The sequence below is a fragment of the Microtetraspora niveoalba genome (assembly GCF_001570405.1).
GTDB lineage: Bacteria > Actinomycetota > Actinomycetes > Streptosporangiales > Streptosporangiaceae > Microtetraspora > Microtetraspora niveoalba.
In genome coordinates this window covers 188,445-246,115 of record NZ_BBYM01000006.1, presented here as the reverse complement: position 1 = coordinate 246,115, position 57,671 = coordinate 188,445, and the positions used below count along the sequence as shown (strand labels likewise).

The following is a 57,671-nucleotide window of genomic DNA, read 5'->3' as shown; positions in this document are numbered from 1 at the left end:
CGCACCAGATCACGATGCCGTGGAGCGATCCACGCGCGTACGCCGTGTCGCAGCACACCGGGTCGCAGATCATCGTCGGCATCCGCCCGGACGCCCTGACCCCGGTCCCGGAGCAGACCGAGGGGCCCAGCTTCTTCGGGCGGGTCCGGACGCTGGAGTACCACGGCCACGAGTGGCTCGCGTACCTGGAGGCCGGGATCCCCGCCGTGACCGTCCCCGAGCCGCCCGACCCCCGGCACAACGCGTACGCGGGCGGCGCGGGCGGGAGCCGGGCCCGGTCCATGATGCGCCGCCTGTGGGGCGCGGGGGACGGCGCGGCCGACCGCGCGCCCGCGCCGCCGATCGGCGGCACCCACCGCAGGGCGGACCTGGTGGTACGGCTCGGCGGGCGGCCCGTCTGGCGGGCGGGCGAGCACGGCCGGGTGGCGGTGGACGTGTCCCGGCTCATGTTGTTCACCCAGACGGGCAACCGGATCGACCCGCCCCGGCGCTGAGGGCTCCCGGCGGCCGGGTGCGGCTAGGCCCTGACCCCGGGCCGGACCAGGACCTCGACGAGGTTCATCAGGCGGGTCATCCGGTCCAGCTCGACCCGGTGGAAGGCGGGGCCCTGGCTCCTGGCCACCACGAGGTGCAGGCCGTCCTCGCCCATCAGGGACGGCAGCGGCACGCTGATCAGGTGCAGCGGGCCGTCCAGGGTGAGCGACGACGGGCGGATCGGGGTCAGCTCCGCGCGCCGGCCCGCCCAGGTCTCCGGCCATGTCACCGTCCCCGGCGCCTGCCAGCTCCCGTGGACGAGGCCTCCGTCGACGGCGTTCACCGCCACCGCCCAGTCGGCGCTCACCAGGTCGGGCACGGCGTCCACGAGCGTCGGCAGCGCCCGGCCCGGGTCGGCGGCGACATGGCCGAGGAGGTCGTAGTCCGGGGTGGCCCCGGGCGCCTCCCGGGTGCGCCAGGCGGCCTCGACCCGGGTGCCGGGCACGACGCTCACCCGCTCGCGCAACTCCTCCGCGCTGAGCACCCCGCTCCAGGACACGGTGAAGTCGTCGATCGCCCGTCCCGCGTCCCGTTCGAGCACCGTGACCTGCAGAATGTCCGCTCCCATGACCCCGAAGGCCCGGGCCACCTGGCCGAGCACCCCGGGCCGGTCCGGCAGCGAAACGCGCAGCCGCAGCAGCATCGGCGTCCCCCTCTCTTCCGGCCCACACGTTTCCCGAACTGTCCCCGAACTGCCCGGAACCGCTCCCAACTGTGCCGGAAAGAGGTTTCGGGCATGTTCCCGGCAGATGTCGGGCGTGCTGCCGGCACCGGCGCGCGAGGCGGCACGGTGCGGCACGGTCCGGCGCGCGGACCGCGTCCCGGTCCGCCTCCGAGGCCGGCTCCTCGTTCAGGCTCCCGTTCGGGATCTCCTTCGGGATCTCGTGTCAGGGTCTCGGCCAGGGGCGTCGGTCAGGTCGGCCGGGCGCCCGCCGGGTCGCGGGGCGGGGTCAGGGGTTCTCCTTCAGCCACTCCGCGAGGACGGCCGCCTGGCTGTGCCCGAGGTCGCGCGTCGCGGTGAGCAGGGTCAGCTCTCCGTGGCCGGCGAGATCCCGCAGATGCTCCGCCGCCCGCCTGCGGTCGGGCTCGCCCAGCTCGGCCAGGTAGCGCCGGCGGAACTCCGGGAAGCGGCTCGGCTCGTGGCCGTACCACCGGCGCAGTTCGGTGGACGGCGCGACGTCCTTCAACCACTCGTCGACGTGCGCCTCCTCCTTGCGCATGCCGCGTGGCCACACCCGGTCGACCAGGACACGTACGCCGTCCGAGGGCGAGGCGTCCTCGTAGATCCTCCGGCAGGCGACGGCCGGTCGTGCGCTCCTCCGCGCGGCGTGCGGTGCGTGGTGCCCGGTTCGGTGGTTCGTCATGGTGGCGTCCCCCTGGCAAGCCGAGTTCGCGCGCTCAGGTGCGTCCATTTTATCCGCCTAAAGTCGTTTTTTCGTGAAATGACGGCACGGGTACGGCGATGCGGAAGGCGAGACTGTTCATCGCGCCGCGTCTCATCGCGCCGCGTCCGGGCACGATCGTCGGCGCGCGTTCATCGGCACTCGTTCGTCGGCACTCGTTCATGCGGGAGGCAGCAGCAGGGGCAGCGCGCGTTCGAGGGCGCGGGTCCAGTACGGCCAGCGGTGGGTGCCGGGCCCGTAGAAGTCGGTGCGGACGTCGACGCCCGCCCGGGCCGCCGCGGCCGCGAAGCGGCGGTTCTGCCGCAGGATCGCGGCCTCGCCCGCGTCGGTCGTCGCGCCGGGCGCGTCAAGGGGGCCCGCCCCGCCGTCCCCGCAGGACACGTACAGCCGCGTCCCCTTGAGCGCCGCGACCAGGTCGGCGGGGTTGTGCGCGCGCCAGCCCGCGCCGTCCGGCCCCGGCTCGCCCCAGATGTCGCGGGGGTCGGCCCCCCTCTCCCGCAGGTACGTCCCGAACCCGGCCGGATCGGCCCGGATGTCCAGCACGCCGGAGAACGACGCGGCGGCCTCGAAGACCCCGGGATGCCGCGCGGCGTAGCCCATCGCGCCGTGGCCTCCCATGGACAGGCCCGCGATCGCCCGCCGGCCGCCGACGCCGTACATCGGCTCGACCAGGCGGCGGACCTCCTCCATGTGGAACGTCTCCCAGGCGGGGCCGCTGCGCCAGTCGGCGTACCAGCCCATCGGGCCGCCTTCGGGGATGACGACGACGGCGGGGAGGCCGGCGGTCACCCGGTCGGCGTCGCCGCGGGAGAGCCATTCGTCCCTTCCGGAGCCGCAGCAGCCGTGCAGCAGATAGAGCGCAGGCCAGCCGGTGGAGCCCTCCGTCCAACCCTTCGGCTTCAGCACCCAGACGTTCGCGGGACGTCCCAGCGCGGCCGACCGGATGGTCAGCCGTTCCGCCCGGCCGCCCTCCCGCTCGCGCGCGGTCACGGCGGCCCCGCCGCCGTCCGCCGCCGCGTGTGACGGTGCGGCGGGCGGGGTCGTGCCGGCGCCCGCGGGGACGGCGGGCGTGGCCCCGCAACCGGACAGGGCGGCGGTGAGAACCAGCGCCGCCGCCATGCGCGGGAGCCTCGTGAGTGTCCGCTTCACGAAGCACTCCTGTCACATCACGCCCGTCCGGTCAACCCCCGGCATCCGCGCGGAAGGCGGGACGGGCGCGGAGACGGGCGCGGAGACGGGCTCAGTGAAGCCGCCAGACGTGGAAGGCCGGGCCGTCCGAGGGCAGGACGTGCGCGCCGTCCTCGCCGGCGACGAGTTCCGCCGAGCCGTACACCGGCACGCCCCCGGAGCCGAGCGGCAGCCGTACGGGGTCGTGCGGGGCGCGCGCGGCGAGCACGAGCAGCCGCTCCCCCGCGCGTTCCCTGAGGAAGACCAGCGCGTCCTCCGAGGCGTGCAGCCAGCGCAGGCCGCCGTGCCGCAGGGCGTCCTCCCGGCGGCGCAGCGCCGCCAGGTCGCGGTACGCGGCGAGCGTGCGGGTGTCCCAGGTGTCCTGCCGGTCCCAGGGCATCGTGCGGCGGCCGTCCTCGCCCCAGGCGCCCTCGAGGCCGATCTCGTCGCCGGCGAAGACCATCGGGGTGCCCGGGAGGGTGAACATCAGGCCCGCCGCGACCTCCACGAGAGCGCGGTCGCCGCCGCAGACCGTACGGATCCTGGCCGTGTCGTGGGAGCCGAGGAGCGACCACGAGTGCGTGAGGGACCGCCAGGACGACTGCGCGGCGAAGGAGCGCATCGTGGCGACGAGCCGGTCGCCGCCGAGGCGCGGGACGGGCGCGGGCACGCCGAGGAAGGGCAGCCGGACGCCGGGCCCGCGCAGCCAGCTCCACACGGGACGGGTGAACCCCGCGTAGTTCATCGTCCCGTGCCAGCCGTCGGCGTCGAGGTCGCCGGAGGCGTCGTGGGCGTGCTCGGCGACCACCAGCGCCTCGGGGTTCTCCTCCGCCACCGCCCGCCGGAAACGCGCGGCCACCTCGCGGGTGAGGTCGGTCTCGCGCAGCCGGGCGGTCATGTTGGCGACGTCGACGCGCCAGCCGTCCAGGCCGAAGCGGAGCCAGCGGCGGACGACCGAGTCGTCCGCCTCGACCATGGCCCGGGCGACCATGGCGCTCGTCCAGTCGAGCTTCGGCAGCGACGCGACGCCCATCCACGCCTCGTAGCCGAGTCCCTCGTCGCCGAAGACGAACATCTCCCGCTCCGGCGCCTCCTTGTCCGCCAGCGCGGCCCGGAACCAGGGGTGCGTGTGGCCGCAGTGGTTCGTGGTGACGTCGCCGATGATCCGCATGCCGTACGCGTGCGCCTCGTCCACGAGCCTGCGGTACGCGGCGTCGCCGCCGAGCAGGGGGTCGACCTCGGCGAACGACGAGGCGTTGTACCGGTGGTTGGACGGGGCGGGGAAGACCGGGGTCAGGTAGAGCGTGTTCGCGCCGAGCGCGGCGACGTGCCCGAGCCGCTCCCGCACGCCGTCCAGGTCGCCGCCGAAGATCTGGACGGACGTGGAGGGGCCGCTCCCCGCGACCGGGTCGTCCCAGCCGCGCTCCTCCGCCCAGGCGGGGAGCGCGCGCGGCGCGGAGGAGGAGCGGGCGAACCGGTCGGGGAAGATCTCGTAGACCACGGCGTCGCGGGCCCACTCCGGCGGCGCGGCGTGGGTGAGCAGCCGGAAGTCGCCCGCGTCCGGCACGTCGTTGCCGTGCAGCCCGGCGCCGTTCAGCCAGCGGTAGCCCGGCGAGCCGGGCGATCCGGCGAGCAGGAAGCGGTAGCGCGTGACCGGGTTGCGCGCGACCACGTCGGCCCGCCACCAGATCTCGTGCTCGGTCTCCCTGTCGATGACCGCTTCGGCGAAGTGCGGCTCGCCGTCGGGCGTCGAGCGGACGTACACGCCGCTCCTGTGCTCCCTCGGCGTACGGACGAACACGGCGACCGTCTCACCCGGCTCAGGCGCGAGCGTGCTGACGTGGTCGGCCGAGCCGTCGTGGTGGAATCCCCGATCGAGCATCTTCATCCCTTCACTGCGCCCGCGGTGAGCCCGTGGACGATGTATCTCTGCAGGAACTGGAACACGAGGACCGTCGGTATCGCGGTGAGCAGCGTGCCGACGGCGAACATGCCGAAGTTGGCGTTGCGCTGGTCGGCGAGGAGGCCGAACAGCCCGACCGCGAGCGTGCGGGCGTCGTCGCCGGTGAGGAAGACGCTCGCGATGAGGAACTCGTTGATCGTGGCGATGAACACGAGCAGGCCGCTGATCGCCAGCACCGGCGCGGCGAGCGGCAGGACGACCCGGAGGAACGCCTGCGTGTGGGTGCAGCCGTCGATCATCATCGCGTCGTCGAGCTCCTTCGGGATCGAGTCGAAGAAGCCCTTGATCAGCCAGGTGTTCACCCCGACCTGGCCGCCGATGTAGAGCAGGACGACGCCCCAGACGCTGTTCAGCCCGAAGACGGGCCAGTTGTCGCTGATCGCGCTGAAGATCACGTACAGCGGGACGATCGCGAGGAACTGCGGGAACGCCTGGATGACGAGCAGGCTCACCAGGCCGACGCGCCGCCCGGCGAAGCGGAACCTGCTGAACGCGTACGCGGCGAGGGCCGCGACGGCGACGGCCAGCGCGGCGGTCAGCCCGGCGACGACGACGGAGTTGCGGTACCACGTCCAGAAGCGGGTCTCCTCGAACAACCGGAGGAGGTTCCCGAGGCCGGCGCCGCGCGGGACGAGGGCGGTCGAGCTGAGCGTCCCGATCGGGTTGAGCGCGGCCGACACCACGAACACGATGGGCAGCACCGCGAACGCCGTGACGAGGACGGCGGCGGCGTGCCGCCACACGATCGCCCGCATCAGCTCACCTCCTTGAACGCCCGGGTACGCCGGAAGCCGATGATCGAGATCACCGCGACGATCAGGTAGACGTAGATCGACATCGCCGCGGCCAGGCCGTACTGCGCGCCCTGCTGGCCGAAGGCGAGCCGGAACGTGTAGGTGATCAGCAGGTCGGTGGCGCCGACCGTGGGGTTGTCCGACGGGAACGGCCCGCCCGAGGTCACCAGGAAGATCCCGTTGAAGTTGTTGAAGTTGAACGCGAACGACGACACGAGCAGCGGCGCGAGCGCGAGGAGCAGCAGCGGCAGGGTGACCTTCCTGAACCGCTGCCAGGGGGAGGCGCCGTCGACTTCGGCCGCCTCCATGTACTCCCGGGGGATCGTCTGCAGCGCGCCCGTCGCGACCAGGAACATGTACGGGAACCCCAGCCAGAGCTGGACGAGCAGCACCGACAACCGCGCGGTGAACGGCGTGCCGAGCCAGTCGGTGTGCAGGCCGAGCATCCGGTTGATCAGGCCGAAGTCCGTGTTGAACATGTCACGCCACACGAGCAGCATCGCGAACGCGGGCATCGCGTACGGCAGCACGATCAGGGTCCGGTACGCGCGGACGCCGCGCATCCGCGGATGGTGCAGCACCAGGGCGGCGGCCAGGCCCAGCGCGGCGGTGAGCGCGACGACCGCGATGGCGTAGAACAGGTTCCACGCGAAGACGCCGGCGAAGTGCGCGTTGATCTTCGGGTTGGTCAGGGCCGCGCCGAGGTTGGACAGGCCGACGCCGACCTTCCATCCCTGCGGGAGCGCCCTGCCGTCCTCGGCGACGAACCTGCCCTGCTCCTCGTCGGACCTCCAGATCCCGCCGTCGCCCTTCACGCAGTCGCAGCCGGCGTCGTAGGCGAGCGCGGCCGTGCCCCGGTAGGCGCGGCTCAGCCCCTGGCTCCGGATCGCCCCGCCCTCGACGGGCACCGCCAGCGCGGTGATCTCCGCGCTCCGCGCGGACGCCTGGGCCGCCGTCAGGACCGTGTACCCCTCGGCGGCGGTGATCCGCCCGCCGGGGCCGAGGGACGCGCCGCCGATCTCGCGCAGCCCGTCCTCGGTCCCGGCGTACGCGGCGCGCGTGGCCGGGTCGGCCAGCAGGAAGACGAGCGCTCCGTCCTTCTCCGCCACGGTGAGGCGGAACTCGGCCGAGTCCGCCGCACGCCGTACGGACGACGTCTCGATCGCGGTGATCGCCTCGCTCTTGGTGCCGAGGTGCCCGTCGCCGGTGTTGGTGAGGGCGAGCGACATCGTGTAGAGGACGGGGAACACCTGGAAGGCCACCAGGAGGAACGTGGTGGGCAGCAGGTACTTGGCGGGCAGCCGGCGCGGGATCAGGTAGGCCCAGAGGGCGACGCCGGTCGCCACCGCGGTGATCGCCATGCCGGTCCAGTCCCCGGAGGAGACCAGCGGGGCGGCGGCCCACAGGGCGACGCCGAGGATCAGGCCCAGGGCGAGGACGCGGACGGCGACGCCCGAGGCCGAGCCGGGCCAGCTCCGCGCGCGCGGGTGCGCCGCGCCGGTCCCCGCCCGGTCGTGCCGGGCGGGGTTCCGTGTGATCGTCATCCGGTTCGCCCGAGCTGCTCGGCGATGGCCCTGCCCGCGGCCTTCACGGCGGGGGCGACCTTCTCGCCCTTGACCACGGCGTGGATCAGCGTGTTGAACGGCCCCCAGACGGCGACCATCTGCGGGATCGCGGGCAGTGGCACGCCGTTCTCCGCGGCGGCCTCGAACTTGGCGACGTCGGGGTCCTTGGCCGACGCGTACGCCAGGGCGCTCTTGAGCGCGGGCATGCGCGGCTCGGCGTCGAACAGCGCCTGGGACACCTCGGGCGAGGCCAGGGTGTTGGTGACGAACTCCTGCGCGAGGGCCTTGTTCCTGCCCTTGCTCGCCACGAAGAACGCCTGGACGCCGACGAAGCTGCGGGCGGGGCCGCCGCCCTTGAACCCGGGCACGGGGGTGACGTCGTACTTCACGCCCGCGGTGCGCACGTCGGCCAGCCGCCAGGGCCCGGAGACCATGAACGCGGTCTTGCCCTCGGCGAAGAGCGCGGCGGAGTTGTCGGAGGTGAGGGAGCGCTTGAGCGCGCCCGCGCCCTTCTCCCCGAACTCGGCCACCCTCTCGAAGGCGGCGATCGACTCGGGCGTGCCGACGCCGAGGTCGGCCGGGTCCGGGTCGCCGTTCGGCGTGGTCCCGAACAGGTGGCCGCCGCCGGAGGTGTAGAGGGGGTACATGTGGTAGGTGTCGCCGGACTGGCCGTCCTGCTGGCTGATCGGGTAGCCCACGATCTCCTTGACCTCGCCGGCCGCCTTGAGCTTCGCGCCGGTGGCGACCAGCTCGTCGAAGGTCTTCGGCGCCTCGGGCGCCAGGTCGGTGTTGCGGTACAGCGCCAGGTTCTCCACCGCGTACGGCACGCCGTAGACCTGCCCGTCGTAGGTGACGGCCGAGCGGGCGACGTCCACGTACCCGTCGAGCTGGTCCCGGGGCATCTGGATGGGGTCGATCAACCCGTTCTGGACCAGGTTGCCGATCCAGTCGTGGGCGCCGACGAGGACGTCGGGGCCCTTGCCCGCCTGGGAGGCGGTGACGAAGGTCTGCTGCTGGTTCTGGGCGACCACGACGATGTCGGCCTTGACGCCGTTCTCCTTCGCGAAGGCGTCGGCGAACGGCTTGAGGGTCTCGGACCGCTTCTGGTCGGCCCAGATGGTCAGCGTGGCGTTCTCGGCGGCCTCGGCGTTCTCGGCGTTCTCGGCGGGCGCCGCCGAGGAGGCCTCGCCGGTCGCGGTGCCGCCGCCGGCGCCGCCGCCGCAGGCGGTCAGCGCCAGGCAGGCGGCCAGGCCGAGGGCCAGACCGGAGACCAGGCGCGGGGCCGGACGGGGAGCGAGCGCCTCGAAGATTCTGCGCACAGCATTGCTCCAGGGAAGGAGGGAGGGCCGGAGCCCTGGATGGGGGGAACCGCGCGGTGTGCGGAGAAGTTAACAAGACCTTTCAGTTCCTGAAAGACGTTGCACAAAATTGCTGCAATGTTTCAGGATTCCTTGCGACGTTCCAGCGAGCGGATCGGATCCCCATGGCAGTACGACTCGACGACATCGCCCGGCAGGCGGGCGTCAGCAAGGCGACCGTCTCCCGCGTGCTGAACGAGCGCCCGGGAGTGAGCGCGAGCGCGCGAAGGGCGGTGATCACCGCGCTGGACGTGCTGGGCTACGAGCGCCCGAGCGCGTTGCGGCCGCGCAGCTCGGGGCTCGTCGGGCTGATCGTCGCCGAGCTGCAGAATCCCGTCTTCCCGCTGTTCGCGCAGGTCATCGAGAGCAATCTGGCGCGGCACGGCTACACCGCCGTGCTCGGCACCATGACGCCCGAGGGCGCCGGCGAGGACGAGTACGTCGGCATGCTGCTGGACCGGGGCGTCTCCGGCATCGTCTTCGTCTCCGGGCTGCACGCCGACACCACGATCGACCGCTCCCGCTACGAGGACCTCAGGCGGCAGCGCATGCCGATCGTGTTCGTCAACGGCGAGCTGCCCGGCCTCGCCGTACCGACCCTGTCGTGCGACGACGGCGTCGCGGGGCGGATCGCGGCCCGGCACCTGATCGACCTCGGCCACCGCAGGATCGGCTTCCTGAGCGGGCCCGCCCGCTACTCCCCCGTCCGGCGGCGGCTCGCCGGGTTCCGCCAGGCCATGCGGGAGCTGCTCGGTCCCGGCGCGGACGACCTCGTCGAGCTCACCACGTTCGACGTCACCGGCGGCCAGGCGGCCGCGAACTGGCTGCTCGAACAGGGCGCGACCGCGCTCGTCTGCGGCAGCGACCTGATGGCGCTCGGCGCGATCCGGGCGGCGCGGCGGCGCGGGCTGCGCGTGCCCGAGGACGTCTCCGTGGTCGGGGCGGACGACTCGTTGCTGATGTCGTTCACCGATCCGCCGCTCACGACGGTCCGCCAGCCCGTCCTGGCGATCGGCGTGGCCACCGTGCGCACCCTCATCGACGAGATCAGGGGCCGGGGCGGCAAGGCGGCGGAGCACCTGTTCGAGCCGGAGCTCGTCGTACGGGCCTCCACGGCGCATGCTCCCCCGATGCGGCACTTTGACCAGGTTTAGTCAGATCTTTCCTGTGTCACTAATCCGCCTGGGATCACGGTCAGTACCCTCAAGAAATGTCCCTCCCCTGGTTGCGGGGGCTGTCGATACACGCCCGCCTGACACTGATCACGACCGTCGTCGCCCTGCTCGTACTCATCCCGCTCGGGATCGGCGCGGACGTCGCGATCCGGCGTGCCATCAGCGGGCAGCGGTGGGAGGAGGCGCGGCTGACCGCCTCCAGGGTCGCGGCCGACGTACGCCAGGGCACGCTGCACAACCCCATCCGCACGAACAAGAAGTCGACCCTGGTCCAGGTCGTCACCCCGGACCGGCGGGTCGTCGCCTCCAGCGAGGCCGCGCGCGGCCTGGCGCCGCTGACTCGGAGCTGGCCGAATCCGGACAACAGGTTCGTCGAGTCCTTCGTCTGCACCCTGCCGCACGGGGCCTGCGCCTACGTGGCCGCGCTGCGCACCGGCAAGGACCCGGGCTCGCCCGTCGCCCTCGTGGCCCGCCCTGAACCCCTGATCACGTCCACCCACCTGCTGGAACTGATCGTCGCCGGCGTGGTGGCGCTGCTGACGGCCGTCATCGCCTGGGTGGCATGGAAGATCGCCGGGCGCGCGCTGCGTCCGGTGGAGGAGATCCGGACGCAGCTCGCGGCGATCAGCGGCAGCGATCTGAGCGCCCGGGTGCTCGAACCGCCCGGCAAGGACGAGATCGCCCGGCTGGCCCGCACCGTCAACGACGCGCTGGCGCGGCTGGAGCGGTCGGTCACCCAGCAGCGGCAGTTCGCCGCCGACGCCTCGCACGAGCTGCGCACCCCGATCACCGGGATCTGCGCCCAGCTCGAGAGCGCGATGCCGCATCCCGAGGACCATCCCGAGGCGATGAAGGCGGCGCTGCGCGACACCAAGCGCCTTGAGGCGATCATGAGCGATCTGCTGTTCCTCGCCCGCGTGGGCACGACTGACCGCTCCATGCGGGAGAAGGTCGACCTCGGCGCGCTGGTCACCCACGAGGTCGGGCGCCGCCGGTCGGGACCGGTCGAGATCGACCTGCGGGCCGCGCCCGAGGTGACGGTCAGCGGCGTGAGCACCCACCTGTCCCGGGTGCTGGTCAACCTGCTGAACAACGCGGAACGGCACGCCAAGAGCCTCATCGTGGTCGAGGTCCGCCGCGAGGGCGACGAGGCCGTGCTCGCCGTGGGCAACGACGGGGACCCGATCCCGGCCGCGGACCGCGAGCGCATCTTCGAGCGGTTCACCCGGCTCGACGCGGCGCGCGGCAGGGACCAGGGCGGCACCGGTCTCGGCCTGGCCATCGCCCGCGAGGTCATCCAGGCCCACCACGGGAGCATCCGGGTGGAGGACACCGACAACGGCGCGCTGTTCGTCACCAGGCTGCCGATCACGTCCTGCACGGAACACGGCCCGGAGCACGGTCCGGAGCACGGCGCCGGACAGGACACCGGCCCGCACTCCTGACCGCCGGCCCCGGTCAGGCGGCGTACGGCGGGCCCGCGTACGGAAAGTTAAGGCGGGCGCCCCTGCGCGTTCAGCTCCGGCTCCCCCTGCGTGACATCCCCCTGGCTAGGTTCTGGGGCACCCCCGGACACCGGGGCGTCGTCGCAGGTAGGTCGTCGAAGGAGTGCCCGTGCGAGTCCTGGCCGTTGTCCCCGCCCGTGGCGGTTCGGTGGGCGTGCCGCTGAAGAACCTGGAGAAGGTCGGCGGGGTGCCGCTGGTGGCCCGGGCCGTCCACGCGTGCCTGCGGGCCGGGCGTGTCGACGAGGTCGTGGTCAGCACCGACCACGAGGGCATCGCCGCGGTCGCGCGCGAGGCGGGCGCCCGGGTCGTCGAACGGCCCGCGGAGCTGAGCGGGGCCGCCGCGTCCAGCGAGTCGGCCGTGCTGCACGCGCTCGACACGCTCCCCGAGGACCCCGAGGTGGTTCTCCTCGTGCAGTGCACCAGCGCGTTCATCGACGCGGACGACCTGGACGCCGCGGTCGGCCGCGTCCTCGACGGCCACGCCGACGTCGTCTTCTCCGGGATGGAGACCTACGAGTTCGTGTGGACGGGCGCGGGGGCGGGCGTCAACCACGACCCCGCCGCCCGGCCGCGGCGGCAGGACCGCGAGCCGCACTTCCGCGAGACCGGCGCCTTCTACGTCATGCGGGCGGCGGGCCTGCGCGAGCACGGCCACCGCTTCTTCGGCCGGGTCGTCGTCCAGCCCGTCCCGGCCCGGCACGCCGTGGAGGTCGACACCCCGGAGGACCTGGAGATCGTCCGGGCGCTCGCGCCGTTCGTGGACGAGCCGCTGCCGATCGACGTGGACGCCGTGGTCACCGACTTCGACGGGGTGCACACCGACGACCGGGCGTACGTCGACTCCGACGGGCGCGAGATGGTCGCGGTCAGCAGGTCCGACGGGATGGGGGTGGCACTGCTCAAGCGCTCCGGCGTCCGGCTGCTCGTGCTCTCGACGGAGCGCAACCCCGTGGTGACGGCCCGCGCCCGCAAGCTCGGCGTCCCCGTGCTGCAGGGGCTGAACGCCAAGGAGACCGCGCTGCGGGACTGGCTGGCGATCGAGGCGCTGGACCCGGCCCGCGTCGCGTACGTCGGCAACGACGTCAACGACCTCGGCTGCATGGCGCTGGTCGGCTGGCCGGTCGCGGTCCCCGACGCCCATCCGCGGGTCCGGGCGGCCGCCCGGGTCGTGCTCGGCCACGCCGGCGGGGCGGGAGCCGTACGGGAGTTGTGCGACCGGGTGCTCGCGGCGCGGCCCGCGGGCTCGGACGCCGCCGAGCGGACGCCGCGCCGGGTGGCCCGGCCGGAGCTGCGGGTCAAGGGCGAGCCGGTGCGGATCGGCGGGGAGCTGGTCGGCCCCGGCCTGCCGGTGTACGTGATCGGCGAGATCGGCATCAACCACAACGGCGACCTCGACATCGCGCGCCGGCTGATCGACGTCGCGGCGGACGCGGGCTGCCAGGCGGTCAAGTTCCAGAAGCGGACTCCCGAGATCTGCGTGCCGCCCGAGCAGCGCGGCCAGATGCGCAGCACGCCGTGGGGGGAGATGACCTACCTCGACTACAAGATCCGGACCGAGTTCGGCCGGGACGAGTACGCGGCGATCGCCCGGCACTGCGCGGCGCGCGGCGTCGACTGGTTCGCCTCGCCCTGGGACGTCCCCTCCGTGGAGTTCCTGGAGGGGATGGACGTCGTCGCGCACAAGGTGGCCTCCGCCAGCGTGACCGACCACGAGCTGCTGCGCGCCCTCGCGGCCACCGGCAAGCCGATCATCCTCTCGACCGGCATGTCCACGATCGAGGAAATCGACCGGGCGGTGGAGATCCTCGGGACCTCGGGTCTGGTGCTGATGCACGCGACCTCCACGTACCCGCTGCCTCCGGAGGAGGCCAACCTGCGCACGATCGTCACGCTCCGCGAGCGGTACGGCGTGCCGGTCGGCTACTCGGGCCACGAGCGCGGCCTGCAGATCTCCCTGGCGGCGGTCACCCTCGGCGCGGTGGCCGTCGAGCGGCACATCACCCTCGACAGGACGATGTGGGGCTCCGACCACGCCGCCTCGCTGGAGCCGAGCGGGCTGGAGCACCTGGTCCGGGACATCCGCATCATCGAGTCCGCGCTGGGAGACGGCGTCAAGCGCGTCTTCCCGGGCGAGGAGGCGCCCCGCGCCCGCCTGCGCCGCGTCGCCGCACAGTGACGGAACCGACGGCCGGCGGGCCGGCGAGGGAGGCGGTCCCGTGCCCGAGCTCTCGGTGATCGTCGCGGTCCGCGACGGCGAGCCGTACCTGGCGGACGCGCTGACGTCGCTGACCCGCGGCCCGGTCCCGGACATGGAGGTGATCGTGGTCGACGACGGCTCGGCGGACGCGACGGCGGCGGTGGCCGAGGACTTCCGCGCCGACCTGCCGGGGTTGCGGCTGCTGCGCCACGCCGCGCCGGCCGGGGCGGGCGCGGCCAGGAACGCCGGGCTGGCCGTCGCCACCGGCCGCTACGTGACGTTCCTGGACGGGGACGACTGGGTGGCGCCCGGCTACCTGTCCGAGCTGACCGCCGCGATCGAGGCGCTCGGCTGCGACTTCGTGCGGGTGGACCACGTCCAGGTCGAGGGCCGCAGGCGGGAGCCGCACCGCGCCCCGGAGGGAAGGCGGGGCGTCGTGCTCGATCCGCGCGACGCCGTGCTCCCCTTCGACGCCCGGACGATGGTCGACTACGCGTACGCGTGGGCCGGGATCTACCGGCGCGATCTCGGATCGCTGCTCGCCTTCCCGGAGGGCCTGCGGACGGCGGAGGACCGGCCGTGGATCTGGCGGCTGCACCGGAGGGCCCGCTCGTTCGCCGTGGTGTCCCTGGCGGGCGTCTTCTACCGGCGCGGGGTGCCCGGGTCGCTGACCGCGATCGGGGACGAGCGGCAGCTCGACTTCTTCACCGCGTACGAGACGATCCTGGACGAGGTCGAGCCCGAGTTCCTGCTCAAGGCGGCGCGCAACCTCACCGGGCTGCTCGCGCACCACGTGGAGCTGCTCGACCGGTTCCCGCCCGAGCTGCGGGCGCGGTTCGAGGAACGGGCGGCCGAGATCCTGCGGCGCGTCCCGGACGGGGCCCTCGCCGGCCTGGACCCCGACCGGCGCGCCCTCGTCGCGTCCCTCGCCGGGCCGCCGGCGGACTGATCGCGGGAGGGGCCCGGACGGAGAGGGAGCGGACGGAGAGGGACCGGAAGAAGGGGCCAGTAGGAGGGACATGGCACGGACCACGCTGCTCTGCGCCTCGACGCCGTTCGGGGTGATGACCCTGGCGGCCGCCTGCGACGAGGGCCGCTTCGGCCCCGGCGGGGGCCGAAGGATCCTGCTGGTGTCGAACAACGCGGCGATCCCGGAGATCACCCCGGCCCTGGACGAGTCGCCCGCGTTCGCCGGGATCCGGGACCGGTTCGACGAGGTCGTGTCCTGGAACGCGGTCATCGCGCCGCTGCACCCCTCCGAGTGGAGGGCGCGCTCCGTGGAGGCGCCGATGCTGGGCCGCCTCCTGTCGGCCCGCCTCGGAGATCCGGACGAGCTGGTCGTCGAGTCGATCGCGGTCCCGCCCTCCCGCACGCTGGCCGGGCTGCTGCGGGACGTGCCGATCACCGTCTATTCGGACGGCCTGATGGGGTACGGGCCCACCCGCCTCCCGCTGCCCCGGGAGATAGCCGGCCGCGTCACCCGCCTGCTCCACCTCGACCTCGTCCCCGGCCTCGCTCCCCTGCTCCTGTCCGAGCACGGCGTCCCGTCCGAGATCGTCTCCGGCGCCGCGTTCCGCGCCGTGGCCGAGCGGGCCGGCGCCGGGGCGCGGGACACGGGAGCGGGCGGGAGGGCCGGCGGGGACGCCGACGGGGACGGCGCTGGGGAGGCCAACGGGGAGTCCGGTGGGGAGGCCGGTGGGGAGGCCGGTGGGGAGGCCGTCGTCCTCGGTCAGTACCTCTCCTCCCTCGGGATCCTGACCGCCGCGGAGGAGGCCGGGCTGCACGCCGCCATGCTGCGCGGCCTCGCCGCCCGGGGGCACCGCCGCGTGGTGTTCAAGCCCCACCCCGCCGCCGGGCGGCGGCACGCCCGCGAGCTGCGCCCGGTGGCCGAGGAGCTCGGGGTCGATCTGCTGGTCGCCTCCGGGCCGGTCCCCGCCGAAGCCCACTTCGCCGTCCACCGGCCGCGCCTGGTGGTCGGCTGCTTCTCCACGGCGCTGGTGACCGCCGGGCGCTTCTTCGGCGTCCCGGCCGCGACCGTGGGCACCGACCTCGTGCTCGAACGGCTCACGCCGTACGAGAACTCCAACCGCATCCCGGCGACGGTCGCCGCCGCGGCCCTGCCCCGGCTCGGCCCCGACGGGTCGCTGGCGGAGCCGCCGCCGGTGGATCTGGACGCCCTGGTCCGGGCCGTCGCGTACTGCATGCGCGCCGCGGCACTCCCGGAGCTGCGCGAGGCCGCCGCCGCGTACGTCGCGACGCACGGGACGGAGCGCTATTTCAAGCACCGCCGCCTGTCGTCCCTGGGCCTGCTCCCCGCTCCCCCGCCGGCCGAGACGCCGCCGGACGGCCGGGGCGAGGGCCGCGCCTCCCGGCTGCGCCGTCTCTTCTCCCGCTGAGCCCCGGCGACGCCCCCGTCCGGATCCGCGCCCCCGGGCGGCCGCCGCCCGCTCTCGGGCCGGCGGCGAGTGCCTGATCCGTCCGGTGTACGGTCCGTACGGCCCTCCCGGAGCCCGGTGCGAGCGGTCTAGCGTAGGCGTCGTGAGTGAGCGAGTGGCGAGCACGGGCCGGGTCGTGGTGCTGGTCCTTCCGGACGTGAACCTGCTGGACCTGGGCGGTCCGGTGCAGGTCTTCGACGCCGCGGCGCACCTGGGTGCCGACTACCGCCTGGAGTACGTGTCCGACACCGAAGAGGCGGTGTCGGCACAGGGACTGCGGCTGGCCGGATTCGCCGGTCTGCCGGCGACCGAGCCCGGTGATCTGGTGCTGGTGCCGGGACACCGGTTGAAGGATCTCCGGCCGGGCGAGCCGCTGGTTCCCGACTCGGTGACACGGTGGCTGCGTACGGCACATCACCGTGGCGCCCGGATCGCCTCGGTGTGCACCGGCGCGGCGGCGCTGGGCGAGGCCGGGCTGCTGGACGGACGCCGGTGCACCACTCACTGGTCGCTCGTCGAGGCGTTGCGGCGGAGATACCCGGCGGCCCGGGTCCAGGACGGGGTCCTGTACGTCCACGACGGCCCGGTGAGCACCAGCGCGGGGATCTCGTCCGGGATCGATCTGGCGCTGTCGCTCGTGGAACGCGATCACGGCCCCGCACTCGCCGCCGCGGTCGCCCGGGAACTGGTGGTCTACTTGCGGCGGAACGGCTCGGCGTCCCAGATCAGTCCCTTTCTCCGGCACCGTTCGCACCTGCATCCGGCCGTCCATCGGGTGCAGGATCATCTCGCCCAGCACCTGGACACCCCGCACACCCTCGCCGAGTTGGCCGCCGTGGCCCACCTGTCCCCGCGGGGCCTGAGCCGGGCGTTCGCCACGGCGATCGGCATCAGCCCCCTGGAATACCAGCAGCAACTGCGCCTGGAACGGGCGTCGAGACTGCTGGCCGACACCGACCTCGGCGTGGACGCCGTGGCGAGCCGCTGCGGCTTCCGTGACGTCCGCCACTTCCGCCGCCTGTTCTCCACCCGGTACGGGATGTCTCCGTCGGAGGCGCGCAAGCACGCGCGCTGAGCGGCGGACCTCCCGCTGATTCCCCCTTCCACGGCGCGGATCGCGTTGCCGATGCGCGCCGCCGATCCGCGCTGCCGTGAGTTCGCCATGCCTTCATGGCCGTACAAAGAAGAGAGCCTCCTGTGTCCCGTGTCCGAAGCCGTCCGACCGCGCGTCCGAACAGGCCCGTCGTGCGCCGGATCGGGCGTGTCCTGCTGGGCGCCGCCGTGTTCCTCGCCTCCCTGGGCGGGATCTGCGCCGCCGGTGTCGCCACCACGATGGGCCAGAGCTACCCCGAGTTCGGCCGACGCCCGCCCGCCCGGGGCTGGCCGGCCGCCAAGGCGATACCCGGCGGACGGATCACCGTCGCGGTCGTGCTCAGCAACGCCGGCTCGGTCTCCGCCGACGTTCTCGCCCCTTACGAGGTGTTCGCCCGATCGGAACGGTTCGCCGTCTACACCGTGGCGGCGCGGCGAACCCCGTCCCCGCTCTCCGGCGGCGTACACCTGCTGCCCGACCACACCCTGGACGAGGTCGGGACCGGTGTCGTTCCCGAACCGGACGTGGTGGTGGTGCCCGCCGTCGTCGATCCCACCGGCACGGCGGAGGAGCCGCTGCGCGAGTGGATCGCCGCACGGTCGCGACACGGCTCCCGCCTGCTGGGCGTCTGCGCGGGCTCGGAACTCCTCGCGGCCACCGGTGTGCTCGACAACCGGAGGGCGACCTCCTTCTGGGCCAACATCGACTCGCTGAAGCGGAACCACCCCGCGGTGCGATGGCAGAGCGGCGAGCGCTATGTGGAGGAGGGCACGATCACCACCACGGCCGGCATCACCTCCGGCACCGTCGGCGCGCTCCGCATGGTCGAGCGGCTCGCGGGTGCGGACGAGGCCCGGCGGATCGGCGGCGCGCTCCACTATCCCGGCTGGAGCCTGGACGGCCCCACCGCGATCACCCCGAACCACCTCGCCCTGTCCGACCTGCCGTACGCGCTGAACGCGGCTTTCCCCTGGCAGCGCCCCACGATCGGCATCGGGCTGGAGGACGGAGTGGGGGAGATCGACGCCGCGGCGGCGTTCGAGGTCTACTCCGGTGTCTCCTTCAGTTCCCGCGCGATCCCGATCAGCGCCACCGGAACGGTCACCACGCGGCATGGCGTGATCCTGCTCACCGAACCAGCCGGTACGGCGGTGCCGCGCCTGGACCGGTTCGTGGTCCCGGGGGTGCGCGGCGACGTGACGCCGGCGCTCGCGAGCTGGGCGTCGGGACGAGGTCTCACACCGGAGCCGCCCGGCGGCGGACGGCGGGACGGAGAGTTCGGTTTCGACCCGATGCTCCGTGACCTCGCCGCCCATTCGGGCGACGTCACCGCCCGGATCACCGCCAAGTTCTCCGAGTATCCCGTCGGACAGCTGCGTCTTTCCGGGTCCGGCTGGCCCTGGCGTTCCACGGTGCTCTTCGCGGTCGCCCTGGCCGGCTCCGCGGGTGTCGGGGTGCTCGCCGCCGCCCTGCCGCGTCTGCTCCGCCGCCGTACGGCCGGCACCCCGCGACGATCCGGCTGAGGGACATCACTCAAGAGCCCCACCAAACCGTCCCCGCGTGCGCCGGGAGCACCGGCATCAAGCGCTCGCGCTCGACGAAGCCGGCGTGCGCCCCCTGACCGGATGAGGGGCGGAGCGCCGTGATCCGAGGTCAGAGGGCCTTGAGGTAACGACGGACACGACGCTTGGCGCGGTAGCCGTACCGCAGGACCCGGGGCGGCACCTCCAGCCGGAGCCGGGCGCGCCGGCGGGCCGCGGCGTGCTCCGGCCCGTCGAGCAGGGAGCGTGAGATCGCGAGGGCCCCCTCGCGGGCGGCCGCGGCCAGCTCGCGGATGCGGTCGAGCCAGTCGCTCGCGGCGTCGTCGTGGAAGTAGTTGGAGCGGCACCACTCCGGGTCCGGGACGCGGAACCCGCCCTTGGCGAGGTCGTCGAGCGTGCCGAGGCACCCGCTTCCCTCGAAGACCAGGTTGATCATCTCCGCGCTCACCCCGAAGTCGGACAGGACGAGCAGCGGCACGCCGGCGGCGATCGCCTCCAGCGCGGCGGTCGAACTGACCGTGACGAACCCGGCGGCGCGGGAGAGGTGCTCGTGCATCGGCCCGGTGGCGAACCGAAGCGCGTCGACCCGGACCCGGCCCTCCCCCGCCATCGCGAGCCAGAGGCGCTCGTAGTGGTGCCGCTCGATGTGCGTCTGGCGTTCGGAGTCGCGCCCCCTGAGCTTGACCACGACGTCCAGGTCGGGACGGGCCTCGGCCAGCGCGGCGAGGGCGAGCAGCACGGTCTCGCGCTCCTCGCGCCGCCGCGGCACCTTCGCCTGGGTCGCGAAGATCACTCGGTCGCGCTCCGCCGGCGCGGGGCCGCCGAGGTCCAGGTACGGCAGGCGGGCCAGGGCCACCCCTCCCCCGGCGGCCGACCCGCCGCCTCCGAGCGCCGCCCCGATGGCGGCGAACTCCCGCGCCTCCCGGCCGCTGTGCACGACGAACAGCTCGCATCCGCTCCGGTACAGCCACGCCTTCTCGGTCGCGGGCACCGAGATGCCGGGCAGGCCGGACACGAACGCCGGGCGCGGCCGCAGGTCGGCGAGGACCTCGGCGGCGAGGACGTCCACGACGGGCCCGGTGCAGGCCAGCAGCACGACGTCGGGCCGGAAGCGCTCGGCCGCGCGGCGCAGCCGCCGGGCGGCGAGCACGGGCGGGAGGGCGCCCCCGCCCTCCCCTGCCGGGGTTTCGGAGACGGCCGGCCGTCCCGCGCGCCCGATCCGCGTCCCGCTCACCGCCGCCTGGATCTGGCTCTCGGACGGCGCGATCGGGGAGCGCACGACCAGCAGCTCGGTCACCCAGTCGGAGGGCATGGCGTCGAGGAGGCCGGCGGCCCACTTCAGGTACGAGTCGGAGTCGGCCACGGCGAGCACGCGGATCAAGGAGCTACCTTTCCAGGGGCGGGGGAATGTCCCGGCAGGCCGCCGCGGGCGGGGCTCTCCCCCTCGGCGGCGGGGGCCGGTACGTCGGTGAAGATCTGGAGGTGGGCGCGCAGTGAGGGCCCGGCGGCCTCCGTCCACCACTCGTCGGGCACCTCGACCGCCTCGACGGAGACGCCGCGCCCGGACAGCAGGACACGCAGCGAGGTCACCGCGGTGGAGGGCAGGCTGACCACGCGCTGCCCGGGGCGCAGGTCGCGCAGCGTCAGCTCGACCGGCGGCCCGGAGTCGTGGACGGTGAGACCGTCGATCCTGGCGACCCGCGCGAGGTCCGCGGGATCCTCGCGCCGATGGGGGTAGTAGGCGACCGGCTCACCGAGTTCGCGCAGCCAGCGCAGGTAGCGGTCGCGGTGGATCAGCCCGTTGCGCACCAGCGACGTGCCGAGCACCACGGTGCGCTCCTCGGGCGCGGGGCTCGCGGGCCGGGACCGCAGCCACCCGAAGTCGTGCCGGACCAGCTCGGCGCCCGTCTCCCGTACGGCTCCCGCCAGCGGCGCGGGGACGGGCAGCGCGGTGAACACGGTCAGGCCGCGCCCGCGCAGGCGCATCCCGGCGGCGACGCCGAGCATCGCGCGGGCGAGGCCGGCCGCGCCCTCGCGACGGGCGCGGGCGCGCAGCAGCGGGCGGCGGGCGACGAGGAGTTCGAGGAGGCGGATCGTGGCCAGCCCGTCGTCGACGAGGACGATCCGCCGGGGGCGGCTGGTGAGGGCCCGGGCCTGGACCCGGCCGGAGAAGGCGTCGCCCACGGCCCAGACGCGGCCGGGGCGCGGCATCGCGTCGGCGGGCTCGGCGAGCCGCAGCCCCTCGGGCAGCCCGATCCGGCGCAGCTCACGGCCGGTGAGCCGCAGGGCGCGCTGGCCGGCCCTGGGCACGACCAGGGTGTCCGCGGCGAGCAGCCCGGCGTGGTGCGCCTCGGCGACGCACAACAACTGCAGCGGGGACTCCACCCACGCGATGGCCGGCCCCTGCTCGACGGCGTGGCGCCGACCCGCGCTGCCCACGTCCGGTGAAGACCCGTTCACGACGCGACGAGGCTAGGCGCGCCGGGCGGCGCCCCTCCGACGCGCCCGCGAACGCCGGGTGAACAGGCGCCGACGAGACCGCCGCCCGCACGGCCGAGGGTAGAGTACGAAACGGTTTCGTACACCTGAGGTTCCGTGAATACCAGAGCACATCGAGGAGTGCCCATGTGGAGCGTCGACGACATCCCCGATCTGACCGGCCGCACGGCGGTGGTCACCGGAGCGAACACGGGCATCGGCTTCCCGACCGCGCTCGAACTGGCCCGGCACGGCGCCCGCGTCATCGTGGCGAGCCGCGACCCGGACAAGGGCCGCGAGGCCGTCGGGCGGATCCTCGATCGGGCGCCCGGCGCGCAGGCGGAGTTCGAGCGGCTCGATCTCGCCGACCTGGGTTCGGTGCGCGCGTTCGCCGACGCGGTCGGGTCCCGGCTGGACGGGCTGGATCTGCTGGTGAACAACGCGGGCGTCGGCATGATCCCGAGGCGGACGACCGCCGACGGCTTCGAGATGCAGCTCGGCACCAACCACTTCGGGCCGTTCGCGCTGACCGGCCTGCTGGCGCCCCTGCTGCTCGCCCGGCCCGGCGCGCGGGTCGTGACGGTGGCGAGCGACGCCCACAAGCTGGGCCGGCTCGACCTCGACGACCTGGAGCTGCGCCGGGGATACGGCCGGATGAGCGCGTACGGACGGTCCAAGCTCGCCAACCTGCTGTTCGCGTTCGAGCTTCGGCGGCGGGCGGGGTCCCGCTTGCTGAGCGTGGCCACGCACCCGGGCGCGACCGCGACGGGCATCATGACGCTCGGCCCGCTGACCGGAGTGCTCAAGCTGCTGCTGCGCTTCGCCGTACAGCCGCCGGAGGCGGGGGCCGTGCCCTCGCTGTACGCCGCGACGTCGCCCGAGATCCGGGGCGGGGAGTTCGTCGGGCCGAAGCTGAGGCCGCAACCGGCGAGCGCGGCGGCCCGGGACGAGGATCTCGCGCGGCGCCTCTGGTCCGTCTCGGAGGAGCTCACCGGCGTACAATTCCCGGACCTCGGCGCACCCGCGACCGGACGACGCGGGACGGCGGCCGCGCCGGAACCCCGGGAGCGGCCGTGATCGGGAAAGCGGGACACGGAACCCGTGATACGAAGAGCATGATCCGGAGACCTGATCCAGGACGGGGAGCCCATGGAATCCGCCAGCTCGCGACGACTCGACCCCGGCCGCGAGCGGGCGATCCTGGACGCCACGCTGGAGCTGCTGGCCGAGACGGGATACGACCGGATGTCCGTGGACCAGATCGCCAGGCGGGCCGGGGCCAGCAAGGCGACGATCTACCGGCGGTGGACGGGCAAGGCCGAGCTCGTGGTCGATCTCGTCTGCAACCGGCTGGACATCGAGCTGCCACCGGCCCCGGACACCGGCTCGCTGCGCGGCGACCTGCTCGCCGCGCTCGGCGCCATCTGCGCGGCGATCGGGCGCAGGCAGCGGCTCATCCTCGGGCTGGTCTCCGCGATGGCGTCCAGCCCCGAGCTGGCAGCGGCGGTGCGCGACCACATGCCGGGGCGGGATCTCTCCGGGCTCGCCTTCCTGCTGGGCAGGGCGATCGAGCGCGGCGACCTCCCGGGGCCCGTCGACCCGCGCGCGCTGTTCTCCGTCGCGGAGGCCCTCATCTGGCGGCGGCTGATCGTCCAGGGCGAGCCGCTGGACGACGCTTTCATGGCCGAGGCCGTGGACCGGGTCCTGCTGCCGTTGGCCGAAAGCTGGTCGGGCAGCATGGAAACATGAACACCATCACCCTCAACAACGGCGTCACCATGCCGCAGCTCGGCTTCGGTGTGTGGCAGGTGCCCGACGACGAGGCGGAGCACGCCGTGTCCGCGGCGCTCGCCGCCGGATATCGCAGCATCGACACGGCGAAGCTGTACCAGAACGAGGCGGGCGTCGGCCGGGCCGTCCGCGAGTCGGGGATCCCGCGTGACGAGCTGTTCGTCACGACCAAGCTGTGGAATGACGAACACGGGTACGACCGGGCGCTGCGCGCCTTCGACGCCAGTATGGAGCGGCTCGGCCTCGACGTGCTCGACCTCTACCTGATCCACTGGCCCGCGCCGGCGCAGAACAAGTACGTCGAGACGTGGAAGGCCCTGGAGAAGCTCTACGCCGACGGCCGGGTCCGGGCGATCGGCGTCTCGAACTTCACGGTGCAGGCCCTGGACCGGCTCCTGGACGAGGCGGAGGTGGTGCCCGCGGTCAACCAGATCGAGCTGCACCCGCAGTTCGCCCAGGACGCGCTGCGCGCCTACGACTCCGCGCACGGCATCGCGACCGAGGCGTGGAGCCCGCTCGGCCAGGGCAAGGGCCTGCTCGACGAGCCGGTGCTGACGCGGATCGCGGCCAAGCACGGCAGGAGCCCGGCCCAGGTGGTGCTGCGCTGGCACATCCAGCTCGGCAACATCGTCATCCCGAAGTCCGTCACGCCGGAGCGCATCCGCGAGAACATCGACGTCTTCGGTTTCGAGCTCGACCCCGGCGACATGACCGAGATCGCCGCGATGGACGCGGACCGCCGCCTCGGGCCCGACCCGGCGACCTTCGGCTGATCCAAGCGGGACGGTCCCGTTCCCCAGGGATCCGGCCGGATTCGTCACGGCCTGCGCCGAACCGGGCACAGGCCGTACGTTTCCGCAGGTAGCGGCGAGGTAATGATCTGTCCCATGCCGGTCCCCAAAAAGCCCCGAAGGTGGTGTCCCTGGCTCGCTGTGACGCTCGTCCTGTGTACGGCGTTCTCGGGGGCCCCCGCGCGGGATGAGCCGACGTCCACGCGTCCGCCGAACGTCGTGCTCATCCTGACCGACGACCTGGACACGACCGACCTGCAGCGGTTCCCCAACATCTGGAACCTGCTCGTCCAGCAGGGCGCGGTCTTCTCCCGGTTCTTCGCGACCAACCCGTGGTGCTGCCCGTCGCGGTCGTCGATCCTGCGCTCGCAGTACATGCACAGCCACCAGGTGGAGAGCAACCGCCCGCCGACGGGCGGCTTCCCGAAGTTCCGGGCGCTGGAGGACTCCACGGTCGGCACGTGGATGCGGTCGGCGGGCTATCGCACCGGGCTCCTCGGGAAGTACCTCAACAAGTACCCGCTGGGCGCGTCGCGGCGCTACATACCGCCCGGATGGGACCGCTGGGCCGTCCCCGTCACCCGGCTCTACCAGGAGTACGGCTACGCGCTCAACGACGACGGGGAGATCGTCCAGCACGGCTACGAGCCGGAGGACTACCTGGAGGACGTGCTGAGCCGCGAGGCCGACGAGTTCGTGAGCTCGTCGGACGGCCGGCCGTTCTTCCTCTACCTGGCCCCGGTGGCGCCGCACCAGCCGGCCAACCACGCGGAGCGGCACGCGGCGGCGTTCGCGGACGAGGTGGCGCCGCGGACGCCGTCCTTCGACCAGCAGGACATGTCGGCGGAGCCGTCCTGGCTGCGTGAGAAGCCCCCGCTCTCCCCCAAGACGGTGCGGCGGATCGACGAACTGCACCGCGACCGGCTGCGCGCGATGCTGGGCGTGGACGACATGGTGGGCGCGCTCGTCGCGGCCCTGGAGCGGTCCGGGCAGCTCGACGACACCTACATCTTCTTCACCTCCGACAACGGCTTCCATCTGGGCCAGCATCGGCTGCACCCGGGCAAGACGACGCCGTTCGAGGAGGACATCCGGGTGCCGCTGGTCGTGCGCGGCCCCGGCGTCGCACCCGGCTCGACGATCGACCGGCTCTGCTCGACGGTGGATCTCGCGCCCACGTTCGCCGAGCTGGGCGGGACGGCGCCGCCGCCGTTCGCCGAGGGCCGCTCGCTGGTCCCGCTCCTACGAGGGGACGGCGACGTGCCGTGGCGCGACGCCGTCCTCGTCGAGTTCTTCCAGCCGCCCTACGCGCCGTACGCGGCGCCGAGCTACAGCGTGCTGCGCACCGAGAGGTACAGCTACGTCGAGTACGGCACCGGCGAGCGGCAGCTCTACGACCTGGCCGCCGACCCGTACGAGCTGCGGAACATCGCGGCGACCGCGGACCCGTTCCTGGTCGGGACGTTCTCGGCGCGGCTCGCGCTGCTACGGAACTGCTCCGGCGCGACGTGCCGGATGGCCGACGCGAACAGCCGTTCCCTGCTGAGAAGCGTGCCCCGCTGAGCCCGCGCGGAGCCGCGGCCCGGACCGGCCGCGGCTCCGGCGCCGACGTGGGCGAGCCTCCCCGTCGCGAACACGGATCGGATCACCGGGACGACGCCGTGACCGGAGGTCACGCTGCGTGAGCCTTTTGGGCCATATGGGATGGGAGCGCTCCCAAACAGCAGAATGAGGTGTTTGGTGGCTATTGTCGGGCTCTAGATCTCAAATCGGGCCGGGAGTAACAGTTAGGTTTCGGGATATTGACGCTGACATTGCTCATGGAGCAACCTTCGTGGGAGCGCTCCCAACATCACCCATCGTGGGCCGAGCGGTCGGGGACCGGCCCGCGATGCACCTTCCATGAGCTTCGGGATACCACCTGAGAGGGGTCCGGAATGATGCACAACTCCCGGCGCGGCAGGATGCTCGCGCTCGCCGCGGTGGCGACGCTCGCCCTGGGCGTCACAGCGGCCTGCGGCAGCGACGACGAGAAGCCGGCCGGCGGCGGCTCCTCCGCCGCCGCGGCCGGGCCCGTCACGATCACCCTGCAGACCTTCGGCGGCGGCGAGAACTTCGCCTACGACGACGCGGTCAAGGCATGGAACGCGTCACACCCGAACATCCAGGTCAAGTACGTCAACCTCACCGACCGGTTCGAGGACACGTACCTGCCGCAGATGTTGCAGTGGCTGGAGTCCGGCGCCGGCGCCGGCGACATCATCGGCATGGACGAGGGCGGCATGGGCCTCATGGGTGCCCGCCCGCAGTACTTCGCCGATCTCGGGCAGTACGGCCTCGACAGCCGCAAGGCCGACTTCCCCGAGTACAAGTGGAACACCGGCATCAACAAGGACGGCAAGCTCTTCGCCATCGGCACCGACATCGGCGGCATGGCGATGTGCTACCGCACCGACCTGTTCAAGAAGGCCGGCCTGCCCACCGACCGCGACGAGGTCTCCAAGCTCTGGCCGGACTGGAACTCCTACCTGGAGGTCGGCAAGAAGCTCACCTCGGCGCTGAAGGGCGTCGCCTTCGTCGACGGCGCGAACACCGTCTACAACTCGGTCCTGTCGCAGGAGACCGGCAAGAACGGCAACGTGCAGTACTTCGACAAGGACAACAACCTCATCCTCGACAAGAACCCCGGGATCAAGGCGTCCTTCGACTACGTCCAGACCCTGAGCAAGGCGGGCCTCACCGCCAAGCTCCGCTCCTGGACCGAGGAGTGGAACACCGCCATGCAGAAGGGGCAGTTCGCCACCATGGGCTGCCCGAGCTGGATGCTCGGCACCATCTCCGGCACCTCCGGTGACGCCAACTCCGGCAACTGGGACGTCGCGGCGGTGCCCGGCGGCAGCGGCAACTGGGGCGGCTCCTGGCTGATGGTCCCGGCCCAGAGCAAGCACCCGAAGGAGGCCGCCGAGGTCCTCAACTACCTGACCAGCAAGGAGGGTCAGATCGCCGCGTTCAAGGAGGGCGGCAACTTCCCGAGCAACATCCAGGCGCAGCAGGACCCGACCGTCGCGGAAGCCAAGAACGCCTACTTCAACGACGCGCCGTCCGGCCCGATCTTCGCCGACTCGGTCTCCAAGCTCTCCCCGGTCTTCTTCGGTGAGAAGCACGCCCAGGTGAAGGCCGCCGTCGAGGAGGTGCTGGTCGGAGCCGACCAGGGCTCGATCAAGTGGGACGAGGCCTGGCAGCGGTTCATCGACGAGGGTGTCAAGGCCGCGGGCTGATCCCCGGCGCCATCCGTCCCTCGTTCGGTAGCGGCCGGCCCCGGCACCACCGGAGCCGGCCGCTCCCCTGATGAAAGGTACGTCTCCATGAGCCTCCATGTGGACGCGGGACGCGTCCCCAGCCGCGCGGCGCCGTCCGGGGGCCGGCGGCGCGAGCAACGGCCCGCCCCCCGGCGGTTCCTGTCGTGGCTCGACCTGCGCGCGACCCCGTACATCTTCGTCTCGCCGTACTTCATCCTCTTCGCGATCTTCGGTCTGTTCCCGCTGCTGTTCACCGCCTGGGTGTCGCTGCACAAGTGGCAGCTCGCCGGCGAGAAGACCTTCATCGGCCTGGAGAACTACACCAAGCTGCTGGTCGACGAGAAGTTCTGGAACGCGGTCGGCAACACCGTGGGCATCTTCCTCATCGCCACGGTCCCCCAGTTGCTCATCGCCCTGCTGCTCGCCAACGCGCTGAACAAGAAGCTCCGCGGGCGGCTGGTCATCCGGCTGAGCGTGCTCATCCCGCTGATCACCTCCGTCGTCGCCGTCGCCGTCGTCTTCACCCAGCTCTACGGGCGGGACTACGGGGTGGTCAACTGGATCCTCGGCCTGTTCGGCACGGACAACATCCACTGGCAGAACGAGAAGTGGTCGTCCTGGATCGCGATCGCGACCATGGTCGACTGGCGGTGGACCGGTTACAACGCGATCATCTACCTCGCCGCGATGCAGACGATCCCCAAGGACCTGTACGAGGCGGCCTCCATCGACGGCGCCAGTCCCCGCAGGCAGTTCTGGGGGATCACCGTCCCGATGCTGAAGCCCACCATCATCTTCACGGTGATCGTCTCGACGATCGGCGGGTTCACCCTCTTCGCGGAGCCGGTGATGTTCGGCTCCGGCCTGATGACCGGAGGCACGACCGGCCAGTTCCAGACGGTGGCCATGTTCATCGTCAAGGAGGGCTTCCGTGACTTCGAGTACGGCTACGCCGCCGCGGCCGCCTGGGTCCTCTTCCTCCTGATCCTGATCACCGTGCTGATCAACTCCGTTCTCGTCCGTGGAATCGGGAGATCCAAATGACGACGCTCACCCGCACGCGGCGCGCTCCGGCCGCCCGGCCAGTGAGGCTCGACGCCTTCCGCGCCACGCCGCTGACGAAGGTCGCCCTCGGGTTCGCGATCTTCCTGTCGATCTTCCCGCTCTACTGGATGATCATCATCGCGACGCGGAGCAACGAGGACGCGCACAGCATGCCCCCGCCCCTGCTGCCGGGCGGCAACCTCGGCGAGAACATCAAGGCGGTGTTCGAGGCCGAGAACGCGCACTTCATGACGGGCATCGTCAACTCCCTCATCATCGCCACGACGGTCACGCTCGCGGTCGTGATCATCTCGGCGCTGGCCGGGTTCGCGTTCGCCTCGCTGCAGTTCCGCGGCCGCAACGTGCTGCTGCTGTCCATCGTCCTGACCATGATGGTCCCGCTTCAGCAGATGGGCATCGTGCCCCTCTACCAGATGATGGTGACCCTCGGCTGGACGAACACCCTGAAGGCGGTCATCCTGCCCTTCCTGGTGAACGGGTTCGGCGTCTTCATGATGACGCAGTACACCCAGCAGGCGGTGCCGCGCGAGCTGGTCGAGGCGGCCAGGGTCGACGGCGCGAGCACGCTGCGCATCTGGTTCAACGTCGCCCTGCCCGCCGTACGGCCGGGCATGGCCGTGCTCGCCATCCAGACGTTCATGTTGATCTGGAACGAGTTCATGTGGCCGCTGATCGTGCTCACCCCGGACAACCCGACCGTCCAGGTCGCGCTCCGGGCGCTGAACGACCGGTACTCCACCAACTACGTGCTCATCTTCGCCGGCACCACGGTATCGATCATTCCGTTGCTGCTGGTCTTCGTCTTCTTCGGCCGACAGATCATCGGCGGACTCATGGAAGGTGCGGTCAAGGCGTGACCACGCAGGAGACCCGGGCCGAGACCCGCAGCCCCGGGCTGATGTTCCCCACAGGGTTCGTCTGGGGCGCGGCGACCTCGGCCTACCAGATCGAGGGCGCGGTCGACGCGGACGGCCGAGGGAGGTCCGTCTGGGACACGTTCGTCGGGCAGCCGGGCCGGATCGTGGGCGGCGAGAACGCCGACATCGCGATCGACCACTACAACCGCTACCGGGACGACGTACGGCTGATGGCCGAGCTCGGCCTGACGGCGTACCGCTTCTCGGTGTCCTGGCCGCGGATCCAGCCCGACGGGGCCGGTGAGATCAACGCCAAGGGGCTCGACTTCTACAAGCGGCTCGTCGACGAGCTGCTCAGCTACGGCATCGACCCCTGGCTGACGCTGTACCACTGGGATCTCCCCCAGGCGCTGGAGGACGCGGGCGGCTGGCCCGAGCGGGACACGGCGCGGCGCTTCGCCGATTTCGCGGCCCTGGTGCACGACGCGCTCGGCGACCGGGTCAAGAACTGGAGCACGGTCAACGAGCCGTGGTGCGCGGCGTTCCTGGGGTACGCCTCGGGCGAGCACGCGCCCGGGCGGCGCGAGCCGGCCGCGGCCGTGCGCGCCGCGCACCACCTGAACCTCGCCCACGGCCTCTCCCTGCAGGCGATGCGCGCGCAGCGGGCCGACTCCCGCATCGGCGGGTGCGTGAACCTGTACGCGATCTCGCCGGCGACCGGCGGCGAGGCCGACCTGGACGCGGCGCGGCGCGTCGACGGGCTGCAGAACCGCTTCTTCCTGGACGCGCTGCTGAAGGGCGCGTACCCGGAGGACGTGCTGGAGGACCTGCGCGCGGTCGCGGACACGGACTTCATCCGGGACGGCGACCTCGGCCTGATCTCGGGGCCGCTCGACATGCTGCTGATCAACTACTACAGCCGGTTCACCGTGTCCGGCGCGCCCGGCGGCTCGCGGTCGGCCGCCGCGGCGCCGACGGACTCGGGGTCGCCGTGGGTGGGCAGCGAGCACGTCGGCTTCGTCAACGGGGGCCGGCCGGTCACGGCGATGGGCTGGGAGATCGACGACTCGGGACTGAGCGAGATCCTGGCCCGGCTGGCCCGCGAGTACCCGCGCATCCCCCTGGTCATCTCGGAGAACGGCGCGGCCTTCGACGACGAGCTGACCGAGGACGGCCGGATCCACGATCACGAACGGCTCGCCTACATCGACGCTCATTTGCGGACATGTCATGCTGCCATCGAGGCCGGCATCCCCCTGCAGGGATACTTCGCGTGGTCGCTGATGGACAACTTCGAATGGGCATGGGGTTACGGGAAGCGCTTCGGGCTGGTGTACGTGGACTATCCGACGCAGCGGCGCATCCTGAAGGACAGCGCCCTGTGGTACGCGGAGGCGGCACGTCACGGCGGGCTCCTGGGCCCAGCAGAATAGGCCCGAGAAAACTCAGGAGGGGGCAACGATGAACGGGGACCGCCGACCGGGGGCGCGCCCGACTCTGGAGGCAGTCGCCGCCCGCGCGGGCGTCGGACGCGGAACGGTGTCACGGGTGATCAACGGCTCGCCGAAGGTGAGCGAGAAGGCCCGCGACGCCGTTCTGACGGCGATCAAGGATCTGGGCTACGTGCCCAACCGCGCGGCGCGCACCCTGGTCACCAACCGGACGGACACCGTCGCGCTGGTGGTCTCCGAGTCCGAGCAGCGGGTCTTCGACGAGCCGTTCTTCGCGGGCATCATCCGCGGGATCGGCTCGGCCCTCTCCGAGACGGGTCTGCAGCTCATCCTGACGATGGCGCAGAACCGGGCCGAGCACGACCGGCTGGCGGACTACCTGACCGGCCAGCACGTGGACGGCGTCCTGCTCACGTCCGTGCACGGCGCCGACACGCTGCCCGAGCGGCTGGAGGCGATGGGCGTGCCGACGGTGCTCGGCGGCCGGCCGGTCGGGCCCACGCCGTACAGCTATGTGGACATGGACAACCGGGCGGGCGCCCGGCAGGCCGCGAAGTACCTGCTCGGCCGGGGCCGCACCAGGATCGCCACCATCGCCGGCCCGCAGGACATGGGCGTGGGCGTCGACCGTCTCGCCGGCTACCGCGACGCGCTGCTCGCGACCGGCACCGGCGAGCGGGTCGCGTACGGCGACTTCTCCGAGGCGAGCGGCGCGGCGGCGATGCTGGAGCTCCTCGAGCGCCACCCGGACCTGGACGCCGTCTTCGCCGCGTCGGACGCGATGGCGGTCGGCGCGCTGCACGTGCTCAAGGAGCGCGGGCTGAACGTGCCGGCCGACGTGGCGCTGATCGGGTTCGAGGACTCGCGGGTGGCGCTGCACACGGAGCCGCCGCTGACCAGCGTGCACCAGCCGACCGAGGCGATGGGGCGGCAGATGGCGCAGCTCCTGGTCGCGCGGATCAACGGCGATCCGCTGGAGCAGCCCGTCGTGATACTGGACACCCACCTGGTCATCCGCGCCTCCGCGTAGCCGCCGCCCTCCCCGGCCCGCCGGGACCGGGGAGGCGGCACGGCGGCGCCGGCGCGGGACGGCGTCGCGGACTCAGAACGCCGGGCGCCGGTGGTCGCGGGCGAGGGCGTCGCGGGTCCACGAGCCCAGCACCATCAGCGTCTTGGTGCCGGTGACGTTGCCGGCCCGGCGCAGGCGGTCGATGACGTGCTGGAGATGCCCGAGGTCGCGCACCCGGACGTGGACCAGCGCGTCGGGGTCGCCGGCGATGGTGAACACCGCCTGGACCTCGGGCACGTCGGTCGCCGTACGGACGATCTCGCTGACCGGGGTCGTGCCGGGATAGCTCAGCTCGGTGAACGCCTCGATGCCCCAGCCGAGCTTGGCGTAGTCGATCTGGACGGTGAACCCGGTGATCACGCCGATCTCGCGGAGCCGGTCCACCCGCCGCTTGACCGCGGCGACCGAGAGGCCGACCTCCGCGGCCATCTCCGAGAAGGTCCTGCGCCCGTCCTCGCGCAGCAGTCGCAGGACGCGGTGGTCGATGTCATCGATCTCGGACATGGAGAACTCCTCGGCTCGGCGAAACGAACCTTAGCGAAAAGGGCTTCTCTCGCAAATCCTTTGCGTCTTTTCCGCTCCTGCTCGTCGGATGCTTGCGCGACGCCGGGGCACGTTGCTGTGCTTGGGGCTCCCCCGAACGAAGCCAGGAGGTTCGCGTGCGCCCCACTCCCGCCGCCGGTCCGGCAGAGGTGTCACTGGAGGACAGGTACACGGCCGCGGACGGCCGGGTGCTGATGTCGGGCATCCAGGCCCTGGTCCGCCTGACGCTCGAGCAGCGCCGCCTGGACCGGGAGCGCGGCTTGAACACGCGCGTCTTCGTCTCCGGGTACCAGGGCTCGCCGCTGGGCGGGGTCGATCTGGAGATGGCGCGGGCCGCGCGGTTCCTCGAACCGGCGGGCGTGGTGTTCCGGCCGGGGCTCAACGAGGAGCTCGCCGCCACGGCGGTGGCCGGGACGCAGTCGCTCGCGCGGGTGCCCGGCCGGCGGCACGACGGGGTGACCGGCTTCTGGTACGGCAAGAACCCCGGCCTGGACCGGGCCGCCGACGCCATCCGCCACGGCACGCTGGCCGGCACCGCCGCGCTGGGCGGAGCGGTGGCCTGGATCGGCGACGACCCGGGCAGCAAGTCCTCGACCGTGCCCAGCTCGTGCGAACCGATGTGCCAGAGCCTGTCGATGCCGCTGCTGGCGCCCGGCTCGGTCGCGGAGATCGTCGAGTTCGGGCTGCACACGGTCGCGCTGTCCCGCCTCAGCGGCCTGTGGACCGGCCTGAAGATCGTCGCGGACGTCGCCGACGCGTCCGCCACCGTCGACCTCGGACCGCTCCGGGACGGCGTGCCGGCCCCGGACCACGCCGATCGCGGCGCGCCGCCCATCCTGGTGGGCCCCGCCTCCCTGGACGCCGAGCACGACATGCTGACCCGCCGCCTGGAGCTGGCCCGCCGCTACGCCCGTGACCACGGCCTGAACCGGGTCATGTTCGGCGCGGAGCGCGCCACCCTGGGCGTCCTCGCCTCCGGGACGTCGTACGCGGTGGTGCGGCGGGCGCTGGCCGACCTCGGCCTGGACGAGGACGCGATGGAGCACCTGGGCCTGCGGCTCGTCCGGCTCGCGATGCCGTTCCCGCTGGACCACGGCGACCTCGCCGCCATGACCGCCGACCTCGACCGGGTGCTGGTCGTGGAGGACAAGGTGCCGTTCCTGGAGGGGCAGCTCAGGCAGGCCCTCTACGGCGGGGAGCGCACTCCCGCCGTGGTCGGCCGCGAGCTGCTCACCGCCCGGGGCACCCTGGGCGCCGAGGACGTGGCCCGGGCGCTCGCCGCCTGCGTCGGCGAGGACCGGCTGCCCCGGGCGGCGGCCGTCCGGCTCCGGTCGACGGCCCCGCGCACGGCGGCGCGCCGCGTGTTGCCGATGGTCGCCGCGCGCACGCCGTACTTCTGCTCGGGATGCCCGCACAACACCTCCACCCGCACCTCCGACGGCACGCTGGTCGGCGTCGGCATCGGCTGCCACGCCATGATCGCCCTGGACGGGAACGGGCGCGGCGCCCAGGTCGGCATCACCCAGATGGGCGGCGAGGGCGCCCAGTGGATCGGCCTGGCCCCCTTCACCGACGACGCGCACTTCGTGCAGAACCTGGGCGACGGCACCTTCCACCACTCCGGCTCGCTGGCGATCCGGGCCGCCGTCGCCGCGGGCGTGTCGATGACGTACAAGCTGCTGTACAACGACGCCGTCGCCATGACCGGGGGCCAGCGCGCCGAGGGCCGCCTCGACGTCCCGGCGCTGACCAGGTCGCTGGCCGTCGAGGGCGTGCGCCGGATCGTGGTCACCACGCCGGAGCCGGAGACCTACCGCGGCGTGCGGCTGGCGCCGATCGCGACCGTCCGGCATCGGGACGACCTGGCCGAGGTCGAGCGAGAGCTGGCCTCCGTCGAGGGGGTGACCGTGCTGATCCACGACGACCGGTGCGCCGCCGAGGAGCGCCGGCTGCGCAAGCGGGGCAAGCTGCCGACCCCGGCCGCGAAGGTCGTGGTCAACGAGCGGGTCTGCGAGGGGTGCGGCGACTGCGGCGACGTGTCGACCTGCCTGTCCGTCCAGCCCGTCGAGACCGAGTACGGACGCAAGACGCGGATCCACCAGCCGTCCTGCAACTCCGACCTGAGCTGCCTCAAGGGCGACTGCCCCTCGTTCCTCCTCGTCGAGCCGCGCGAGCCGCGTGAGAGGAGCGGGGGACGCGGGCGGCGCGAAGGGACCGTGCCATCCGGGCGGGACGGGACCGGGCGGGCCGGATCGCCGGTGCCGTACCCGCCGGTGGCGCTGCCGGAGCCGGACCGCAGGGTCGACGGCGACGCGGTACTGATCAGGATGCCGGGCATCGGCGGCACGGGCGTCGTCACGGTCTCGCAGATCCTGCAGATGGCGGCCCACATGGACGGACTGCACGCGGCCGGGCTGGAGCAGACCGGGCTGGCGCAGAAGGGCGGTCCCGTCGTCAGCGACCTGCGCGTCTCCACGGGGCCGGTCACCGGCTCGCTGCGCGCCTCCCGGGGCACCGCCGACGTGCTGATCGGGTTCGACCTGCTGGGCGCCGCCGCCGACGCCAACCTGGCCGTCGCGTCACCCGACCGCACGATCGCCGTGGTCAGCACGTCCCTGGTGCCGACCGCCGCCATGGTCACCGGGCGCGCCGCCGTGCCCGGCTCGCCCGCCGACGCGGTCACGCGGATCGAGTCGGCCACGCGTGGCGCGGACAACGTCTATCTCGACGCCCACGGGCTGGCCGAGGCGTTGTTCGGCGACCACATGCCCGCCAACATGCTCCTTGTCGGAGCGGCGTTCCAGCACGGCTGCCTCCCGGTCTCCGCCGAGTCCGTCGAGCGGGCGATCCGGCTCAACCGGGCCGCCGTCGAGCAGAACCTCGCCGCCTTCCGCTGGGGCCGGGCGGCCGTCGTGGACCGCGACACCGTGCTCGCCGCCGCGTTCCCGAGGCCCGCGGCCGGAGCGGATGCCGGGCCGGACGCGGGAACCGATGCGGGGCCGGACGCCCTGGAGCGCGCGCTGGCCACGCGGGTCGCGGACCTGACCGGCTACCAGAACGCGGCCTACGCCCGCACGTACGCCGAGGACGTGCGCCGCGTGGCCGCCCTGGCGGCCGAGCGGTCGGGCGAGGAGGCCGGGGCGCGCGTCGGGCTCGCCTACGCGCGGGGCCTGCACAAGCTCATGGCGTACAAGGACGAGTACGAGGTCGCCCGGCTGCATCTGGACCCCGTGGAGAAGGCCAGGCGGGAGGACGAGTTCGGCGCTGACGCGGTCGTCTCCGTGCTGCTGCACCCGCCGCTCCTGCGTGCGCTGGGCATGAAGCGCAAGATCAGGCTGCGCCGCTCGGCGGGCGTCCTGTTCCGCGGGTTGCGCGCCGCCCGCGTGTTGCGCGGCACCGCGCTCGACGTCTTCGGCTACGCCGGGGTGCGCCGCGTCGAACGGGAGCTGGTCGGCGAATATCGCGCGCTCATGCGCGACGCCCTCGCCCGGCTCACCCCCGCGACGGCCGACGCCGTCGCGGAGATCGCGGCGCTGCCGGAGGCGATCCGCGGGTACGAGGACATCAAGCTGGCGCGCGTCGCCGAGTACCGCGAACGCGCCGCGGCCGCCCTCGCGCGGCTGGCCGCCCCCGAACCCGGCCCCGAACCCGGCGTCGGCTCCGAACCCGAACCCGGCTCCGAACCCGAACCCGGCCCCGAACCCACCGTCGGCTCCGCACCCGCCTGACCTTCGCACACCGGGAACCCCGGGACGTCAGGTCCCGGGGGAGGCGAGGAGCCGCTCGGCCTCCTCGTCGGTCATCCCGTCCAGCTCCGCGATCAGCAGTTCCTCCACCGCGGACGCGAGCTCGGCGACGGTCCGGGCCTCGAAGACGGTCCGCACCGGCACCTCCACCCCCGTCGTACGGCGCAGCCTGGCCGCGATCCGGGTGGCGAGCAGGGAGTGGCCGCCGAGGGTGAAGAAGTCGTCGAAGGCGCCGACGGCCGGGACGTCCAGCAGCTCCTCCCAGATGCCGGCCACGAGCTTCTCGGCGTCCGTGCGCGGGGGCACGTCCGCGGGCGAGGAGGCGCGCGCCGGTTCTGGGAGCGCCGCCCGGTCGATCTTGCCGCGCGCGGTGAGGGGCAGCGCGTCCAGGGTGACCCAGTCGGCCGGGACGAGATGGCGCGGCAGCGCCCGCGCGAGGTGGGCGCGCAGATCCTCGTGCCCGGCGGTTCCGGTGACGTTCGCCACGAGCCGCTCGGCGCGTACGGTGACGAACGCCTGGCCGACCTCGGGGTGGGCGAGCAGCCGGGCCTCGACCTCGCCGGGTTCGATCCGGAAGCCGCGCACCTTGAGCTGGTCGTCGATCCGGCCGAGGAACTCCAGTCTGCCGTCCTGCCGCCACCGGGCCCGGTCCCCGGTGCGGTAGCGGCGTGCTCCCGGCGGGCCGCCGGGGTCGGGCACGAAGGCGGCGGCGGTGAGCGCGGGGCGGCCCAGGTAGCCCCGGGCGACCCCCGCCCCGCCGATGACCAGCTCCCCGACCGCCCCCTTCGGGAGCGGCGCGCCCCGGCCGTCGAGGAGGTGGACCGCCGTGGCGCCCACCGGCCGTCCGATCGGGGGCCGCCCGGCCGCGCCGCCGTCGTCGCGGGTCAGAGGGGTCGCGGTGGCGATGACGGCGGCCTCGGTCGGACCGTACGTGTTGACGAGCCGGACCCCGGTTCCGAACCTGTCGTGCCAGCGGGCCACGGCCGCGCCGGACGCCTGCTCGCCACCCAGGATCACCAGGCGCAGGGACCGCGGCCAGGCGATCTGGTCGACCTCCTCGACCAGGTGGTGCCAGTAGGCGGTGGGCAGGTCGAGCACGCTGACCCGGCGTCCCTCGGGAGACGCGAGCAGGTCGGGGAGCGTGGCCGCGCCCTCGGGCAGCAGGACCAGGGCGGCTCCGGCGGCCAGCGCGGGGAACACCTCCTCCAGATGCGTGTCGAAGCTCAGCGACGCGAACTGGACGACGTGGTCGCCCGGTGTGAGGCCGTACTCCTCGCGCATCCAGCGCACGCGCGCGGCGATGGCGGCGTGCTCGACCGCGACCCCCTTAGGGCGGCCGGTCGAGCCGGAGGTGGTGATCACGTACGCCAGGTCCGCCGGCCCGGCGGGCGGCGCGATCGGGGGGCCCGCCCCGGCGACGGCCTCGGGGTCGGCCTCTGGGTCGGTCGCGGGGGCGATCGCGGTGAACCCGCCGGGCAGGTCGCGCCGGGTGACCACGTGCGTCACCCCGCAGTCGGCGAGGGAGAAGGCGAGCCGCTCGTCCGGGTCGTCCGGGTCGAGCGGCAGGTAGGCGGCGCCGGCCCGCCAGACGGCGAGCAGGGCCGTGATCGCGTCGACGGAGCGGGGCAGGCACACGCCGACGACGTCCCCGGGCCGGACGCCCGCCGCGCCGAGCCCCGCGGCCAGCGCCCCCGCCCGCGCGTGCAGCTCCCAATGGCTCACCACCGTGTCGCCGCAGATCACCGCCGCCGCGTCGGGCGTGCGCCGGGCGGCCTCGGCCAGCAGCTCGGGCACGAGCGGCCCCGCCGGGTCCGCGCCGTCGCCGGCGAGCGCGCGGATGTCGGCCCGGTCGGCCTCCGTCCAGAGGCGCAGCTCGGAGATCCGCCGGTGCGGCTCCGCCGCGACGGACCCGAGCAGGAGCCGGAAGCGGTCGGCGAGACGGCGCACGGTCTCCCGCCCGGCCCCCCCGGCCTCCACGCGGGAGGCGTCGTAGCAGAAGGAGACGACGAGCTCGGGGCCGTCCCGCCACGCCTCGACGAGCAGGTCGAGCTTGGCCTGGCGAAAGCCGTCCGGGAACAGGCTCACGGCGAGGTCGCCGAACGGCCGGGCCGGTCCGGTGTCCTGGTTGTGCAGGATCAGCATGGTCGGCATCAGCGCGTCGGGCGGGTGGCCGATCCGCTCGAAGGGCACGGACGGCCGGCTCATCGCGTTCAGCGCCTCGGTCCTGGTGCGGGCGAGCAGGTCGGTGAACGCCGGATCACCGGCGAGGTCGCCGCGCAGCACCACCGTCTGGGCGAGGTACCCGACCAGGGGTTCCAGCTCGACGCGGTCGCGGCCCGCGACGGCCGTGCCGACCAGGAGGTCGGTCTGCCCGGTGTGGCGGTGCAGCAGGACCTGGTAGGCCGCCATGAGCACGGCGAACAGGGTGGTCCGGTGCTCGCGGCCGAGCCGTTCGAGGCCGCGCGTCGTCTCCTCCCCGAGCCGAACGGAGTGGAACGCGCCCCGCCGCCCGGCGCCCGTCTCCTCCGCGTCGCCCGCGCCGGTCGTGGGGAAGGGCGGTTCGGGTGGCGGCGGGTCGGCGAGCCGCTCCTGCCAGTACGGCACGGCGCGTTCGGCCCGGCGGCGCTGCCAGCGCGCGTAGTCCGTGGGCTGGACCGGCAACGGCCGCAGCCGGGGCTCGCGGCCGCCCAGCCGGGCGGCGTAGCACTCCGCCAGGTCGTCGAGGAGCACGTTCAGGGACCAGCCGTCGCCGATGATGTGGTGCATCGTGACGCACAGGACGTGGTCGTCCGCGGCGATCCGGATCACGGCGACGCGCAGCGGCACGCCGCGGGCGAGGTCGAACGGCGCGTTGACCCGTTCGGCCACCAGGCGTTCGGCCGCCTCCCGGTCCGCCGCGTCCAGCCAGTCGACCGGCCCGCCCGCTCGGGGCACGGCGACATCGGACACGCGGACGTCGGACACGCGAAAATCGGACACGGCGGCATCAGGCACGGGGATGTCACGGGCGGGGATGTCAGGCGCGGGGACGCCGGCCTCGGGAGGCGCGGCGACCGCCCAGGGCACCCCGTCCACCTCGGCGAAGCGCGTGCGCAGGCTCTCGTGCCGGGCGACGACCCGGGCGAAGGCCTCCTCCAGCGCGGCGCGGTCGAGCGGACCGCGCAGCCGCCGGACGAGGTACATGGTGTAGGAGGCGTCGTCCGGATAGAGACGCTGGAGGAGCCAGAGCCGCTCCTGCGCCGGGGACAGCGGGGCCCGCACCGGAGAGGCCGGGGCGCTCATGCGCCGGGCGCCAGTTCGTCGAAGAGGGCGGCCAGATCCTCGGCGTCCAGGCCGTCCAGCTCGTCGCGGAGCGCGGCCACCTCCACGAGGTCGAGGTCGTCGTCGTCGAGCCGGTCCATCTCCACCGCCAGCTCCGCGACCGTCGGGTGCTCGAACAGCACCACGATCGGCACCGCGACGGTGAACCGGGCCTGGATCCTCGCGGTGATCCGGGTGGCGGTCAGCGAGTGCCCGCCCAGCTCGAAGAAGTCGTCGTCCACGCCGATCGGCTCGGTGATGCCGAGCACCTCGCCCCACATGGTCACCAGCTCCTCCTCCAGCGCGGACGCCGGAGGCCGGTACGGAGCCGTCCTGGCGCGGGTCCATTCGGGCGGCGGCAGCGCCTTCCTGTCGAGCTTCCCGTTGGGGGTGAGCGGGAGGGCGTCCAGCACCACCCGGTGCGCGGGCACCATGTAGTCCGGAAGGCTCCGGCGCAGCCGCTCCCGCAGCGCCGCCCACGACGCGGCGTCGTCCCGTCCTGCCCGGTCGGCCCGCCCGTCCAGAACCCGCGCGCCAGGGGCTCGCTCGTCCGGTGTCCGCGATCCCGGCGTCCCCTCGTCCGGTGTCCGCGCACCCGGGGCCCGCCCGTCCGGCGCCCCCTCGTCCCGCGCCCACCCGTCCGGCGCCTGCTCGTCGGGGGCCTCGGCCTCCGGACCCGGGACGACGTACGCGACCAGGCGGGGCAGGCCGTCCGGGCCGTCGCAGACGCCGACCGCGGCGTTCGCGACCCCGGGCGCGGCCCGCAGGACCGTCTCGATCTCGCCCAGCTCGATCCGGAAGCCGCGCACCTTGACCTGCTGGTCGGCCCGGCCGAGGTAGCGCAGCCGCCCGTCCACGACCCTGACCAGGTCGCCCGTGGCGTACATGCGCGCGCCGGGCGCGTCGGAGAAGGGGTCGGGCAGGAAGCGCGCCGCCGTCAGAGCGGGCATCCCGCGATATCCGACGGCCACCCCGGCGCCGCCGATGTGCAGCTCGCCGGCCTCGCCCGGCGGCACGGGACGCCCGTCCGGGCCGAGGACGCGCACGGTCGTCCGGCCGATCGGCTCCCCCAGGTCGACGGGCGCGGGCGACGGCGCGACCCGCCCGGCGGTGGACCACACCGTCGTCTCGGTCGGGCCGTACACGTTCCAGAGCCGCGCGCCGCCGTCGAGGAGGGCGTCGGCGAGGTCGCGCGGCAGGGCCTCCCCGCCGCAGAGCCGGGTCCGGATCCCCTCGGGCACGCCTCCGGAGTCGAGCAGGATCCGCCAGCTCGCCGGGGTCGCCTGCATCACCGTGACCGCCTCGGCGACGGCGCGGGCCCGCAGCGCGCGGCCGTCGGCCGTCTCGTGGGCGGACGCCACGACCACCCGGGCTCCGCAGGCCAGGGGCAGCAGCAGTTCGAGGACCGAGATGTCGAAGGACAGCGTGGTGACCGCGAGCCAGGCGTCCGCGGGAGTCAGCTCCAGCAGGGAGGCGAAGGACTCCAGCAGGTTCGCGACCGCGCGGTGCGGGACGGCGACCCCCTTGGGCCGCCCCGTGGAGCCCGACGTGTACATCAGGTAGGCCGGCGCGTTCGGCGACATGCCCGGGGCCGTCTCCGGGATCGCGTCCGGCGCCGGGCCGGTCGCCGCGTCCAGGGGCGTGCCGTCCGGCGTGAGCCGTACGACGTCCCGGACGCCGTCGAGCAGGCGGGGGTCCGCGGAGGGCTGGGTCAGCACCAGCTCGACGCCGGCGTCCTCGCGCATGAGGCGGAGCCGTTCCTCGGGGAACGCCGGGTCGAGCGGCACGTAGGCGCCGCCGGCCGCCCATACGGCGAGCATGGCCACGATCATGGCGGGGGTCCGGTCGAGGCACAGCCCGACAGGGGTCCCGGCTCCCACGCCCCGCCGCAGCAGCGCGTCCGCGAGCCGGTCGATCCGGTCGTCCAGCTCGCGGAAGGTCAGCTCGCCTCCGGCGCCGCTCACCGCGACGCTCTCGGGGCTCATGTCGCGCCATCGCCGGATCAGCCCGAGCGCCGTCACGCCGCTCTCACCGGTCACCCCGTCGTTCACCTTCATGCGCCTTCCAGAATCAGACTTCAACAATCACGACAATTCGGACAGTCGGCGGTCGGGCTCCGCCCCGGCCAGCCGTACGACGTGGGCGAAGGCGTCCGCGAGGCGCCGCGCGGTCGCGGGCGTGAAAAGGTCGCCGCTGTAGTCGAGGACACCGCCGAGCCCCTCCGGGCCGCGCCACACGTCCACGGAGATCTCGGCCTTCGTGCGGGCGGTGGGCGGCGCCGGGTGGTGCTCCGCGTCGAGATCGCCCATCGACGTCCTGAGCAGGTCGCCCTTCGGCAGGTTGTGCAGGTTGAACATGGCCTGGCACAGGGGCGGCCTGCTGATGTCGCGCGGCACCCGGAGCGCGGCGAGCACGGCCTCGAACGGCGCGTCCGCATGCCGCATCGCCGACAGCGTGACCTCGCGGACGCGCAGCAGCAGCTCGCGGAAGGTCGGGTCTCCGGACAGGTCGGCGCGCAGCGCCAGCGTGTTCCCGAAATAGCCGATCAGCGGGGCCAGCTCGCTCGCCGACCGACCGGCCACCGGCACGCCCACGCAGAAGTCGTGCTGCCCCGCCGCGCCGCCCAGCATGGCCTGGTACGCGGCGAGCAGGGCCATGAAGGACGTGCAGCGCGTCTCCCTGGCCAGCCGCTCCAGCGGGGCGACGTCCTCCGGGGGCAGCAGCAGGTGTTCCCGGCCGCCGTTCCCCGTCCAGCGGGGCGGCCGGGGACGGTCGGCCGGCAGTCCGAGCGCGGGCGCCCCGGCCAGCCGCTCCGTCCAGTACGCCAGGTGGGCGGTGTGGTCGCGCGCCCGCTCCCGGGCGGCGTGGCGCGGGTACTGCGTGGGCAGCTCCTCCAGCTCGGGCTCGCGTCCCTCCCGCCGCGCCGCGTAGCACTCGGCCAGCTCGCGCATGAGCACGTCCAGCGACCAGCCGTCCACCACGATGTGGTGCAGGACGATGCACAGCAGCGCGTCGTCCTCCCCCAGCCGGATCAGCCCGGCCCGCAGCGGCGGCCCGTTCTCCAGGTCGAACGGCCGGTTGACGAACGCGGCCAGCGCCCGGTCCACCCCCTCCCCGACGGCGCCCTCCGAGACCGGGCCCTCCGAGACCGGGTCCTCCGAGACCGGGCCCTCCGAGATCGGGTCCTCCGAGACCGGGTCCTTCACGGCCGCGCCTTCCGCGGCCCCGTCCTCAGGGACCGTGATCCACTCGACCGGGACCGGCGACGGCGGCAGCACGATCTGGGCGGGCGTGTCGGCCACCATCCGGAAGCGGGTGCGCAGCACCTCGTGGCGTTCGGCGATCCGGGTGAAGGCCGCCCCGAGCGCGTCCGCGTCCAGGGAACCGCGCAGCCGTACGCACCAGGGGGTGTGGTAGCCGGTGTCCCCCGGGTCGAACCGGCTGAGGAACCACAGCCGCTCCTGGCCGGGCGACAGCGGCCAGGCCCGCCCGGCGGCCTCCGCGTCCCGGCGCCCGCCGAGGGAGCGCAGCAGCGCCTCGCGGCGGTCCGGCGGCAGATCGGCGAGCCGCCTGCGCAGCGCCTCGCGGCGGTCCGGCGTGGTCACCGGTTCCGGCCCCTGGCGCTCGACGGCCGCATGTCGGTCCACACGGTCTCGATGTGGTCCAGGCACTCCTGGCGGGTGCCCTCGAAGCCGGTCGCCGCCCAGCCGGCCGGCGGCTCGCGGTCGCTCCACCAGACGGAGTACTGCTCCTCGTCGTTGACGACCACGCGCATCCGGGAGTCCGTCATGTCACCCTCTCCGTGTTCCCGATCGTTCCCGAGCCATCCGTTTTCTCGATCCAGTCGTCGCCGACCCGGGTCCAGCCGGCGGGGCGCCGTACGGGGGCGAGGCCGCAGACCTCCGCCACCCGGTCGATCGGCACCTCCTCGGCGACCGCCCGGACCAGCAGGGCCTCCAGGCCGAGCAGCATGCGCTCGGCCGTCTCGCCGGGCAGGAAGGCCGTGTCGACCAGGACGAAGAACTCGCACGTCGCCGTGGCGGGCCCCGTCGCGAAGAAGACGCGCGCCTTGACCTTGGGATAGCCGCCGACGAAGAACGTCCTGGTCTTCTCCCTGAGCGCGGCGAGCGCCCCGGGGTCGTCGCGGGCGACCGGCGGCAGGTCCGGCCAGCGGCCGTCGGGGCGGACGTCGTTGAAGAACGCGTCCAGGTCGAGGTCCGCGCCCCGCTCCCGCCCGGCCTCGGCCCGCACGGCGCCCACCGCCGACGGGTCGTAGTGGCCGTTCCGGTAGGCCGCCATCGCCTGCCCGTGCCCGCGGCGTACGGCGTCGGCGAAGCCGCCGCCGGCCAGGTCGAGGACGAAGAGCCCGTCGAGCGCGGCGGGCGCGGCCATGTCGCGGACGCAGGGGTCGTGCCGGTTGGAGACGATGAGCTGGAGCGCCGCCGTCCGGTGTCCCGTCACGGCGGCCAGCAGCGCGGCGCTCGCCGCGGTCAGCACGCTGGCGGTGGTGACGGCGCAGCGGGCCGCGAGCGTCTCGGCGGCGACCGCCGCCGCGGCCGAGCGCATGCCGTACCGGACGAACCGCGGCTCCTCCGGCTCCCTTCCGGGAAAGTCGAACATCGAGCGCGGCGCGCGCTCCAGACCGGCCCGCCAGTGCCGCAGCGCCCGCGCGGACCGCGCGGCGCCCTCGTCCCCGCTCTCGTACGCGGCCTGGTCGAGGGGCTGCCGCGCCGGCGCGGGCAGGTCGTCGCCGGCGAGGAGCCGCGGCCACTCGGTGGCGAGCAGGGTGAGCGACCACCCGTCGACCGCCAGGTGGGACAGCGCGAGCGCGACCGCGCGCGGGCGTCCCCCGGCGACCACGACGGCGCACCGTACGGGCAGTTCCCCGGCGTAGTCGAACGCGGTCGCGGCGAGCTCGGCGGCGAGGGCCTTGGCGGCCGTCATCGGCCTCTCGCCGGTCTCGTACACGCCGACGGTGAGCGTTCCGGTGCGGGCCACCCGCTGGACGGTGCCCTCCGGCGTCTCCACGTAGGCCGTGCGCAGGGTCTCGTGCCGCTCGACAAGCCGGCGTACGGCGCGCAGGACGGCGGCCAGGTCCACGGCCCCGGCGACCGGCAGGGTCCATGGCAGGTTGAAGTACGGGTCGCGGTCGTCCAGCCACCGGGTGGAGCCCCAGATCATGCGCTGGCCCCAGGTCAGCGGGGCCTCGCCTCCCCGGGCGCCGGCGAACTCGACCGTCTCCGCGGTGAGCGGGGTCATCGGTCCCCGGTCCCGCCGCCGGGCTGCCCGGCCGGGCCGTCCGCCAGCCGGGCCGCGAGATGGCCGGCGAGGCTGTCGAGGGTGTCGAGGAAGGGGCCGTCGAGATCGACGTCGCACCCGAACTCGACCTCGATCGCGTCGATCAGCCGGAGGTAGACGAGCGAGGTGACCCCGAGGGCGGGCAGGCTCCGGTCCGAGGCGAGGAGGTCGGCGGCGGCGAGCTCGCCGTCGCTGGCCCGGGACACCAGCTCGGCCAGGCGTTCCCTCAGCATGCCTCCTCCTTGAGGCGGGCGATCTCCTCTGCGACCCCGTTGATCGTCGGGGCGTCGAAGAACACGTCGAAGGACAACTCGACGTCCAGCCGCTCGCGGACCTTCGCGATGATCTCGGTGATCGACAGGGAGTGCCCGCCGAGTTCGAACAGGTCCTCGTCCGGGCCGATGGCCTCGCGCCGGAGCACCTCGCACCAGATCTCGCCCATCTCCCGGGCGTACGGCGGGGCCTCCCCGGCGGTCGGCGCGGCGTCGGCGGGCGCGGCATCCCCGGGCGCGTCGTCCGCGGCGTACTCCCCGGCGGCCTCCGGCACCGGCTCGGGCAGCGGCAGATCCGCGATGCCGGCGTCGGGGCGGGCCGCGACCGCGTCGAGCAGCGCCAGCAGGTGACCGGTCACGGTCTCGCAGTGCGCCCTCCCGAGGACCGCCGGGTTGTACTGGAACCGGGCGGCGACGCCGTCCGGTCCGTCCACGATCTGGAGGTGCAACGTGCCCCGGACCGCCTGGTTGAACATCATCCGGTCCACGGAGACGCGCAGGCCGGGGAAGTCCGGGTCGTCCCCGTCGCGCCTGCGGTAGCTGACCGACACCGGGGTGAGCGCGGTGCGCGGGCTCACGCCGCCGACCGCCCGGGCCAGCGGGACCCGCCGGAACCCGTAGACGGCGCGCAGCTCCTCCCGCACCGCGCGGGCCAGGTCCGCGAACGTGCCCTCGAAGGCGGCCGCGGACGGGACGGTCACCGGCAGCTCGTTGACGAACAGCCCGATCTCGTCCCGCGTCCGCTCGGTCCTGGTGGACAGGTCCACGGCCACGGCCGCCCCGTCGTTCCCGTACGCGCGGAGCAGGGCGTGCAGCGCGGCCAGCACCAGCTCGAAGCGGGTGACGCCGATCCGCTCGGCGGCGGCGGCGACGTCCGGTCCGACGGAGAAGTCGAGGGCCTCTCCCGCCGCCGCCCTGACCGAGGGCGCGACGAGCCCGGGAAGCGACAGTTCCGGCCGGTCCCGCCAGCGGCTCCGCCAGAAGCCGCCCGCCGCGTCGAGCCGCTCGGCGACCAGCGCGTCCTCCTCCTCGACGGCGCCGCCTCCCGCGACGGGGAGCGGGCGGCCGGCGTAGGCGGCGGCGAGGTCCCGGACCAGGATGTCCTTGGACATGCCGTCGAAGACGGCGTGGTGGGCGACGAACACGAGGACGTGCCGCTCCGGCGCGAGGCGCAGGAGCGTGAACCGGGCGAGCGGCCCGGTGCCGAGGTCCAGCCCGAGCGCCATCTCGCGGTCGATCAGCCCGGCCGGGTCGCGCCCCTGCGCGTCCTCGAACCGGACGGGCGGCGCCACGGCGGCCGGCGTCCTTCGCAGCACGCCGTCCCGCTCGACCAGGGCGGTCGCGAGCGCGGGATGCGCCTCGACGACGGCGCCACACGCGGACAGGAGCCGGTCGGTGTCGAGCGGGCCGTCGAACCACACGGCGACCGGCATGCGGTAGACCCGGCCGCCCGCTCCCATCCGCTCGGTGACCCACATGCCGTGCTGCGCGAGGGAGGCCTGCTCTCCCTCGCCGACGAGCGTCAGTGACATCTCAGTTGCCTTCCGTGTGGAGCCCGGAGCCGCCGAGCAGCGCGGGCAGCTCCTTCTTGATCACCTTGCCGGACCGGTTCCGGGGCAGGTCGTCGACGACGATCACCCGCTCGGGCAGCTCGTGCCCGGCCACCCGGTCCCTCAGGAACTCGCGCACCTCGGCCGCCGACATCCCCCCGGACCTGGGCACGATCGCGGCGGCGAGCGCGGTCCCGAGCACCGGGTGCGGCACGCCGAAGACCGCCGCCTCCGCGACCCCCGGATGCTCGTACAGCGCCGCCTCCACCTGGAGCGTGGAGACCTTGAAGGCGCCGGTCTTGACCACGTCGCTCTCCCTGTCGACCAGGTAGAGGTAGCCGTCGGCGTCGACGCGGCCGAGGTCGCCCATCCGCACCCAGCCGTTCCGGAACGCCTGCGCGCTCGCGGCGGCGTCGCCGTAGTAGGAGCGGGGGGCGGTGGGCGACCGCATCCAGATCTCGCCGACCTCCCCTGGCGGCAGCGGGTTCCCCGCATCGTCGGTGACGCGCAGCGCGCCGCCGAACGCGGGCCGTCCGAGCGCGGCCGGCCGCTCCCGGTCGTAGATCATGATGGTCTGGGCCGGGGCGGCCTCGGTGGACGTGTAGTAGTTCGTCAACGTCGCGTTGGGAAAGGCCGCGGCCAGCCGCTCCGAGAGCGCGGGCGGCAGCGCGGCGGCGGCGGAGCCGAGCAGCAGCACGCCCGACATGTCGTGCCGCTCGTGCAGCCCGGCGTTGAGCAGCTCGATCGCCATGGACGGCACCATGAACACGGTGCCCGGCCGGTACGTCTCGATCAGCCGGGCGAACCGGCCCGGCGTGAACCTCGCGGGGGTGAGCACGGCGGGCCGCGCGTCCAGGGCGTTCAGCAGCATGGTCTGGCCGGCGTTGGTCCCGATCGGGAAGGCGTGCAGCAGGTGCCGCGAGTGCGCGAACCTGCGCCGCTTCGGCTGGGTGACGCATCCGTACGCCAGGTTGGCGTGGGAGGCGCCGACCCCCTTGGGCCGCCCGGTGGTGCCCGACGTGTAGAGGATCTGGGCCAGGTCGCCCGGCCGGACCGGCGGCTCGGCGGTCCCCGCCGCCGCACCGGCCGCCGGGCCCGTCTCCAGGTCGGCGGGGGCGGCCGTCCAGCGGCCGTCGCCCGGCGCGGCGAGGTCGCGTCCGTGCAGCACCGCGGACGCGGCGCAGTGGTCGAGCATGTAGCGCGTCTCGGCGGGCGCGAGCCGGTCCGACAGCGGCACGGCCACCGCGCCCGCCTTGAGCACCCCGCAGAAGGCCACGGCGAAGTCGATCCAGTCGCGGCTGCCGAAGAGGAGCCCGACCCGGTCGCCGGGCGCGACGCCGCGCCGGGTCAGCCCGTACGCGACGAGGGTGGAGCGGCGCTCCCACTCGTCGAACGTCATCGAGCCGTGGCCGTCGACGGTCATCGCCACGGCGTCCGGTTCCTGCCCGGCGCGTACGCGCAGCAGGCCGGGAACGGTGTGCGCGGTCGCGCCCGTCATGCGGGGACCTCCTCGGCGTCGTGCGCGCCGCCGGAACCGGACCCGGCGGGATCGGGGGCGGGCGCAGTGGCGGTGCCGCGCCGGGCGCGGTCGCCGAGCGCCTGGAAGCCGACCAGGTCGTCCGGCAGGGCGTCGGGGACCTCGGCGTCGAACCGCCGCAGCACCCGGGTCCGCATGGCGACCAGCGCGATCAGGCCGATGGCCAGGCCGAAGCAGGCGTACATGAAGCCGATTCCGCGTCCCGCGCCGGTGCCGAGCACCAGGCCGGCCGTGCCCGCGAGCGGCCCGTCCGGGGCGAGCAGCGGCTCGAACACCGAGGCGCCGTACGGCGCGACCAGGCCGAACCCGATCGGCAGCGTGGACCAGGCGACCAGTGTGTTGAGCGCGATGACCCGGCCGTGGAAGCGCTGCGGCACCTTGACCTGGATGATCGTGGCGTAGACGCCGTTCAGCAGGGTCAGCGACAGCGACATCCCGAACGCTCCGGCCGCGATCGTCACCAGGTCCGCGCGCAGCCCGGTCAGCAGGCAGAACACCGCGAGCGCGAGCGTCGCCAGGAGCACGCCGTGCAGCCGGCGCCGGCGGGGGCCGCCCCACACGGTCATCGCCAGGCCGCCGAGGAAGACGCCGAGGCCGCCGGCGAACGACACCCGGCCCACGTCGGCCAGCGACGCGAACGACAACACGAGCGGCGAGATCATCAGGAACAGCGGGGACAGGAAGACGTTCAGCACCGCGAAGTAGACGAGCATCGCGCGGAAGCCCCGGTTGCCCCAGGAGTGCCGGATGCCGCCCGCCATCTCGGCCAGCACACTCTCCCGGCGCCGCCACGCCATCGACGACGGGAACCGGACGAGGAGGACGGTCAGCGTGGCCAGCGCGTAGCTGGCGACGTCGATCGCGAGGATGCCCTCCAGCCCGATCGCCGACATCAGGCCGACGGCGATCAGCGGGACGACCAGTTGCGCGGTTCCGGTGACCATCTGGACGACGCCGTTGGCGTGCCCGAGGAACCGTTTCGGCACGAGTTGCGGGATGGCCGAGCCGTACGCCAGGCGCTGGAAGGTGAGCGCGACGGAGAGGCCGACCAGCAGGGGGTAGACGTGCCAGACCTGGAGGTTGCCGGTCCAGAGCAGGATCCCCAGCACCAGTTGGGTGCCGCCCGCCCCCACGTCGCCGGCGAGCATGACCTTCCTGCGGTCGTACCGGTCCACGATGGCCCCGGCGAGCGGCGCGGCCAGCATCCCGGGCACCAGGCCGAGCACGGCGAAGAGCGCGAACCGGGCGAGCGACCCGGTGGTGAGATAGATCCAGATGGGGATGGCGAACTCGGTCAGCGCGGAACCGGTGATCGAGACGAGCTGTCCCGCCGCGACCAGGAGGAAGCGCCGCATACTGGGCCGCGGCCCCCGCCGCCGCGCCGCCCCCCGGTCACCGGCCGGATCACCCGGCCCGGCCGCTTCGGCCGCTTCTGCGGCGCCGGACGGGGCCGCCGGCTCCGCCGGTTCGCGGGACACGCCCTCAAGCCACCACGTCCGGTCGTCGTCGCCGTCCGGTGACCGCTCCAGCACGGCGGTGCGGCCCGAGGCGATGGCCTCGTGGGTGCCGGTGACGATCTCGGCCAGTTCGGCGGCGCGGTACCGCATGAAGAAGTGCCCGGCCTCGTCGATCACCGCGCAGGCGGCCGTGCCGGTGATCCGGTGCCACTCGCGGTAGCGCTCCTGGTAGAACTCGGCCGCCGGGTCCCGCTCCCCGACCACCGAGACGATCGGCGCGCCCAGCCGGCCGCCCTCCTCCTCGAAGAGCCGGGTGAAGTACCGCTCGGCTTCGCGGGTGCCCTGGCGGCGGTTCTCCACGATCAGCCGGATCTGGTCGCGGCCGAGGTCCTCGACGTCGAGCCCGGCCGCGGTGAGGGCGTTGACCCTGCCCTGGTCGCTGGTCATCCGGTCCATCAGCGCGCCGAGCCAGCCGAGCCCCCTGCCGGGGCGGGCGAAGGGGAAGATGCCGCCCAGGTAGACGGCCTCCACCGGGCGCCCGTCCGCCTCCAGCCGCCGGGCGATCTCGGTGACGAGCATGACGCCGAGCCCGCAGTGCCCGTAGAGGACGAGCGGCCCCGGGTCGCGGTCCGTGATCTCGGCGATCTCGGCCACGCAGTCGCGGACGACCTCGTCGAACGGCCGGGCCTCCTCGCCCAGCTCGTGGCCGGGCACCGCGACGGAGTACAGCGCCCAGTCGGCGGGCAGGGCGTCGGCGAGCGGCTGGTAGACCACCGCGCTGCCCCCGCCGTACGGCACGCAGACGAGCGTGGACGTGGCCTTCCGCGCCGGGGTGAGCCGGTGGAGCAGCGCGCGGGGGCCGGAGTCCCCGGTTTCGAGGAGCAGCGCCAGCGCGCGGACCGTCCGGTGCTTGAACAGGTCGAGGACCGTGACCGTCCGCTCCGGGTACGCCCTGCGCAGCCGGGCGACCACCCGCATGGCCAGCAGCGAGTGGCCGCCGAGCGCGAAGAAGTCGTCGAGGGCGCCCACCCGCTCCAGGTCGAGCACCTCGGCCCAGACGCCGGCGACCGCCTCCTCGGCGGGGGTCGCCGGGGCGGCGAACGCGGCGGCCGGGACCTCCGCGCGGATCTCGGGGAGCCGCGCGCGGTCGACCTTGCCGTGGGATTTGAGCGGCAGCTCGTCCAGCCACGCGTATCCGGCCGGGATCATGTACGCGGGCAGCCGGTCGGCCAGCCAGGCGTGCAGCTCCGCCGCGCCGGGCCTCCCGGGGGCGTCGGCGCCGGCCGGACCGGCGGCGGAACCGCCGGGACCGGCGGCGGGGTGGCCGACGAGGTAGGCGACGAGCCGCTCCCCGCGTGCTTCGACGACCGCCCGGGCCACGTCCCGGTGCTCCGTGAGCACCGACTCCACCTCGCCCAGCTCGACCCGGTAGCCGCGGATCTTCACCTGGAGGTCGCGGCGGCCGAGGAACTCCAGCTCCCCGGAGGGCAGCCACCTGCCGAGGTCGCCGGTCCGGTACATGCGCGCCCCTGGCGGGCCGTACGGGTCGGGGACGAAACGGTCGGCGGTGAGGCCGGGCCGGCCGAGGTAGCCACGCGCCAGGCGTTCCCCGCCGAGGTGGATCTCGCCGGGGACGCCGACCGGGACGGGGCGCAGCCGCTCGTCGAGCACGTGGACGCTCGCCCCGGGGAGCGGCGACCCGATCGGCAGGCTGGCCGTCCCGCCGCCCGCGCGTCCGTCCACGCGTCCGGTCTGGGGCCGTGGCGCCGGGTGGACCGGCGCGGCGACCTCGTGGGTGGTCACGCCGACGGTCGCCTCGGTGGGGCCGTAGTGGTTGACCACCCGGCACCTGCCCAGGGCGGCCAGCTCGGCGGCCCAGCCGCGCGGCGCGGCCTCCCCGCCGAGGAGGAGCAGCTTGCGGGGCAGCAGGTCGGCGGGGTCGGCGTCGGCGAGCAGGGCGGCCAGATGCGACGGGGTGATCTTGAGGTAGTCGATCGGGACCCGGCGGAACGCGTCGGCCAGCTCGGGGCCGGCCGTGCGGGACGGGACGAGGTGCAGCGTGCCGCCGGTCATCAGGCACAGGTAGAACACCGTCACGCCGAAGTCGAAGGCGAGCGACTGCAGCAGGGCGAACGACGAGCCCGGCTCGACGCCGAGCCGTTCCCGGACGCCCGCGATGTAGACGAGGACCTCGTGGTGCTGGACCCCGACCCCCTTGGGCCGGCCGGTGGTGCCGGAGGTGTAGATCACGTACGCGAGGTCGCCGGGAGCGCCCCGGACGGCGGCCGCGTCGTTTCCCTCGACCCCCTCCCCGGCCCCCTCCCCGGCGTCGCCGCCGGTCCCGTCGGCGGCGACGAGGACGGGGGTCACGCCGGCCGGAAGCCGGTCGCGGAGGTCGCCGCCGGTCACCACGATCCGGGCGCCGGCGTCGCCCAGCACGTACGCGAGCCGGTCGGCCGGGTGCTCGGGGTCGAGCGGCAGGTAGGCCGCGCCCGACTTGAGCACGCCGAGGACGGCGACCGCGAGACCGGCGGACTGCTCCAGGCAGATGCCGACCCGGTCGTCCGGCCCCACGCCGAGCCCGCGCAGGCGGCGGGCGAGCCGCTCGGCCCGCCGGTCCAGCTCGGCGTACGTGAGGGAGGCGTCCCCGGAGACGACGGCCGTGGCGGAGGGGGTGCGCGCGGCCTGCGCGGCGATCACCTCGTGCAGCAGCGTTCCGTCCGGCGTGCGGGGCTCCGGCGCGGGCGGGGCCGCGCCGAAGGCCAGCACCCGGCGGAGCTCCTCCGGCGGGACCATCTCCAGCTCGGACGTCCGCGCGCCGGGGTCGGCGACGATCGACCGGAGCAGCCGCTCGAAGCAGGCGGCCGTCCTCCGGATGGTCTCGGGCGTGAACAGCTCGGTCCGGTACGTGAGGTTGCCGCGCAGCCCGTCCCCGGTGTCCATGAGGTAGAGGGCGAGGTCGAACCGGCTCGCGGACACCTCGATCGGGTACGCCGACATGGCGAGGCCCTGGGTCCGCAGCGGCGCCGACCGGTAGTTCTGCAGCGCGAACATCACCTGGAACACCGGCGACCTGCTGACGTCGCGCTCGACGCCGAGCTCGCCGACGAGCCGGTCGAAGGGCAGCTCCTGGTGCGCGTAGGCGTCGAGGGCGGTCTCCCGTACGCGGGCGAGCAGCTCGGTGAACGCCGGGTCGCCGGACAGGTCGGCCCGCATCGGCAGCGAGTTGACGAAGAGGCCGACCACGCGTTCCAGCTCGGGCAGCTCGCGCCCGGACACGGGGGATCCGACCGCGAAGTCGTGCTGGCCGGAGAGGCGGGAGAGCAGCACCTGGAACGCGGCGAGCAGCGTCATGTACGGCGTGGCGCCGTGCGCGCGGCCCAGCTCGGCGAGCGCGTCGCAGAGCTCGCGGTCCAGTTCGAGGCCGTGCGCGGCGCCGTCCCAGCCCTGTTCGGGCGGGCGCGGCAGGTCGGTGGGCAACTCCAGCGGCGGCAGCCCGGCCAGCCGGTCCCGCCAGTAGCGGATGTCGTCGTCGTGGGCGCGGCCCCGCTCCCACGACGCGTAGTCGCCGTACTGGAGCGGCGGGGGCGCCAGCCCGGCGTCCGTTCCGGTCCGGTACGCCTTGTGCAGGGCGAGGAGCTCCTCCATCACGATGTCGCAGGACCAGCCGTCGGTGACGGCGTGGTGCATCGTGAGCAGCAGCGCGTGCTCGGCCGGGCCGAGCCGGACGAGGAGGGCGCGCAGCAGGGGGCCGGTCTCCAGGTCGAAGGGCCGGTCCAGCTCCTCGCGCACCGCGGCGGCGTCGTCCGACAGCCGCAGCTCGACGGCCGGTTCCGCGTCGACGACGATCTCGGGGGTGCCGTCGTCGGTGGTGACGAACCTCGTCCGGAGGCTCTCGTGGCGGCGGGCGACCTCGATGAGGGCCCGGTCGAGGGCGTCCTCGTCGATCTCGCCCGCCAGCCGCACGGCGAACGCGACGGTGTACGCGGTGGTGCCGGGGGCGTACTGCTCCAGGAACCAGAGGCGTTCCTGGGCGTGGGAGAGCGGCGGGCGGGTTCCGGCCGGGCGCGGCGGCACCGTCACGGCGGCGGCCCCCGCCGCGTTGAGCCGCTGCGCGAGCAGCGCCCGCTTCGCCGGTGAGAGGGCGGTCCGCGTCATGGTGCCGCCGCCTCGGCGGGTTCCAGCGTTCTTGGCATGACATTCCCCTTGCGACCGGATCCGTCGGCGGGCCGCGAGGACGCCGCGAAGCGGGCCGGCGGTGAGACCGGCGCCGCCGGGTCGGCGTTCGCGCGCGGTGGTTCGGGTGGAGTCGTCATGGCGGCCGGGCGGCGGTGCCGCACCGGCGGGAGCCATGGTGATGCGGCCGGCGCCGGGATCGGCGGGGCACGGAGGTCGCTGCCGCTCGCGTTCGGTTCCCGGGCTGCCGGCAATTCGAGTGGGAACGCTCCCACGGCAGTGGAGGCTAGAGATTACGCCTTTGATTCGTCAAGTGTCATGCATGTTTCAGACCGTTATAGATGCCTTAATACGAAAAGTGCAGACATTTCCGCACTTCACGGTGCGGGATTCCTGAATGGCCGCCACCCGACCCGACCGCGGGGATTGACAGCGATCTCCGGCGAATCTACCCTCCGGTGGGAGCGCTCCCAAGCGTGTGCGGCCCGTGCGGGCCCCTGCCCGGTTGAGCGCCGTCTTCGATCGCCGACGCCCAGGAGCGCACCACCCGTGATCGTCACCGCTGCATCTCCTCAGAGCCTGCGGCCGCCCCCCTCGGATCGGGACCTCCGGTCCCTGCTGCTCATCCGGCACTTCGAGCTGGCGCTGCTCCGGCTGTTCGAGCAGGGGGCCGTCAGCGGCACCACGCACACCTGCCTGGGCCAGGAGTACATCCCCGTCGCGCTGGCTCCGCTGCTCCTCGACGACGACTTCGTGTTCAGCAACCACCGCGGCCACGGGCACTTCCTCGCCCGCCACGCCGAGCCGTACGGACTGCTCGCGGAGATCATGGGGCGCGAGGGCGCGTTGTGCGGCGGGGTCGGCGGCAGCCAGCACGTCTACCACCGGCGTTTCCTGTCCACGGGCGTCCAGGGTGAGAGCCTGCCCGTGGCGACCGGCGTGGCACTGAAGCTCGCCGGCTCCGGCGCGCTCGCCTGCGCGTACGTCGGCGACGGCACCTGGGGCGAGGGCGCCGTGTACGAGGCGCTGAACATGGCCGCGCTGTGGCGGCTCCCCCTCCTCGTCGTGGTCGAGCACAACGGGATCGCGCAGTCGACGCCGACGCCGGCGCAGCTCGCCGGCACGATCGGCGCCCGGGCCGCCGCGTTCGGCGTGCGCCACCACCGGGTGACCTCCACCGACGTGGAGGAGATCCGGTCCGAGCTCGCCCCGCTCGTCGCCGCCGTGCGGTCCGAGCCGTCGCCGCTGGTCGCCGAGTTCGTCACCCACCGCATCGGCCCGCACAGCAAGGGGGACGACACGCGGTCGCCGGAGGAGATCGACCGGGCCCGCCGGTCCGACTGGCACACCCGCTACGCGGCGGCCGACCCCGAGCGGTTCGCCCGGCTCGACCGGGAGCAGCAGGAGTTCGTCGACCGCCTCGTCGCCGAGATCGCCGCGCGCCCGCCCGCGACGCCCCCGGCCCCCTCGGCATCGGCCCCGGCTCCTGAGCCGGCGACGGGGCGGCGGCCGTGACCCGGGTCTCCGAACACCTCAACCAGGCGCTGCACGACCTCATGGAGTCGGACCCCGCCGTGCACCTGCTCGGCGAGGACGTCTCCGACCCGTACGGCGGCGCGTTCAAGATCACCAAAGGGCTGTCCGACCGGTTCGGCTCCCGGGTGCGGTCCACGCCGCTGAGCGAGGGGGCCCTCGCGGGGGTCGGCGCGGGACTGGCCCTCGCCGGGGACAAGGCCGTCGTCGAGATCATGTTCTCCGACTTCGTGGCGCTGGCGTTCGACCAGATCGCGAACTTCGCCGCCAAGTCCACCGCCATGTACGGCAGGCCGGTGCCCGTGCCGCTCATCGTGCGCTGCCCGACCGGCGGCAACCGCGGATACGGCCCGACGCACAGCCAGAGCCTCCAGAAGCACTTCATCGGCGTGCCCGGCCTCTCGCTGTTCGAGATGACGCCGTTCCACGACGCGGGCGGGCTGTTCGCCCGGATGTTCGCGCTGGGCCGCCCGTGCCTGTTCTTCGAGGACAAGGTGCTCTACACCCGGCACATGTACCGGCTGGACGACCTGTTCCGGTTCGAGCTCGCCGGGGACGTCGCGCGGGTCGTCCTCGACGGCGCGGCGGAGCCCGACTGCACGCTCGTCACGCACGGCGGGCTGGTCCACCGGACGCTCGACGCCATGCGGACGCTCCTCCTGGAGGACGAGCTGGTCTGCGAGCTGCTGGTGCCCGCCCAGCTCTATCCGGTCCCGCGCCTGCCGGGCCTGGAGGACGCCCGGCACGTCTGCGTGATCGACGACGGCGGCGAGGGCGGAAGCTGGAGCTCCGAGGTCGCGCGGGTGCTCTATCCGCGCCTGTGGGGCGGGTTGCGCCGCCCGATCACCCTGGTCAACTCGGCGGACGCGGTGATCCCCGCCGCCCCCCATCTCGAACGCGGCGTCCTGGTCCAGGCCGACCGCATCCGCGCCGCCGTACTGGAGGCGGTGTCGTGAGCGAGTTCCGGGTGCCCAAGCTCAACAACAACGACTCGGCGTACGTGCTGGTGGAGTGGCTGGCCGAGGACGGCGCCGCCGTACGGGCGGGGGATCCGCTGGTGACGGTGGAGACGTCCAAGGCGGTCGAGGAGCTGGCCGCCGAGGAGGCGGGCGTCCTGCGGCGGCTGGTCCCGGCGGGAGCCGAGTGCTCCCCGGGACAGGCCATCGCGCGGCTGCTCGCGCCCGGCGAGCAGCCGGCCGGCGCCGCCCCCGAGGTCCGGCCCGCCGAACCCGGCGCGGCGCCGGACACCGCGACGCCCGGCGACGTCGTCATCACCGCTCCCGCCCGGAAGCTGATCGACGAGCTGGGCGTCTCCCCGGACGAGATCCGCGCGCTCGGCAGGAAGGTCGTCAGGCGAGCGGATCTGGAGCACCTCGCCGCCGGGGGCACGCGGGAGGATCCGCCGCCCCGAGGGCCGGCGGATGCCGGGCGGTCGCCCACGCCCGGCCTCCCGGCGACCCCCGGCGGCGAGGACGTACACGGGCCCGGCGGCGCCGGGGCGGGAGAGCTGATCACCCTGTCCCGGGCGCAGCGCAGGACGGCGGAGGTCGTCGAGCGGTCCCGGCGCGAGATCCCGTCGGCCTTCACGCTGATGAACGTCGACGTGACCGACGCGCTGCCGCTCACCCGCGACCTCACCCGGCGGCTCCGGGTGCTCGTCGGGCTGCCGGAGCTGGTCGTCAAGGCCCTCGGAGGGCTGCTCGACGCCTTCCCGCTCTTCTTCGCCACTCCGGCCGGGGACCTGCGCGCCCGGCGCGCGACCGCCGCCGACGTGGGCGTGACGGTCGACGTGGGGCGGGGCCTGTTCGTCCCGGTGGTCCGGGACCCGGGCGGCCGCTCCCTCGCCGAGATCGCCCGCGACCTCACCGGCTTCCGCCGTACGGCGCTGGAGGGGACCTTCCGGGAGAGCGACCTCGACGGCGGCGCGATCACGCTCACCCTGCACACGCGGGACGGCGTCGCCGTGGCGACCCCCATCGTCTTCCCCGGGCAGACGTGCGCGCTGGCGCTCACCGCACCGCGCTCCGAGGTGGTCCAGGACGGCGCCGGCTTCGCCGTTCGGAAGATCTGCGGCCTGGGACTTTCCTACGACCATCGTTTCGTCAACGGGCGCGAGGCCGCGGAATTCCTCGGCGCCATCCGGGCGGCGCTGGAAAGCCCCGGACATTTCATCCCTTGACCTTTCACCCCCGACCTTTCCCTCGGACCTTCCCCTCGGACCTTTCACGACGTGAGAATGGGACCTTCCTGATGAATTCACCGGTGAGATTCCCCTCGGACTTCGTCTGGGGCGCCGCCACCGCCGCGTACCAGATCGAGGGGGCCACCCGCGAGGACGGCCGCGGCGTGTCCGTCTGGGACACCTTCAGCGCGGTGCCGGGCAACGTGCGCGACGGCGACACCGGGGAGACGGCGGCCGACCACTACCACCGGTACGCCGAGGACCTCGACCTGATGGCCGGGCTCGGCCTGCAGAGCTACCGGTTCTCCATCGCGTGGCCGCGCGTCCAGCCGACCGGCTCGGGAGCGCCCAACCAGAAGGGCCTGGACTTCTACCGGCGGCTGGTCGACGGGCTGGCGGAGCGCGGCATCCGGCCGATGGCCACCCTGTTCCACTGGGACCTGCCGCAGGAGCTCCAGGACCGCGGCGGCTGGGAGAACAGGGACACGGCCGAGCGCTTCGCGGACTACGCCGAGATCGTGTTCGACGCCCTGCCCATCGCGGACT

The 57,671-nt window shown here is 73.7% G+C and carries 41 protein-coding genes (2 of these 41 cut by a window edge); 22 read left to right on the top strand and 19 right to left on the bottom strand.

Annotated elements, in window-relative coordinates:
* Positions 1 to 494: the 3' portion of an ABC transporter ATP-binding protein gene (locus tag AWQ70_RS06715; RefSeq protein ID WP_067171763.1), read on the top strand. The gene continues 781 nt to the left of window position 1, outside the view; the window shows 494 of its 1,275 coding nt (coding positions 782-1,275); its start codon lies beyond the left edge, outside the window; its stop codon occupies positions 492 to 494.
* 23 nt (positions 495 to 517) lie between these two features.
* On the opposite strand, the gene AWQ70_RS06710 is transcribed toward AWQ70_RS06715, so the two are convergent.
* The 7 genes from AWQ70_RS06710 to AWQ70_RS06680 all read right to left on the bottom strand — a co-directional run bounded on the left by AWQ70_RS06710 (position 518) and on the right by AWQ70_RS06680 (position 8,745).
* A complete protein-coding gene (locus AWQ70_RS06710; protein WP_067171761.1) occupies positions 518 to 1,177 on the bottom strand; it encodes an ACT domain-containing protein in 660 nt (219 codons plus the stop codon).
* 307 nt (positions 1,178 to 1,484) lie between these two features.
* Entirely contained in the window at positions 1,485 to 1,898 is a 414-nt protein-coding gene (locus AWQ70_RS06705; protein WP_084516587.1) for a DUF488 domain-containing protein, read from the bottom strand.
* Positions 1,899 to 2,096: 198 nt separating this feature from the next.
* Positions 2,097 to 3,086 (bottom strand): alpha/beta hydrolase, encoded by a 990-nt coding sequence (locus AWQ70_RS06700; protein ID WP_218004439.1) that lies wholly within the window; start codon positions 3,084 to 3,086, stop codon positions 2,097 to 2,099.
* 91 nt (positions 3,087 to 3,177) lie between these two features.
* A complete protein-coding gene (locus AWQ70_RS06695; RefSeq protein ID WP_067171840.1) occupies positions 3,178 to 4,986 on the bottom strand; it encodes a glycoside hydrolase family 13 protein in 1,809 nt (602 codons plus the stop codon).
* 2 nt (positions 4,987 to 4,988) lie between these two features.
* Positions 4,989 to 5,822, bottom strand: a complete 834-nt coding sequence (locus AWQ70_RS06690; protein WP_067171757.1) for a sugar ABC transporter permease — start codon at positions 5,820 to 5,822, stop codon at positions 4,989 to 4,991.
* A complete protein-coding gene (locus AWQ70_RS06685; RefSeq protein WP_157529919.1) occupies positions 5,822 to 7,405 on the bottom strand; it encodes an ABC transporter permease subunit in 1,584 nt (527 codons plus the stop codon). The genes AWQ70_RS06690 and AWQ70_RS06685 overlap by 1 nt, the downstream gene beginning before the upstream one ends.
* A complete protein-coding gene (locus AWQ70_RS06680) occupies positions 7,402 to 8,745 on the bottom strand; it encodes a sugar ABC transporter substrate-binding protein (protein ID WP_245646787.1) in 1,344 nt (447 codons plus the stop codon). The genes AWQ70_RS06685 and AWQ70_RS06680 overlap by 4 nt, the downstream gene beginning before the upstream one ends.
* Before the next feature lie 164 nt (positions 8,746 to 8,909).
* Between AWQ70_RS06680 and AWQ70_RS06675 the strand changes: the two genes are divergently transcribed.
* From AWQ70_RS06675 to AWQ70_RS06645, 7 genes are all read left to right on the top strand, one after another.
* On the top strand, positions 8,910 to 9,938 hold the full coding sequence (locus AWQ70_RS06675; RefSeq protein ID WP_067171755.1) for a LacI family DNA-binding transcriptional regulator: 1,029 nt from the start codon (positions 8,910 to 8,912) through the stop codon (positions 9,936 to 9,938).
* 56 nt (positions 9,939 to 9,994) lie between these two features.
* Positions 9,995 to 11,404, top strand: a complete 1,410-nt coding sequence (locus tag AWQ70_RS06670; protein WP_067171754.1) for a sensor histidine kinase — start codon at positions 9,995 to 9,997, stop codon at positions 11,402 to 11,404.
* Between the two features lie 169 nt (positions 11,405 to 11,573).
* Complete coding sequence (locus tag AWQ70_RS37395) at positions 11,574 to 13,640, top strand: N-acetylneuraminate synthase family protein (RefSeq protein ID WP_084516586.1); 2,067 nt, start codon at positions 11,574 to 11,576, stop codon at positions 13,638 to 13,640.
* Between the two features lie 40 nt (positions 13,641 to 13,680).
* Positions 13,681 to 14,610, top strand: coding sequence for a glycosyltransferase family 2 protein (locus AWQ70_RS06660; RefSeq protein ID WP_067171752.1), 930 nt, complete (start codon positions 13,681 to 13,683; stop codon positions 14,608 to 14,610).
* Positions 14,611 to 14,680: 70 nt separating this feature from the next.
* Entirely contained in the window at positions 14,681 to 16,057 is a 1,377-nt protein-coding gene (locus tag AWQ70_RS06655; RefSeq protein WP_067171751.1) for a polysialyltransferase family glycosyltransferase, read from the top strand.
* A 142-nt stretch (positions 16,058 to 16,199) separates the two neighbouring features.
* Positions 16,200 to 17,171: a GlxA family transcriptional regulator gene (locus AWQ70_RS06650; protein WP_174552361.1), complete on the top strand. Its 972-nt coding sequence runs from the start codon at positions 16,200 to 16,202 to the stop codon at positions 17,169 to 17,171.
* 170 nt (positions 17,172 to 17,341) lie between these two features.
* Complete coding sequence (locus AWQ70_RS06645) at positions 17,342 to 18,712, top strand: DJ-1/PfpI family protein (RefSeq protein WP_169808627.1); 1,371 nt, start codon at positions 17,342 to 17,344, stop codon at positions 18,710 to 18,712.
* A 130-nt stretch (positions 18,713 to 18,842) separates the two neighbouring features.
* On the opposite strand, the gene AWQ70_RS06640 is transcribed toward AWQ70_RS06645, so the two are convergent.
* Positions 18,843 to 20,102: a DUF6716 putative glycosyltransferase gene (locus tag AWQ70_RS06640; RefSeq protein ID WP_245646791.1), complete on the bottom strand. Its 1,260-nt coding sequence runs from the start codon at positions 20,100 to 20,102 to the stop codon at positions 18,843 to 18,845.
* A gap of 5 nt (positions 20,103 to 20,107) precedes the next feature.
* On the bottom strand, positions 20,108 to 21,190 hold the full coding sequence (locus AWQ70_RS06635; protein WP_245646786.1) for a hypothetical protein: 1,083 nt from the start codon (positions 21,188 to 21,190) through the stop codon (positions 20,108 to 20,110).
* Between the two features lie 165 nt (positions 21,191 to 21,355).
* On the opposite strand from AWQ70_RS06635, the gene AWQ70_RS06630 reads away from it, so the two are divergent.
* From AWQ70_RS06630 to AWQ70_RS06590, 9 genes are all read left to right on the top strand, one after another.
* Complete coding sequence (locus tag AWQ70_RS06630) at positions 21,356 to 22,285, top strand: oxidoreductase (RefSeq protein ID WP_067171743.1); 930 nt, start codon at positions 21,356 to 21,358, stop codon at positions 22,283 to 22,285.
* A gap of 72 nt (positions 22,286 to 22,357) precedes the next feature.
* Entirely contained in the window at positions 22,358 to 22,957 is a 600-nt protein-coding gene (locus AWQ70_RS06625) for a TetR/AcrR family transcriptional regulator (protein ID WP_067171742.1), read from the top strand.
* Positions 22,954 to 23,772 carry an aldo/keto reductase gene (locus tag AWQ70_RS06620; RefSeq protein WP_067171740.1) on the top strand — a complete coding sequence of 273 codons (819 nt, stop codon included), beginning with the start codon at positions 22,954 to 22,956 and terminating at the stop codon, positions 23,770 to 23,772. The genes AWQ70_RS06625 and AWQ70_RS06620 overlap by 4 nt, the downstream gene beginning before the upstream one ends.
* 159 nt (positions 23,773 to 23,931) lie before the next feature.
* Complete coding sequence (locus AWQ70_RS06615) at positions 23,932 to 25,353, top strand: sulfatase family protein (RefSeq protein WP_245646784.1); 1,422 nt, start codon at positions 23,932 to 23,934, stop codon at positions 25,351 to 25,353.
* A gap of 374 nt (positions 25,354 to 25,727) precedes the next feature.
* Positions 25,728 to 27,068 carry an ABC transporter substrate-binding protein gene (locus AWQ70_RS06610; RefSeq protein ID WP_067171736.1) on the top strand — a complete coding sequence of 447 codons (1,341 nt, stop codon included), beginning with the start codon at positions 25,728 to 25,730 and terminating at the stop codon, positions 27,066 to 27,068.
* Between the two features lie 87 nt (positions 27,069 to 27,155).
* Positions 27,156 to 28,133 (top strand): carbohydrate ABC transporter permease, encoded by a 978-nt coding sequence (locus AWQ70_RS06605; RefSeq protein ID WP_067171734.1) that lies wholly within the window; start codon positions 27,156 to 27,158, stop codon positions 28,131 to 28,133.
* On the top strand, positions 28,130 to 29,011 hold the full coding sequence (locus AWQ70_RS06600; RefSeq protein WP_067171732.1) for a carbohydrate ABC transporter permease: 882 nt from the start codon (positions 28,130 to 28,132) through the stop codon (positions 29,009 to 29,011). Before AWQ70_RS06605 ends, AWQ70_RS06600 begins: the two co-directional genes overlap by 4 nt.
* Complete coding sequence (locus AWQ70_RS06595; RefSeq protein ID WP_245646782.1) at positions 29,008 to 30,444, top strand: GH1 family beta-glucosidase; 1,437 nt, start codon at positions 29,008 to 29,010, stop codon at positions 30,442 to 30,444. Before AWQ70_RS06600 ends, AWQ70_RS06595 begins: the two co-directional genes overlap by 4 nt.
* Positions 30,445 to 30,472: 28 nt before the next feature.
* Positions 30,473 to 31,492 carry a LacI family DNA-binding transcriptional regulator gene (locus AWQ70_RS06590; protein ID WP_067171729.1) on the top strand — a complete coding sequence of 340 codons (1,020 nt, stop codon included), beginning with the start codon at positions 30,473 to 30,475 and terminating at the stop codon, positions 31,490 to 31,492.
* Positions 31,493 to 31,564: 72 nt separating this feature from the next.
* Here the strand turns inward: AWQ70_RS06590 and AWQ70_RS06585 are convergent, their stop codons facing one another.
* Complete coding sequence (locus AWQ70_RS06585) at positions 31,565 to 32,035, bottom strand: Lrp/AsnC family transcriptional regulator (RefSeq protein ID WP_067171728.1); 471 nt, start codon at positions 32,033 to 32,035, stop codon at positions 31,565 to 31,567.
* A 155-nt stretch (positions 32,036 to 32,190) separates the two neighbouring features.
* On the opposite strand from AWQ70_RS06585, the gene AWQ70_RS06580 reads away from it, so the two are divergent.
* Positions 32,191 to 35,802, top strand: coding sequence for an indolepyruvate ferredoxin oxidoreductase family protein (locus AWQ70_RS06580; RefSeq protein ID WP_218004438.1), 3,612 nt, complete (start codon positions 32,191 to 32,193; stop codon positions 35,800 to 35,802).
* Between the two features lie 27 nt (positions 35,803 to 35,829).
* Here AWQ70_RS06580 and AWQ70_RS06575 read toward each other — a convergent pair whose 3' ends face one another.
* Genes AWQ70_RS06575 through AWQ70_RS06535 form a run of 9 tightly spaced genes read right to left on the bottom strand, consistent with a single transcriptional unit; the run spans position 35,830 to position 53,392 of the window.
* Complete coding sequence (locus tag AWQ70_RS06575; protein ID WP_067171727.1) at positions 35,830 to 39,102, bottom strand: non-ribosomal peptide synthetase; 3,273 nt, start codon at positions 39,100 to 39,102, stop codon at positions 35,830 to 35,832.
* Positions 39,099 to 41,177: a non-ribosomal peptide synthetase gene (locus AWQ70_RS06570; RefSeq protein ID WP_067171726.1), complete on the bottom strand. Its 2,079-nt coding sequence runs from the start codon at positions 41,175 to 41,177 to the stop codon at positions 39,099 to 39,101. The genes AWQ70_RS06575 and AWQ70_RS06570 overlap by 4 nt, the downstream gene beginning before the upstream one ends.
* A 27-nt stretch (positions 41,178 to 41,204) precedes the next feature.
* On the bottom strand, positions 41,205 to 42,725 hold the full coding sequence (locus AWQ70_RS06565; protein WP_067171725.1) for a condensation domain-containing protein: 1,521 nt from the start codon (positions 42,723 to 42,725) through the stop codon (positions 41,205 to 41,207).
* Positions 42,722 to 42,910, bottom strand: a complete 189-nt coding sequence (locus AWQ70_RS06560) for an MbtH family protein (RefSeq protein ID WP_067171724.1) — start codon at positions 42,908 to 42,910, stop codon at positions 42,722 to 42,724. Before AWQ70_RS06560 ends, AWQ70_RS06565 begins: the two co-directional genes overlap by 4 nt.
* Complete coding sequence (locus tag AWQ70_RS06555) at positions 42,907 to 44,379, bottom strand: condensation domain-containing protein (RefSeq protein WP_067171723.1); 1,473 nt, start codon at positions 44,377 to 44,379, stop codon at positions 42,907 to 42,909. The genes AWQ70_RS06560 and AWQ70_RS06555 overlap by 4 nt, the downstream gene beginning before the upstream one ends.
* Positions 44,376 to 44,651: a phosphopantetheine-binding protein gene (locus AWQ70_RS38650; RefSeq protein WP_067171722.1), complete on the bottom strand. Its 276-nt coding sequence runs from the start codon at positions 44,649 to 44,651 to the stop codon at positions 44,376 to 44,378. The genes AWQ70_RS06555 and AWQ70_RS38650 overlap by 4 nt, the downstream gene beginning before the upstream one ends.
* A complete protein-coding gene (locus AWQ70_RS06545) occupies positions 44,645 to 46,222 on the bottom strand; it encodes a condensation domain-containing protein (RefSeq protein WP_067171720.1) in 1,578 nt (525 codons plus the stop codon). Before AWQ70_RS06545 ends, AWQ70_RS38650 begins: the two co-directional genes overlap by 7 nt.
* A gap of 1 nt (position 46,223) precedes the next feature.
* Positions 46,224 to 47,738, bottom strand: coding sequence for a class I adenylate-forming enzyme family protein (locus AWQ70_RS06540; protein ID WP_067171719.1), 1,515 nt, complete (start codon positions 47,736 to 47,738; stop codon positions 46,224 to 46,226).
* Positions 47,735 to 53,392, bottom strand: coding sequence for a non-ribosomal peptide synthetase/MFS transporter (locus AWQ70_RS06535; RefSeq protein WP_084516582.1), 5,658 nt, complete (start codon positions 53,390 to 53,392; stop codon positions 47,735 to 47,737). The genes AWQ70_RS06540 and AWQ70_RS06535 overlap by 4 nt, the downstream gene beginning before the upstream one ends.
* 567 nt (positions 53,393 to 53,959) lie before the next feature.
* Between AWQ70_RS06535 and AWQ70_RS06530 the strand changes: the two genes are divergently transcribed.
* From AWQ70_RS06530 to AWQ70_RS06515, 4 genes are all read left to right on the top strand, one after another.
* A complete protein-coding gene (locus tag AWQ70_RS06530) occupies positions 53,960 to 54,925 on the top strand; it encodes a thiamine pyrophosphate-dependent dehydrogenase E1 component subunit alpha (protein ID WP_245646780.1) in 966 nt (321 codons plus the stop codon).
* Positions 54,922 to 55,899 (top strand): alpha-ketoacid dehydrogenase subunit beta, encoded by a 978-nt coding sequence (locus AWQ70_RS06525; RefSeq protein WP_084516580.1) that lies wholly within the window; start codon positions 54,922 to 54,924, stop codon positions 55,897 to 55,899. The genes AWQ70_RS06530 and AWQ70_RS06525 overlap by 4 nt, the downstream gene beginning before the upstream one ends.
* Positions 55,896 to 57,122, top strand: a complete 1,227-nt coding sequence (locus AWQ70_RS06520) for a 2-oxo acid dehydrogenase subunit E2 (RefSeq protein ID WP_067171718.1) — start codon at positions 55,896 to 55,898, stop codon at positions 57,120 to 57,122. Before AWQ70_RS06525 ends, AWQ70_RS06520 begins: the two co-directional genes overlap by 4 nt.
* Positions 57,123 to 57,205: 83 nt before the next feature.
* On the top strand, positions 57,206 to 57,671 hold the 5' end (the start) of the coding sequence (locus tag AWQ70_RS06515; protein WP_306303393.1) for a GH1 family beta-glucosidase. 845 nt of this gene lie beyond the right edge of the window; the window shows 466 of its 1,311 coding nt (coding positions 1-466); it begins with the start codon at positions 57,206 to 57,208; its stop codon lies off the right edge, out of view.

Excerpts from the sequence above, each read along its gene's own strand:
- AWQ70_RS06710 (WP_067171761.1), bottom strand. The coding sequence starts at position 1,177 with ATGCTGCTGCGGCTGCGCGTTTCGCTGCCGGACCGGCCCGGGGTGCTC.
- AWQ70_RS06705 (WP_084516587.1), bottom strand. The coding sequence starts at position 1,898 with ATGACGAACCACCGAACCGGGCACCACGCACCGCACGCCGCGCGGAGG.
- AWQ70_RS06695 (WP_067171840.1), bottom strand. The coding sequence starts at position 4,986 with ATGCTCGATCGGGGATTCCACCACGACGGCTCGGCCGACCACGTCAGC.
- AWQ70_RS06690 (WP_067171757.1), bottom strand. The coding sequence starts at position 5,822 with ATGCGGGCGATCGTGTGGCGGCACGCCGCCGCCGTCCTCGTCACGGCG.
- AWQ70_RS06685 (WP_157529919.1), bottom strand. The coding sequence starts at position 7,405 with ATGACGATCACACGGAACCCCGCCCGGCACGACCGGGCGGGGACCGGC.
- AWQ70_RS06675 (WP_067171755.1), top strand. The coding sequence starts at position 8,910 with ATGGCAGTACGACTCGACGACATCGCCCGGCAGGCGGGCGTCAGCAAG.
- AWQ70_RS06670 (WP_067171754.1), top strand. The coding sequence starts at position 9,995 with ATGTCCCTCCCCTGGTTGCGGGGGCTGTCGATACACGCCCGCCTGACA.
- AWQ70_RS06655 (WP_067171751.1), top strand. The coding sequence starts at position 14,681 with ATGGCACGGACCACGCTGCTCTGCGCCTCGACGCCGTTCGGGGTGATG.
- AWQ70_RS06630 (WP_067171743.1), top strand. The coding sequence starts at position 21,356 with ATGTGGAGCGTCGACGACATCCCCGATCTGACCGGCCGCACGGCGGTG.
- AWQ70_RS06625 (WP_067171742.1), top strand. The coding sequence starts at position 22,358 with ATGGAATCCGCCAGCTCGCGACGACTCGACCCCGGCCGCGAGCGGGCG.
- AWQ70_RS06620 (WP_067171740.1), top strand. The coding sequence starts at position 22,954 with ATGAACACCATCACCCTCAACAACGGCGTCACCATGCCGCAGCTCGGC.
- AWQ70_RS06610 (WP_067171736.1), top strand. The coding sequence starts at position 25,728 with ATGATGCACAACTCCCGGCGCGGCAGGATGCTCGCGCTCGCCGCGGTG.
- AWQ70_RS06605 (WP_067171734.1), top strand. The coding sequence starts at position 27,156 with ATGAGCCTCCATGTGGACGCGGGACGCGTCCCCAGCCGCGCGGCGCCG.
- AWQ70_RS06600 (WP_067171732.1), top strand. The coding sequence starts at position 28,130 with ATGACGACGCTCACCCGCACGCGGCGCGCTCCGGCCGCCCGGCCAGTG.
- AWQ70_RS06590 (WP_067171729.1), top strand. The coding sequence starts at position 30,473 with ATGAACGGGGACCGCCGACCGGGGGCGCGCCCGACTCTGGAGGCAGTC.
- AWQ70_RS06585 (WP_067171728.1), bottom strand. The coding sequence starts at position 32,035 with ATGTCCGAGATCGATGACATCGACCACCGCGTCCTGCGACTGCTGCGC.
- AWQ70_RS06575 (WP_067171727.1), bottom strand. The coding sequence starts at position 39,102 with ATGAGCGCCCCGGCCTCTCCGGTGCGGGCCCCGCTGTCCCCGGCGCAG.
- AWQ70_RS06570 (WP_067171726.1), bottom strand. The coding sequence starts at position 41,177 with ATGAAGGTGAACGACGGGGTGACCGGTGAGAGCGGCGTGACGGCGCTC.
- AWQ70_RS06560 (WP_067171724.1), bottom strand. The coding sequence starts at position 42,910 with ATGACGGACTCCCGGATGCGCGTGGTCGTCAACGACGAGGAGCAGTAC.
- AWQ70_RS06555 (WP_067171723.1), bottom strand. The coding sequence starts at position 44,379 with ATGACCCCGCTCACCGCGGAGACGGTCGAGTTCGCCGGCGCCCGGGGA.
- AWQ70_RS38650 (WP_067171722.1), bottom strand. The coding sequence starts at position 44,651 with ATGCTGAGGGAACGCCTGGCCGAGCTGGTGTCCCGGGCCAGCGACGGC.
- AWQ70_RS06545 (WP_067171720.1), bottom strand. The coding sequence starts at position 46,222 with ATGTCACTGACGCTCGTCGGCGAGGGAGAGCAGGCCTCCCTCGCGCAG.
- AWQ70_RS06540 (WP_067171719.1), bottom strand. The coding sequence starts at position 47,738 with ATGACGGGCGCGACCGCGCACACCGTTCCCGGCCTGCTGCGCGTACGC.
- AWQ70_RS06535 (WP_084516582.1), bottom strand. The coding sequence starts at position 53,392 with ATGACGCGGACCGCCCTCTCACCGGCGAAGCGGGCGCTGCTCGCGCAG.